This is a genomic window from Mycobacterium sp. (assembly GCF_050701515.1).
Classification (GTDB): Bacteria; Actinomycetota; Actinomycetes; order Mycobacteriales; family Mycobacteriaceae; genus Mycobacterium.
This window is the reverse complement of record NZ_JBOGDB010000001.1, coordinates 1-57,671: the sequence shown is the minus strand read 5'-3', so window position 1 is coordinate 57,671 and position 57,671 is coordinate 1. Positions and strand designations below refer to the sequence as shown.

At 67.0% G+C, this 57,671-nt stretch carries 51 protein-coding genes and 1 riboswitch (1 of these 52 running past the window's edge); of the genes, 29 read left to right on the top strand and 22 right to left on the bottom strand.

Features of this window, described 5'->3' with window-relative positions; all coding sequences use genetic code 11:
• A protein-coding gene (locus ACRDU5_RS00255) for an aminobutyraldehyde dehydrogenase (RefSeq protein WP_526612211.1) crosses the window boundary here: on the bottom strand, nt 1-1,102 show its 5' portion. The gene continues 392 nt to the left of window position 1, outside the view; only the first 1,102 of its 1,494 coding nucleotides appear in the window; the start codon lies at nt 1,100-1,102; the stop codon falls past the left edge of the window.
• Between the two features lie 122 nt (nt 1,103-1,224).
• Between ACRDU5_RS00255 and ACRDU5_RS00250 the strand changes: the two genes are divergently transcribed.
• The 5 genes from ACRDU5_RS00250 (at nt 1,225) to ACRDU5_RS00230 (ending at nt 5,772) form a co-directional block, all read left to right on the top strand.
• Nucleotides 1,225-1,740 (top strand): Lrp/AsnC family transcriptional regulator, encoded by a 516-nt coding sequence (locus ACRDU5_RS00250; protein ID WP_526612210.1) that lies wholly within the window; start codon nt 1,225-1,227, stop codon nt 1,738-1,740.
• A complete protein-coding gene (locus tag ACRDU5_RS00245) occupies nt 1,737-3,122 on the top strand; it encodes an aspartate aminotransferase family protein (RefSeq protein ID WP_526612209.1) in 1,386 nt (461 codons plus the stop codon). Before ACRDU5_RS00250 ends, ACRDU5_RS00245 begins: the two co-directional genes overlap by 4 nt.
• A gap of 22 nt (nt 3,123-3,144) precedes the next feature.
• Complete coding sequence (locus ACRDU5_RS00240; RefSeq protein WP_526612208.1) at nt 3,145-4,146, top strand: SMP-30/gluconolactonase/LRE family protein; 1,002 nt, start codon at nt 3,145-3,147, stop codon at nt 4,144-4,146.
• Between the two features lie 83 nt (nt 4,147-4,229).
• Nucleotides 4,230-5,450 (top strand): D-alanyl-D-alanine carboxypeptidase family protein, encoded by a 1,221-nt coding sequence (locus ACRDU5_RS00235; protein WP_526612246.1) that lies wholly within the window; start codon nt 4,230-4,232, stop codon nt 5,448-5,450.
• Nucleotides 5,451-5,457: 7 nt separating this feature from the next.
• A complete protein-coding gene (locus ACRDU5_RS00230; RefSeq protein ID WP_526612207.1) occupies nt 5,458-5,772 on the top strand; it encodes a DMT family transporter in 315 nt (104 codons plus the stop codon).
• Between the two features lie 3 nt (nt 5,773-5,775).
• On the opposite strand, the gene yhjD is transcribed toward ACRDU5_RS00230, so the two are convergent.
• Together yhjD and trpS are read right to left on the bottom strand one after the other, a co-directional pair.
• Entirely contained in the window at nt 5,776-6,798 is a 1,023-nt protein-coding gene (gene yhjD / locus ACRDU5_RS00225; protein WP_526612206.1) for an inner membrane protein YhjD, read from the bottom strand.
• 15 nt (nt 6,799-6,813) lie between these two features.
• Nucleotides 6,814-7,830, bottom strand: coding sequence for a tryptophan--tRNA ligase (gene trpS / locus ACRDU5_RS00220; RefSeq protein ID WP_526612205.1), 1,017 nt, complete (start codon nt 7,828-7,830; stop codon nt 6,814-6,816).
• Between the two features lie 118 nt (nt 7,831-7,948).
• Here trpS and ephH point away from each other — a divergent pair, with 118 nt between their 5' ends.
• Complete coding sequence (gene ephH / locus ACRDU5_RS00215) at nt 7,949-8,776, top strand: epoxide hydrolase EphH (RefSeq protein ID WP_526612204.1); 828 nt, start codon at nt 7,949-7,951, stop codon at nt 8,774-8,776.
• Here the strand turns inward: ephH and ACRDU5_RS00210 are convergent.
• Entirely contained in the window at nt 8,773-9,990 is a 1,218-nt protein-coding gene (locus ACRDU5_RS00210) for an NADP-dependent isocitrate dehydrogenase (protein WP_526612203.1), read from the bottom strand. The two genes, ephH and ACRDU5_RS00210, sit on opposite strands and share 4 nt — an antisense overlap.
• Before the next feature lie 48 nt (nt 9,991-10,038).
• On the bottom strand, nt 10,039-12,279 hold the full coding sequence (locus ACRDU5_RS00205) for an NADP-dependent isocitrate dehydrogenase (RefSeq protein ID WP_526612202.1): 2,241 nt from the start codon (nt 12,277-12,279) through the stop codon (nt 10,039-10,041).
• Nucleotides 12,280-12,422: 143 nt separating this feature from the next.
• Nucleotides 12,423-12,541: riboswitch (SAM riboswitch) on the top strand.
• A 105-nt stretch (nt 12,542-12,646) separates the two neighbouring features.
• Here ACRDU5_RS00205 and ACRDU5_RS00200 point away from each other — a divergent pair.
• The 3 genes from ACRDU5_RS00200 to ACRDU5_RS00190 are packed head-to-tail and all read left to right on the top strand — an operon-like array spanning nt 12,647 to nt 15,909.
• Complete coding sequence (locus ACRDU5_RS00200; protein ID WP_526612201.1) at nt 12,647-14,002, top strand: bifunctional o-acetylhomoserine/o-acetylserine sulfhydrylase; 1,356 nt, start codon at nt 12,647-12,649, stop codon at nt 14,000-14,002.
• A gap of 24 nt (nt 14,003-14,026) precedes the next feature.
• A complete protein-coding gene (gene metX / locus ACRDU5_RS00195) occupies nt 14,027-15,148 on the top strand; it encodes a homoserine O-acetyltransferase MetX (protein WP_526612200.1) in 1,122 nt (373 codons plus the stop codon).
• Between the two features lie 5 nt (nt 15,149-15,153).
• Nucleotides 15,154-15,909, top strand: a complete 756-nt coding sequence (locus ACRDU5_RS00190) for a class I SAM-dependent methyltransferase (RefSeq protein ID WP_526612199.1) — start codon at nt 15,154-15,156, stop codon at nt 15,907-15,909.
• An 8-nt stretch (nt 15,910-15,917) separates the two neighbouring features.
• Here the strand turns inward: ACRDU5_RS00190 and ACRDU5_RS00185 are convergent, their stop codons facing one another.
• Nucleotides 15,918-16,211: a DUF3017 domain-containing protein gene (locus tag ACRDU5_RS00185; RefSeq protein WP_526612198.1), complete on the bottom strand. Its 294-nt coding sequence runs from the start codon at nt 16,209-16,211 to the stop codon at nt 15,918-15,920.
• On the bottom strand, nt 16,208-17,062 hold the full coding sequence (locus tag ACRDU5_RS00180) for a bifunctional methylenetetrahydrofolate dehydrogenase/methenyltetrahydrofolate cyclohydrolase (protein ID WP_526612245.1): 855 nt from the start codon (nt 17,060-17,062) through the stop codon (nt 16,208-16,210). The genes ACRDU5_RS00185 and ACRDU5_RS00180 overlap by 4 nt, the downstream gene beginning before the upstream one ends.
• A 27-nt stretch (nt 17,063-17,089) precedes the next feature.
• Here ACRDU5_RS00180 and ACRDU5_RS00175 point away from each other — a divergent pair, with 27 nt between their 5' ends.
• Together ACRDU5_RS00175 and ACRDU5_RS00170 are read left to right on the top strand one after the other, a co-directional pair.
• The gene (locus tag ACRDU5_RS00175; RefSeq protein ID WP_526612197.1) at nt 17,090-18,295 is read left to right on the top strand and encodes an NADH:flavin oxidoreductase; all 1,206 of its coding nucleotides are present in this window, start codon (nt 17,090-17,092) and stop codon (nt 18,293-18,295) included.
• 76 nt (nt 18,296-18,371) lie between these two features.
• The gene (locus tag ACRDU5_RS00170) at nt 18,372-20,978 is read left to right on the top strand and encodes an FHA domain-containing protein (RefSeq protein ID WP_526612196.1); all 2,607 of its coding nucleotides are present in this window, start codon (nt 18,372-18,374) and stop codon (nt 20,976-20,978) included.
• Between the two features lie 9 nt (nt 20,979-20,987).
• On the opposite strand, the gene ACRDU5_RS00165 is transcribed toward ACRDU5_RS00170, so the two are convergent.
• Genes ACRDU5_RS00165 through ACRDU5_RS00145 form a run of 5 tightly spaced genes read right to left on the bottom strand, consistent with a single transcriptional unit; the run spans nt 20,988 to nt 25,585 of the window.
• On the bottom strand, nt 20,988-21,416 hold the full coding sequence (locus ACRDU5_RS00165) for a pentapeptide repeat-containing protein (protein ID WP_526612195.1): 429 nt from the start codon (nt 21,414-21,416) through the stop codon (nt 20,988-20,990).
• 4 nt (nt 21,417-21,420) lie between these two features.
• A complete protein-coding gene (locus ACRDU5_RS00160; protein WP_526612194.1) occupies nt 21,421-22,002 on the bottom strand; it encodes a GTP-binding protein in 582 nt (193 codons plus the stop codon).
• Complete coding sequence (locus ACRDU5_RS00155) at nt 21,983-22,357, bottom strand: DUF742 domain-containing protein (RefSeq protein WP_526612193.1); 375 nt, start codon at nt 22,355-22,357, stop codon at nt 21,983-21,985. Before ACRDU5_RS00155 ends, ACRDU5_RS00160 begins: the two co-directional genes overlap by 20 nt.
• A 7-nt stretch (nt 22,358-22,364) precedes the next feature.
• Complete coding sequence (locus ACRDU5_RS00150; protein ID WP_526612192.1) at nt 22,365-22,781, bottom strand: roadblock/LC7 domain-containing protein; 417 nt, start codon at nt 22,779-22,781, stop codon at nt 22,365-22,367.
• On the bottom strand, nt 22,778-25,585 hold the full coding sequence (locus ACRDU5_RS00145; RefSeq protein WP_526612191.1) for an ATP-binding protein: 2,808 nt from the start codon (nt 25,583-25,585) through the stop codon (nt 22,778-22,780). Before ACRDU5_RS00145 ends, ACRDU5_RS00150 begins: the two co-directional genes overlap by 4 nt.
• A 246-nt stretch (nt 25,586-25,831) precedes the next feature.
• Between ACRDU5_RS00145 and ACRDU5_RS00140 the strand changes: the two genes are divergently transcribed.
• Nucleotides 25,832-26,296, top strand: a complete 465-nt coding sequence (locus ACRDU5_RS00140; protein WP_526612190.1) for a tRNA (cytidine(34)-2'-O)-methyltransferase — start codon at nt 25,832-25,834, stop codon at nt 26,294-26,296.
• A 7-nt stretch (nt 26,297-26,303) separates the two neighbouring features.
• Here the strand turns inward: ACRDU5_RS00140 and ACRDU5_RS00135 are convergent, their stop codons facing one another.
• Nucleotides 26,304-26,774, bottom strand: coding sequence for a nitroreductase family protein (locus tag ACRDU5_RS00135; protein ID WP_526612189.1), 471 nt, complete (start codon nt 26,772-26,774; stop codon nt 26,304-26,306).
• Nucleotides 26,775-26,796: 22 nt separating this feature from the next.
• On the opposite strand from ACRDU5_RS00135, the gene ACRDU5_RS00130 reads away from it, so the two are divergent.
• On the top strand, nt 26,797-27,210 hold the full coding sequence (locus ACRDU5_RS00130; protein ID WP_526612188.1) for a TIGR03667 family PPOX class F420-dependent oxidoreductase: 414 nt from the start codon (nt 26,797-26,799) through the stop codon (nt 27,208-27,210).
• Here ACRDU5_RS00130 and ACRDU5_RS00125 read toward each other — a convergent pair.
• Complete coding sequence (locus tag ACRDU5_RS00125; protein ID WP_526612187.1) at nt 27,207-28,346, bottom strand: MFS transporter; 1,140 nt, start codon at nt 28,344-28,346, stop codon at nt 27,207-27,209. The two genes, ACRDU5_RS00130 and ACRDU5_RS00125, sit on opposite strands and share 4 nt — an antisense overlap.
• Nucleotides 28,347-28,500: 154 nt before the next feature.
• Between ACRDU5_RS00125 and ACRDU5_RS00120 the strand changes: the two genes are divergently transcribed.
• On the top strand, nt 28,501-30,036 hold the full coding sequence (locus ACRDU5_RS00120) for an amino acid permease (RefSeq protein WP_526612186.1): 1,536 nt from the start codon (nt 28,501-28,503) through the stop codon (nt 30,034-30,036).
• 6 nt (nt 30,037-30,042) lie between these two features.
• Here the strand turns inward: ACRDU5_RS00120 and ACRDU5_RS00115 are convergent, their stop codons facing one another.
• The gene (locus ACRDU5_RS00115; RefSeq protein WP_526612185.1) at nt 30,043-33,387 is read right to left on the bottom strand and encodes a DNA polymerase III subunit alpha; all 3,345 of its coding nucleotides are present in this window, start codon (nt 33,385-33,387) and stop codon (nt 30,043-30,045) included.
• A 107-nt stretch (nt 33,388-33,494) separates the two neighbouring features.
• On the opposite strand from ACRDU5_RS00115, the gene ACRDU5_RS00110 reads away from it, so the two are divergent.
• Nucleotides 33,495-34,193, top strand: a complete 699-nt coding sequence (locus tag ACRDU5_RS00110; protein WP_526612184.1) for a DUF899 domain-containing protein — start codon at nt 33,495-33,497, stop codon at nt 34,191-34,193.
• Between the two features lie 23 nt (nt 34,194-34,216).
• Here ACRDU5_RS00110 and ACRDU5_RS00105 read toward each other — a convergent pair whose 3' ends face one another.
• The 3 genes from ACRDU5_RS00105 to ACRDU5_RS00095 all read right to left on the bottom strand — a co-directional run bounded on the left by ACRDU5_RS00105 (nt 34,217) and on the right by ACRDU5_RS00095 (nt 37,631).
• Nucleotides 34,217-35,104 carry a universal stress protein gene (locus ACRDU5_RS00105; RefSeq protein WP_526612183.1) on the bottom strand — a complete coding sequence of 296 codons (888 nt, stop codon included), beginning with the start codon at nt 35,102-35,104 and terminating at the stop codon, nt 34,217-34,219.
• 75 nt (nt 35,105-35,179) lie between these two features.
• A complete protein-coding gene (locus ACRDU5_RS00100) occupies nt 35,180-36,049 on the bottom strand; it encodes a MaoC/PaaZ C-terminal domain-containing protein (protein WP_526612182.1) in 870 nt (289 codons plus the stop codon).
• A 4-nt stretch (nt 36,050-36,053) separates the two neighbouring features.
• Nucleotides 36,054-37,631 carry an FAD-binding oxidoreductase gene (locus ACRDU5_RS00095; protein WP_526612244.1) on the bottom strand — a complete coding sequence of 526 codons (1,578 nt, stop codon included), beginning with the start codon at nt 37,629-37,631 and terminating at the stop codon, nt 36,054-36,056.
• A gap of 59 nt (nt 37,632-37,690) precedes the next feature.
• Here ACRDU5_RS00095 and ACRDU5_RS00090 point away from each other — a divergent pair, with 59 nt between their 5' ends.
• The 4 genes from ACRDU5_RS00090 to ACRDU5_RS00075 all read left to right on the top strand — a co-directional run bounded on the left by ACRDU5_RS00090 (nt 37,691) and on the right by ACRDU5_RS00075 (nt 43,576).
• Complete coding sequence (locus ACRDU5_RS00090; RefSeq protein WP_526612181.1) at nt 37,691-38,944, top strand: cytochrome P450; 1,254 nt, start codon at nt 37,691-37,693, stop codon at nt 38,942-38,944.
• Between the two features lie 58 nt (nt 38,945-39,002).
• The gene (locus tag ACRDU5_RS00085) at nt 39,003-41,030 is read left to right on the top strand and encodes an SDR family oxidoreductase (RefSeq protein ID WP_526612179.1); all 2,028 of its coding nucleotides are present in this window, start codon (nt 39,003-39,005) and stop codon (nt 41,028-41,030) included.
• A gap of 20 nt (nt 41,031-41,050) precedes the next feature.
• Nucleotides 41,051-42,088 (top strand): nucleoside hydrolase, encoded by a 1,038-nt coding sequence (locus tag ACRDU5_RS00080; RefSeq protein ID WP_526612178.1) that lies wholly within the window; start codon nt 41,051-41,053, stop codon nt 42,086-42,088.
• An 87-nt stretch (nt 42,089-42,175) separates the two neighbouring features.
• The gene (locus tag ACRDU5_RS00075) at nt 42,176-43,576 is read left to right on the top strand and encodes a DUF1214 domain-containing protein (protein ID WP_526612176.1); all 1,401 of its coding nucleotides are present in this window, start codon (nt 42,176-42,178) and stop codon (nt 43,574-43,576) included.
• A gap of 6 nt (nt 43,577-43,582) precedes the next feature.
• Here ACRDU5_RS00075 and ACRDU5_RS00070 read toward each other — a convergent pair whose 3' ends face one another.
• Nucleotides 43,583-45,145, bottom strand: a complete 1,563-nt coding sequence (locus ACRDU5_RS00070; protein ID WP_526612174.1) for a DNA polymerase Y family protein — start codon at nt 45,143-45,145, stop codon at nt 43,583-43,585.
• A gap of 3 nt (nt 45,146-45,148) precedes the next feature.
• On the bottom strand, nt 45,149-45,844 hold the full coding sequence (gene imuA', locus ACRDU5_RS00065) for a DnaE2-dependent mutagenesis accessory factor ImuA' (protein ID WP_526612172.1): 696 nt from the start codon (nt 45,842-45,844) through the stop codon (nt 45,149-45,151).
• Nucleotides 45,845-46,041: 197 nt separating this feature from the next.
• Here imuA' and ACRDU5_RS00060 point away from each other — a divergent pair, with 197 nt between their 5' ends.
• The 7 genes from ACRDU5_RS00060 to ACRDU5_RS00030 all read left to right on the top strand — a co-directional run bounded on the left by ACRDU5_RS00060 (nt 46,042) and on the right by ACRDU5_RS00030 (nt 54,101).
• Nucleotides 46,042-46,317 carry a hypothetical protein gene (locus ACRDU5_RS00060; protein WP_526612171.1) on the top strand — a complete coding sequence of 92 codons (276 nt, stop codon included), beginning with the start codon at nt 46,042-46,044 and terminating at the stop codon, nt 46,315-46,317.
• A gap of 120 nt (nt 46,318-46,437) precedes the next feature.
• Nucleotides 46,438-47,928, top strand: a complete 1,491-nt coding sequence (locus ACRDU5_RS00055) for a S53 family peptidase (RefSeq protein WP_526612243.1) — start codon at nt 46,438-46,440, stop codon at nt 47,926-47,928.
• Nucleotides 47,925-49,853, top strand: coding sequence for a zinc ribbon domain-containing protein (locus ACRDU5_RS00050; RefSeq protein WP_526612170.1), 1,929 nt, complete (start codon nt 47,925-47,927; stop codon nt 49,851-49,853). Before ACRDU5_RS00055 ends, ACRDU5_RS00050 begins: the two co-directional genes overlap by 4 nt.
• Before the next feature lie 53 nt (nt 49,854-49,906).
• Complete coding sequence (locus ACRDU5_RS00045) at nt 49,907-50,740, top strand: SDR family NAD(P)-dependent oxidoreductase (RefSeq protein WP_526612242.1); 834 nt, start codon at nt 49,907-49,909, stop codon at nt 50,738-50,740.
• 9 nt (nt 50,741-50,749) lie between these two features.
• The gene (locus tag ACRDU5_RS00040; protein WP_526612168.1) at nt 50,750-51,670 is read left to right on the top strand and encodes a ferritin-like domain-containing protein; all 921 of its coding nucleotides are present in this window, start codon (nt 50,750-50,752) and stop codon (nt 51,668-51,670) included.
• Complete coding sequence (locus tag ACRDU5_RS00035) at nt 51,667-53,175, top strand: flavin-containing monooxygenase (RefSeq protein WP_526612241.1); 1,509 nt, start codon at nt 51,667-51,669, stop codon at nt 53,173-53,175. Before ACRDU5_RS00040 ends, ACRDU5_RS00035 begins: the two co-directional genes overlap by 4 nt.
• A gap of 14 nt (nt 53,176-53,189) precedes the next feature.
• A complete protein-coding gene (locus tag ACRDU5_RS00030) occupies nt 53,190-54,101 on the top strand; it encodes a MerR family transcriptional regulator (protein WP_526612166.1) in 912 nt (303 codons plus the stop codon).
• Here the strand turns inward: ACRDU5_RS00030 and ACRDU5_RS00025 are convergent, their stop codons facing one another.
• Nucleotides 54,102-54,515 (bottom strand): hypothetical protein, encoded by a 414-nt coding sequence (locus tag ACRDU5_RS00025; protein WP_526612164.1) that lies wholly within the window; start codon nt 54,513-54,515, stop codon nt 54,102-54,104.
• Nucleotides 54,516-54,610: 95 nt separating this feature from the next.
• Between ACRDU5_RS00025 and ACRDU5_RS00020 the strand changes: the two genes are divergently transcribed.
• Nucleotides 54,611-55,312 (top strand): helix-turn-helix transcriptional regulator, encoded by a 702-nt coding sequence (locus ACRDU5_RS00020; RefSeq protein WP_526612162.1) that lies wholly within the window; start codon nt 54,611-54,613, stop codon nt 55,310-55,312.
• Nucleotides 55,313-55,319: 7 nt separating this feature from the next.
• On the opposite strand, the gene guaA is transcribed toward ACRDU5_RS00020, so the two are convergent.
• Entirely contained in the window at nt 55,320-56,888 is a 1,569-nt protein-coding gene (gene guaA / locus ACRDU5_RS00015) for a glutamine-hydrolyzing GMP synthase (protein ID WP_526612161.1), read from the bottom strand.
• 111 nt (nt 56,889-56,999) lie between these two features.
• Between guaA and ACRDU5_RS00010 the strand changes: the two genes are divergently transcribed.
• Both ACRDU5_RS00010 and ACRDU5_RS00005 read left to right on the top strand, forming a co-directional pair.
• Complete coding sequence (locus ACRDU5_RS00010) at nt 57,000-57,197, top strand: hypothetical protein (protein ID WP_526612160.1); 198 nt, start codon at nt 57,000-57,002, stop codon at nt 57,195-57,197.
• Nucleotides 57,198-57,339: 142 nt separating this feature from the next.
• Complete coding sequence (locus ACRDU5_RS00005; RefSeq protein ID WP_526612158.1) at nt 57,340-57,624, top strand: PIN domain-containing protein; 285 nt, start codon at nt 57,340-57,342, stop codon at nt 57,622-57,624.
• Nucleotides 57,625-57,671: the final 47 nt, after the last annotated feature.

Sequence of the window (57,671 nt, the reverse complement as noted above, 5' to 3'; positions counted from 1 at the left end):
GGTAGAACGACCCGGGCCCGTCCGGTGCGCTGCCGCCGGTGACGATGCGGCCACCCTGGCCGGGGGCCCGCTCGACCATGCCGGCAACCTTCGCCCGGCGCGCCATTGAGATCAGCGGGCCCAGGTCGGTGTCCGGGTCCTCGGGATCTCCGACGACGACCTTGCTCATCACCTCGGCAACCCCGGCGACGAAATCGTCGTAGAGCTCCCGCGCCACGATGGCCCGGGTGGCCGCGGTGCAGTCCTGTCCGGTGTTGATCAGCGCCCCGGCGACCGCGCCCTGAATCGCGGCGTCGAGGTCGGCGTCGTCGAACACCACGAACGGCGCCTTGCCGCCCAGCTCGAGCTGGGTGCGGTGACCGTGCGCGGCCGCGGCCGCCATCACCTTGCGACCCACCGGTGTCGACCCGGTGAAGGTCACCACGTCGACGTCGGGGTGTCCGGCCAGCGCGGTTCCGACGTCGCCACCCGCTCCGGTGACGACGTTGAAGACGCCGTCGGGCAGGCCGGCCTCGGTGGCCAGCCGGGCCAGCGTCAAGGTGGTCAACGGTGTCAGCTCTGCGGGCTTGATGACCACGCTGCACCCGGCGGCCAGTGCGGGCAGCACCTTCCAGACCGCCATCTGCAGCGGGTAGTTCCACGGTGTGATGGTCGCGACGACGCCGACGGCCTCGCGCCGGATGCTGGAGGTGTGGTCGCCGGAATACTCCGCGGTGGCCTTGCCTTCGAGATGGCGCGCCGCGCCGGCGAAGAAGTCGATATTGTCGATGCTGCCCGGCACGTCGAACTCTCGCGCCAGCCGCACCGGCTTGCCGGTCTGGCCGACCTCCTCGGCGATCAGGTCGTCGGCGTGCTCGGCGGTCAGCGCCGCCAGCTTGGCCAGCACCGTGGAGCGGTCCGCCGGGGTCGCCCCCGCCCAACCCGGCAATGCCGCCCGGGCCGCTGCCACCGCGGCGTCGACGTCGGTGGGCGCCGCCAACGCGCATTCCGCGACGACGTCGCCGTTCGCCGGGTTGATGATCTGGTGACGGGCGCCGCCGGTTGCCACCGCCGCCCCGTCGATCCAGCTGCTGGCCACACTGGCCGATACGGTCGCAGTCATGGCTCAACGCTAGCCCACGGCGGACAGGGCGGCTACGCATTCCCGCAGTCCCGGCACCTGTTCGCGAGCGATTTCATAGGCCTGGTTGCTTGTCACGACGGATTCCGTGCACAATCTCTTGCATGGCCAACCCGGGTGCCGACGGCATCCAGTCCGTCCCGCTCCGCGTGCACACACGTCCCGGCGCGGCGGTCCAGCTCGACGAGCTGTCCAAGGCGATCATCGAGAAGCTCCAGCAGGACGGCCGTCGCTCGTATGCGGGCATCGGCAAAGCGGTGGGTCTCTCCGAGGCGGCCGTGCGGCAGCGGGTCCAGCGCATGGTCGATACCGGCGTCATGCAGATCGTCGCGGTAACCGACCCGATGCAACTCGGCTTCGCCCGCCAGGCGATGATCGGCATCCGCTGCACCGGGGACACCACCAGGGTTGCCGAGAAGTTGGCCGCGATCGACGCCGTCGAGTACGTGGTGCTGACCGCCGGCTCGTTCGACGCCATCATCGAAGTGGTGTGCGAGGACGACGACGACCTGCTCGACCTGCTCAACACCCAGATTCGTGCTTTGCCAGGAGTGATATCCACCGAAACGCTGGTTTATCTGAAACTCGTTAAGCAGCAATATAATTGGGGCACGCGATGACGACTACGGATATCACTGAAGAGGTTACGACCGACCTGGGCGCAAAAGCCAACCGCCATCTATGGGGCCACTTCGCCCGTCACGGGGCCGGCATCACGCCGCCGGTCATCACCCGTGGTGAGGGCGTGAGGATTTGGGACGACAAGGGCAAGAGCTATATCGACGGGCTATCCGGCCTCTTCGTGGTGCAGGTCGGCCATGGCCGTAAGGAACTTGCCGAGGTCGCCGCCAAGCAGGCCGAGAAGCTGGCCTTCTTTCCGCTGTGGTCGTATGCCACCCCGCCCGCGATCGAGTTGGCCGAGCGGATCGCCGGCTACGCGCCCGGCGATCTCAACCGGGTGTTCTTCACCACCGGTGGCGGCGAGGCCGTCGAAACCGCGTGGAAGCTGGCCAAGCAGTACTTCAAGCTGACCGGCAAACCCGGTAAGCACAAGGTGATTTCGCGCGCGATCGCTTACCACGGCACACCGCAGGGCGCACTGGCCATCACCGGCCTGCCGGCGTTCAAAGAGCCGTTCGAGCCGCTGACACCGGGCGGCTTTCGGGTGCCGAACACCAACTTCTACCGCGCCCCCGCGCCATACGACACCGACATCAAGGCATTCGGCCAGTACACCGCGGACCGGATCGCCGAGGCCATCGAGTTCGAGGGTCCCGACACCGTCGCCGCGGTCTTCCTGGAACCGGTTCAGAACGCCGGTGGCTGCTTCCCGCCGCCGCCCGGCTACTTCGAACGCGTCCGGGAGATCTGCGACGAGTACAACGTGCTGCTGGTGTCCGACGAGGTGATCTGCGCCTACGGGCGGATCGGTTCGATGTTCGCCTGCGACGACTTCGGCTATGTGCCGGACATGATCACCTGCGCGAAGGGCCTGACCTCCGGGTACTCGCCCATCGGCGCGATGATCGCCACCGACCGGCTGTTCGAGCCGTTCAACAACGGCACGACGACGTTCGGTCATGGCTACACGTTCGGCGGTCACGCGGTGTCCTCGGCGGTGGCGCTGGCCAACCTGGACATCTTCGAGCGCGAGGGGATCAACGATCACGTCAAGGAAATGGCGCCGGCGTTCCGGGCCACCCTGGAGAAGCTCTACGACCTGCCGATCGTCGGTGACGTCCGCGGCGAGGGCTTCTTCTACGGCATCGAGCTGGTCAAGGACAAGGCCACCAAGGAGACGTTCGACGATGACGAGAGCGAGCGCCTGCTGCGTGGCTTCCTGACGCCCGCGATATTCGAAGCCGGCCTGTACTGCCGGGCCGACGACCGCGGCGACCCCGTGGTGCAGCTCGCCCCACCACTGATCAGCGGCCAGGCCGAGTTCGACGCGATCTACGACATTCTGCGCGGCGTGCTGAGCGAAGCCGGCCGGCTGCTGTAGACCTCGCGCTAACGTCAGCGGCGTGCCCTTCAAGAGACACAAGAAGCCGCGAATCGATCCCGTCCGCTGGCAGCCACCTCCCGTCGACGAGCTGCCCGACTTCCCATCCGCCGACGTCACCGTCGTGCCGGTGCCAGGCGACGGGCCCGAAGACGTCGTCGCCGACGCCGACGGCATGCTGTGGACGGGGTTGGTCGACGGTCGCATCGTCCGCATCTCGCCCGACGGCGCCGAACCAACGGTCGTGGCCGACACCGGTGGGCGACCGCTGGGCATGCATGTCGCCCGCGACGGCCGCCTGCTGGTCTGCGACAGTCCGCGTGGCCTGCTTGCAATGGACCGCTCCACCGGCGAGTTCGAGACGCTGGTCGACACCGTAGATGGTCGCAAGCTGCAGTTCTGCTCGAATGTCACCGAATTATCCGACGGGACAATCTTTTTCACGGAATCGACGAGTGACTTTACCTATGCCGACTACATGGCGGCGCTCCTGGAGGCTCGTGGGCGCGGCGGCCTGTTCAGGCGCGACACCGACGGCACAGTCACCAGGCTGGTCGACGGCCTCTACTTCGCCAACGGAGTCACCGACACCGTGGACGAGTCCGCGCTGGTGTTCGCCGAGACACCGGGGCGCCGGCTTTCGAAGTACTGGCTGACGGGACCGAACGCCGGAACCGTTCAACCGTTGGCGGTCAACCTGCCCGGCATGCCCGATAACCTGTCGACCGGTGCCGACGGCCGGATCTGGTGCGCGTTTGTCACACCCGCCAATCCCGTGGCGGACCGGCTGGCGAAAGGACCGCCGATCGTCCGGAAGCTGTTGTGGCGGCTGCCGGACCGGTTTCTGCCGAAGCCCGAGTCGGTCGTGTGGGTCGTCGCATTCGATCCCGACACCGGCAAGCCCGTCGCCGGCGTCCGCACCACACACCCCGACTTCGGCATTGTCACCGGTGTCGTCGAATCCGGCGGAAAGCTGTGGATGTCCTCCATCGAATTCCCGGCCGTGGCCTACATCTCGCTTTAACATCAGTCACAACTGTCACAGCGCGGCATCGCGGAAATCGGGGTTTCATCCCCTACCCTGCACTTTCGATGGCGACCTCATGGATGATCTCGACGCGCGCTTTGTCGCTGGTTGCGGCGACGGCGATGCTGGCCGCACCGGCGATCGTCGGCTTACCCGTTGCAGCGGCCGAACCCAACGCCGCCCCCGATTCCCCCGCCTGTCCGTACCAGGTCAGCACCCCACCCGCGGTCGATGCGTCCGAGGTGCCCAAGCCGGGCGAGGATCCACCGCTTCGGCTGCCGGTACCCGCCGAGCCGGTCGGCGGTGACGCGCTGGCCGGCTGCGGCGTGATAGCGGCGCCGGGCACACCGCCGCTGCCGGGCGACGTCTCCGCGGAGGCGTGGCTGGTCGCCGACCTGGACAGCGGCGACGTCATCGCCGCCAAGGACCCGCACGGCCGCCACCGCCCGGCCAGCCTGATCAAGGTGCTGGTGGCCATGCAGGCGATCAAGGATCTGCCGATCCACAAGGTCGTGGCCGGCACCGCCGACGACGCGGCCGTCGAAGGCACCAAGGTGGGCGTCGGCGAAGGCGGGCACTACTCGATCAACGACCTGCTGCACGGCCTGCTCATGTACTCCGGCAACGACGCCGCGCACGCGCTGGCGGCCCAACTCGGCGGGATGGACGCCACCCTGGGCAAGCTCAACGACCTGGCGGGCAAGCTCGGCGGCCGCGATACCCGGGTGGCCACGCCGTCGGGTCTGGACGGCCCGGGCATGAGCACCTCGGCCTACGACATCGGCCTGTTCTACCGATACGCCTGGCAGAACCCCAGGTTCACCGAAATCGTCGCGACCCGCGGCTTCGACTTCCCCGGCCGCGGCGACGCCGGCTACCCGGTGGAGAACGACAATCAGCTGCTCTACAACTACCCCGGCGCACTCGGCGGCAAGACCGGCTACACCGACGATGCCGGCCAGACCTTCGTCGGGGCGGCCAACCGCGACGGCCGCCGGCTGGTCGCGGTGCTGCTGCGCGGCACCCGGCAGCCGATTGCACCGTGGCAACAGGCCGCCCACCTGCTGGACTACGGATTCGCCACCGCCCCGGGCACCCGGGTCGGCACGCTGATCGAACCGGATCCCTCCCTGTCGGCCACGCCGAAGGCGGCCGCCGACGAGACCACCGCCAAGGCTGCCGACATCATGCCTGCCGCGGATGCCCTGCCGGTCCGGGTCGGCGTGGCCGTCATCGGCACCGTGATCGTGTTCGGCCTGATGATGGCGGCCAGATCAGTCAACCGCAGACCGCAACACTGAGGCCCCCATGGCGTGGCTCATCCTGGTGGCGTCGGGAGTTCTGGAAGCCGTATGGGCGACCGCGCTGAGCAAGTCCGACGGGCTCACCCGACTGGTGCCGAACCTGGTTTTCGGTGTGGCGCTTGTCTTCTCGATGGTCGGGCTGGCGATCGCGATGCGCAGCCTGCCGCCCGGCACCAGTTACGCGGTGTGGGTCGGCATCGGCGCGGTGCTCACCATCGCCTACGCGATGCTGACCGGCGCCGAAACCGCATCGGTGGTCAAGGTGGCTCTCATGCTGGGCGTGGTCGGCTGCATCATCGGCCTCAAGGTGGTCACCTGACGACTACGGGCGTCGAAGCAAGCGCGAAAAGCCCAGCGCGCCAAGGGCGCCCACGGCCGCCGCGATCAGAGCGCCACGCACACCCACGCCTTCGTGGACCTGCACCCGCGGAGTGATCTGGGCACCGGTGGGTGGTTCCACCGGCACAGCGGCGAAGTTTTCTTCAGAGGTGGCCGCCCATGCGGTGGCGAACAGGATCAGCCGGGCGGTGATGTAGGCGAACACCATCAGGCCCAACACCGGTCCGAACGTCGCCCCGGCCGGGCCCTGCATAACCGTTTGCAGAAACAGCGAAGCCAACTGCTTGAAAACCTCGAACCCGACCGCGGCCATCAGGCCGGCCTTCACCGAACTGCGGAAGCTGATCGACTCTCGGGGCAGGCGCGCGATGATCCAGGTGAACAACAGCCAGGAGATCAGCAGCGACACCAACACCGACACCATTCGCAGCACGCCGGCAAGGCCCGGAACATCTTGAAACCCAAACCATTCCAGCACGTTTGTCATCAGTCCCGGATCACTCAGCACGGTCAGCGCGATTGTGACAGCGATTGCGACGAATGCCGAAACGAGCGCCAGCAGGTCGGACAGCTTGGTCTTGACGAAGTTGGGCGGCTCCCGGCGCTGCTCCCACATCTCGCTCAGCGCCTCGCGCAGGTTGGCCATCCAGCCCAGCCCCGCCCACGCGGCGGTGGCCAGGCCGATGATGCCGACCGAGGTCCGCGACTCGACGGCCGAGTTCATCAAGCTGATCAGCTGCTCGCTGAATTCTCCGGACACCGTCGTCTTGATCCGGGCCTCGATCTCGGCGAGCAGGTCGGGGCGGCGCGACAGCACGAAGCCGCCCGCGGCGAAACCGATCATGGTCAACGGGAAAAGCGCGAAGACCGTGAAATACGTGATGCCCGCAGCGAAGAAGTCGCCCTTGCGGTTCTGATAGCGCTGCCAGGCGCGCATCACGTGGTCGAACCATTCGTAACGCGACCGGAGGCGGTCAAGGATTCCCGGTTTGGCCGGCTCGGACATACCAGCCTCCCAGGGTCAATTCGGTTGCTGCAAGAACCCTAACCGGTCGTATACCCGCTTCAGCGTCTTAGCAGACACGTCCTTGGCCCGGCCCGCACCGGCCGCCAGAACGGCCTCCAGTTCCGCCGAGTCGGCCAGCAGTTCGTCGACCCGCGCCTTGATCGGTGTCACGAATTCGACGACGGCATCGGCGGTGTCGGCTTTCAGATCGCCATAGCCCCGTCCGGAATAGCCCTCGACGAGCTTGTCGACATCGGTGCCGGTGACGGCGGACTGGATGGTCAGCAGGTTCGACACTCCCGGTTTGGCTTCCGGGTCGTAGCGGATCTCTCGCTCGCTGTCGGTGACCGCCGAGCGGATCTTCTTGGCTGACACCTTCGGGTCGTCGAGCAGACCAATCAGCCCGGCCTCGGTGCCCGCGGACTTGCTCATCTTCGCCGTGGGGTCCTGCAAGTCGTAGATCTTGGCGGTTGACTTCTGGATCATCACCTCGGGGACGACGAAGGTGTCCGGGAATCGCGAGTTGAAGCGCTGCGCGACGTCGCGGGCCAGTTCCAGGTGCTGGCGCTGGTCCTCGCCGACCGGCACCAAATTGGTGTCGTAGAGCAGCACGTCGGCAGCCATCAGCACCGGATAGGTGAACAGACCGACCGTGGTGGCGTCGCTGCCCTCCTTCTGCGACTTGTCCTTGAACTGCGTCATCCGCGACGCCTGTCCGAATCCGGTGAAACATCCCAGCACCCAAGCGAGTTCGGCGTGCGTTGGCACCTGGCTCTGCACGAAAATGGTGCTGCGGTTCGGGTCGATGCCCAGCGCCAGATACTGTGCGGCGGTCGCGAGCGTGCGGCGTCGAAGGGTGCCCGGATCCCATGGGATTGTGATGGCGTGCAGGTCGACGACGCAGAAGTAGGCGTCGTAATCATCCTGCAGGTTCACCCACTGGTTGATCGCACCCAGCGCGTTGCCGAGATGCAGGGAGTCAGAGGTGGGTTGCACGCCGGAGAAAACGACGCGCTCGGAGGGGGTACTCATGGTGGGTCAATCTTTTCACGCTCACCAGCCGCGCCCGCTGCCACCGGTCGAATAGCGCACTGCGCTGACAACCGACCGCGCCTTGCGGTACCGGTGGTATCGCCATAGTGTCGGCAGCATGCCTGAGCGCGTGCCGATCCACCTCGGGTCCGGGGAGCCGATGCTGTTGCTGCACCCGTTCATGCTGTCGCAGAACGTGTGGAAATACGTCGCGCCGCAGATAGCTGAGACGGGTCGCTACGAGGTGTTCGCACCCACCATGGCCGGACACAACGGCGGATCCAAAGGCCCGTTCTTCCTGGGCTCCGCGTCGCTAGCCGACGATGTCGAACGCCACCTCGACGCGCTGGGCTGGGGCACTGCGCACATCGTGGGCAACTCGCTTGGCGGCTGGGTTGCGTTCGAGCTGGAGCGCCGCGGCCGGGCCCGCACGCTTACCGGGATCGCGCCGGCCGGCGGCTGGCGCCACTTCACGCCGGCAAAATTCGAGATCGTCGGCAAGTTCCTGGCCGGCCTCCCGGTGTGGCTGTTGGCCCTCGCGCTGCGTCGACGGGTGCTGAGCCTTCCGCTGTCCCACCGGATCGCCTATCTGCCGATCAGCGCATCCGCCGACGGCCTGAGCGAAGCCGACCTCCGCGCATGCGTCGACGACGCCGCACATTGCCCGGCGTACTACCAACTGCTGGTGAAGGCCCTGCTGCTGCCAGGGCTACTGGAACTGGCCAACGGCACCGCCCCGACCCACCTGGTCATCTGCGAGAAGGACCGGGTGTTGCCGCATCCGCGCTACACCCGCCAATTCACCACCCAGCTGCCCAAGGACACGAAGGTCACGCATCTCGACGGCGTCGGGCACATCCCGATGTTCGAGGCGCCGGAGCGGATCACCAAGGTGATCCTCGACTTCGTCGACGCTTACGCCTACCCGAAGCGGGCCACTGGCTAGTTGAGGGCCCTCTTCAGGTGGTCGGCGATCGAGCCGAGGAACTCCTCGCTGGTCTGCCAAGGCTGCTCGTCCCCGATCAGGGTCGCCAGGTCCTTGGTCATCTGGCCGCCCTCGACGGTGTTGATGACGACGTCTTCGAGCGTGTCAGCGAACTTGATCACGTCGGGAGTGTTGTCGAGCTTGCCGCGATGCTCGAGGCCGCGCGTCCACGCGAAGATCGACGCGATCGGATTGGTCGACGTGGGCTTGCCCTGCTGGTGCTGCCGGAAGTGCCGGGTGACGGTGCCGTGCGCGGCCTCCGCCTCGACGATCTTGCCGTCCGGTGTCATCAGCACCGAGGTCATCAGGCCCAGTGAGCCGTAACCCTGTGCGACCGTGTCGGACTGCACGTCGCCGTCGTAGTTCTTGCACGCCCACACGTAGCCACCCTCCCACTTCAGGCAGGCCGCCACCATGTCGTCGATCAACCGGTGCTCGTAGGTCAGGCCCTTGGCTTCGAACTCCTCCTTGTACTCCTCGTTGAAGATGCGCTGAAACTCGTCCTTGAACATCCCGTCGTAGCCCTTGAGGATGGTGTTCTTCGTCGAAAGGTAGACCGGGTAATTCTGTTGCAGCCCATAGTTGAACGACGACCGGGCGAAGTCCTGGATGGACTTCTTGAAGTTGTACATGCCCATGATGACGCCGCCGCCCTCGGGGATCTCGACGACCTCGTGCACCATCGGCTCGCTGCCGTCGTCCGGGGTGAACGTCACCGTGAAGGTGCCGGGCTTTTCCACCTTGGTGTTGAAGGCGCGGTACTGGTCACCGAACGCGTGGCGGCCGATGATGATCGGCTTGGTCCAGCCCGGAACCAGCCGCGGCACATTGGAGATGACGATAGGCGCCCGGAAGATGGTGCCGCCCAGGATGTTTCGGATCGTGCCATTGGGCGAAAGCCACATCTGCTTGAGGTTGAACTCTTTGACGCGGGCCTCGTCGGGAGTGATGCTGGCGCACTTGACCCCAACACCGTGCTCCTTGATCGCCTCGGCGGCGTCGACGGTCACCTGGTCGTCGGTCTCGTCGCGGTGCTCGATGCCCAGGTCGTAATAGTCCAAGTTGAGGTCGAGGTGCGGAAGGATCAACTGCTCCTTGATCATCTTCCAGATGATGCGGGTCATCTCGTCACCGTCGAGCTCTACGACCGTGCCTTCGACCTTGATCTTGGACATGTGGGCCACACTACAAGGGCCAAGTGGCCCGGGAAGGGCCATGTTTCGTTACTGACCAGTAGCGCTTTGTAACAGCTCATTCAACGTCTTGCTGGGCCGCATCACGGCTGTGGTCTTTTCGCGGTCCGGGTTGTAGTAGCCGCCGATGTCCACCGAATTGCCTTGCGCCTCGACGAGTTCGGCCACGATAGCCTCTTCCTTCTCGGCTAGCGCCTTGGCCAGTTCGCCGAAGTGGTCGGCCAGCCCTTGATCCTCGTTCTGCGCGGCGAGTTCCTGCGCCCAGTACAGCGCCAGATAGAACTGGCTGCCGCGGTTGTCGAGCTCACCCGTCTTGCGCGACGGACCCTTGTCGTTCTCCAGCAGGTTGCCGATCGCGGCGTCCAGCGTCGTGCCCAGCAGTGCGGCCCGCTTATTGCCGGTCTTGTCACCCAGGTCTTCGAAACAGGCGCCCAACGCGAGGAACTCACCGAGCGAATCCCACCGTAGGTGGTTCTCCTCGACCAGCTGGTGGACGTGCTTGGGCGCCGAGCCGCCCGCGCCCGTTTCGTACATCCCACCGCCGGCCATCAACGGCACGATGGACAGCATCTTGGCGCTGGTGCCCAGTTCCAGAATCGGGAACAGGTCGGTCAGGTAGTCGCGCAGGATGTTTCCGGTCGCGGCGATGGTGTCCTGTCCGCGGATCACGCGCTCCAGCGTGTACCGCATGGCCCACACCTGCGGCATGATCTGGATGTGGAGGTCCTCGGTGTCGTGGTCCTTCAGGTAGGCCTTGACCTTCTTTCTCAGCTCGGCCTCGTGCGGACGTTCGGTGTCCAGCCAGAACAGCACCGTCATGCCCGAGAGACGCCCGCGGGTGACTGCCAATTTGACCCAGTCGCGGATCGCTGCGTCCTTGGTCACGGGCATGCGCCAGATGTCGCCCTCCTCGACGTCCTGCGTTAACAACACCTCACCGTTGTCGATGTCGACGATGTCGGCGACGCCGTCCTCGGGAATCTCGAAGGTCTTGTCGTGTGAGCCGTACTCCTCGGCCGCCTGTGCCATCAGGCCGACATTCGGAACGGTGCCCATGGTGGTCGGGTCGAACTGGCCGTGCGTCTTACAGAAGTTGATGATTTCCTGGTAGATCCGGGAGAACGTGGACTCGGGGTTCACCGCCTTGGTGTCCTTGGTCCGTCCGTCGGCGCCGTACATCTTGCCGCCCAGCCGGATCATCGCGGGCATCGAGGCGTCCACGATCACGTCGCTGGGCGAGTGGAAGTTGGTGATGCCCCGTGCCGAATCCACCATGGCCAGCTCGGGCCGGTGCTCGTGCACGGCGTGGATGTCGTGGATGATCTCCTCACGCCGCGTTGCGGGCAGCGACTCGATCTTGTTGTACAGGTCGACCATGCCGTTGTTGACGTTGACACCCAGTTCGTCGAGCACCTTCTGATGCTTGGCGAAGGCGTCCTTGTAGAAGACCTTCACGCAGTGGCCGAAGACGATGGGATGGCTGACCTTCATCATCGTCGCCTTGACGTGCAGCGAGAACATCACGCCGGTCTTGTAGGCATCCTCGATCTGCTGTTCGTAGAACTCGCACAGAGCCTTCTTGCTCATGAACATGCTCTCGATCACGTCGCCCTCGTCCAACGACGTCTCGGGCTTGAACACGATCGTCTCGCCGCTCTTGGTCTTCAGTTCCATCCGGACGTTGCGGGCGCGGTCCAGGGTCATCGACTTCTCGCCGTGATAGAAGTCGCCGCCCTTCATGGTCGCCACATGAGTGCGGGAGGCCTGGGAAAACTCGCCCATGCTGTGCGGGTGCTTGCGCACGTACTCCTTGACCGCCTTCGGGGCGCGGCGGTCCGAGTTGCCTTCGCGCAGAACCGGGTTCACCGCACTGCCCAGGATCTTGCCGTAGCGCTCCTTGAGGGCCTTGTCTTCGTCGGTCTTCGGATATGCCGGATAGTCCGGGACTGCGTAGCCCTTCTCTTGCAGTTCCTCGATGACAGCCGTGAGCTGCGGCACCGAAGCGCTGATGTTCGGCAGCTTGATGATGTTGGTCTCGGGCAGCTGGGTCAGCCGGCCCAGCTCGGCCAGGTTGTCCGGCACGCGCTGCTCTTCGGTCAGGTGATCGGAAAACTCGGCCAGGATGCGTGCCGCAACAGAGATGTCACTGGTCTCAACGTTGATCCCCGCCGGCTCGGTAAAGGTTCGAATGATCGGCAGGAAGGCGTAGGTCGCAAGAAGCGGCGCCTCGTCCGTCAGCGTGTAGATGATGGTTGGCTGCTCGGCGCTCATGTGGTGTTCTCCCGGCGTCGGTCTCGGTCAGGTTCGTCGGTTACGAACCTACGCGTGCGGCAGGGTCTGGGCACCGGCCGCTCCGGGCGCTTCATGATCACCCCGCTGGCGCCCAGTCAGCAACATGCGATACCCTTCTCATCGGTCATGAGCGCCAGCGTCAAGCCCCGGCTTGCTGGCCGGCAACCCTCCAACCGCGGTGGGGTGCCCCGGGTGATGACCAGGTTGAGTAGCCGTTAGCGGTTACCGGCAAGCGCGGGTCCGTTGTGACGGGCCCCCAAGAGACAGGTGAGGTCCGTCGTGCGCAGTTCCTGCTGAGTACGTCGAACCGAGCCGAGCCGGCCCCATCACAACAGGAGAAACACCCATGAGCACCGAAAACACGCTCGACGACCCGACGGCAAGCTGGTCGTTCGAGACGAAACAGGTCCACGCGGGGCAAACCCCCGATGTCGCCACCAACGCGCGGGCGCTGCCGATCTACCAGACCACGTCGTACACCTTCAACAGCACCGATCACGCCGCCGCGCTGTTCGGCCTCGCCGAGCCCGGCAACATCTACACCCGGATCATGAACCCGACGCAGGATGTCGTGGAGCAGCGCATCGCAGCGCTGGAAGGCGGCGTCGCGGCGCTGTTCCTGGCATCGGGCCAGGCCGCCGAGCACTTCGCGATCCTCAACCTCGCGAACGCCGGTGACCACATAGTGTCCAGCCCGCGGCTCTACGGCGGCACGTACAACCTGTTCCACTACACGCTGCCCAAGATCGGCATCGAGGTCAGCTTCGTGGCGGACCCCGACGACCTGGAGTCCTGGCGCGCGGCCGTGCGGCCGAACACCAAGGCGTTCTTCGGCGAGACCATCTCGAACCCGCAGAACGACATCCTGGACATCCCCAACCTCGCGGCGATCGCCCACGACGCCGGGGTGCCGTTGATCGTCGACAACACCGTCGCCACCCCGTACCTGATCCAGCCGATCAGCCACGGCGCCGACATCGTCGTGCACTCGGCCACCAAGTACCTGGGCGGACACGGCGCCGCGATCGCCGGCGTGATCGTCGACAGCGGCACCTTCGACTGGACCAACGGGAAGTTCCCCGGCTTCACCACGCCCGACCCGAGTTACCACGGGGTGGTGTTCGCCGAGCTGGGGCCGCCCGCCTTCGCCCTGAAGGCGCGGGTGCAACTGCTGCGCGACCTGGGTTCGGCGGCATCGCCGTTCAACGCTTTCTTGGTCGCACAAGGACTAGAGACGCTGAGTCTGCGCGTTGAGCGACATGTAGAGAATGCGCAACGCGTCGCTCAGTACCTGGCCGGGCACGAGGACGTGATCTCGGTGAATTACGCGGGGCTGCCCAGCTCGCCGTGGTATGAGCTGGGAAAGCAGCTGGCGCCCAAGGGAACCGGTGCGGTGCTGGCTTTCGAACTGGCCGGCGGCGTTGATGCCGGCAAGGCGTTCGTCAACGCGCTGACGCTGCACAGCCACGTCGCCAACATCGGCGACGTGCGCTCGCTGGTCATTCACCCGGCGTCGACCACCCACGCCCAACTGACCCCCGAGGAGCAACTGGCCACCGGTGTCACGCCGGGCCTGGTGCGGCTGGCGGTCGGTATCGAAGGGATCGATGACATCCTCGCCGACCTCGAGCAGGGTTTCGCCGCGGCGCGCCCACTGCGCGCGTCGGGGACCGCCGATCCGCAGACGGTCTCTGCGTTTTAGATGACGGTCGTGAGGACATCTGACGTGACAATCTTTGACGTGCCCACTACCGCGCTGCCCGCCGAGGGTGAGGTCGCGGTCGTCGACATCGGCTCGCTGACGCTGGAGAACGGCGCCGTCATCGACGATGTCTCCATCGCCGTGCAGCGGTGGGGCGAACTGTCGCCCAACCGCGACAACGTGGTGGTGGTACTGCATGCGCTGACCGGTGACTCGCACATCACCGGTCCGGCCGGCCCGGAGCACCCGACACCGGGATGGTGGGATGGCGTGGCCGGTCCAGGCGCCCCGATCGACACCGGTCGGTGGTGTGCGATCGCCACCAATGTGTTGGGCGGCTGCCGCGGCTCCACCGGACCGAGTTCGCTCGCTCCGGACGGAAAGCCTTGGGGCTCAAGGTTTCCGCTGGTGTCGGTGCGCGACCAGGTGGAGGCCGACGTTGCCGCGCTGGCGGCTCTCGGTATCACCGAGGTGGCGGCGGTGGTCGGCGGCTCGATGGGCGGCGCGCGGGCGCTGGAATGGATGGTCAGCCACTCCGACAAGGTGCGGTCGGCGTTGTTGCTCGCGGTCGGGGCCCGGGCCACCGCTGACCAGATCGGCACCCAGAGTTCGCAGATCGCCGCGATCCAGTCCGACCCGAACTGGCAGGGCGGCGACTACTACGGAACCGGCCGATCGCCGGACCTCGGCATGGAGATCGCGCGTCGGTTCGCGCACCTGACCTACCGCGGCGAACTGGAGTTGGACACCCGGTTCGCCAACGACGCCCAGGGTGACGAGGACCCAGCGACGGGCGGGCGCTTCGCGGTGCAGAGCTACCTGGAGCATCAGGGCCACAAGCTGCTCGCACGATTCGACGCGGGCACATACGTCGCGCTCACCGAGTCGTTGTCCAGTCACGACGTGGGACGGGGTCGCGGCGGCGTCCGCGCGGCGCTGACCAACTGTCCGGTGCCGGTGGTCGTCGGGGGCATCACCTCCGACCGGCTCTACCCGCTGCGACTGCAGGAGGAGCTGGTCGAGTTGCTGCCCGGCTGCACCGAGTTGCACATCGTCGACTCGATCTATGGCCACGACGGCTTCCTGGTCGAGACCGAAGCCGTCGGCAACCTGATCCGCCAGACCCTGGATCTGGCGGAGAGGTGACAGCGATGAGCCGCTCGGGCGAAGAGCCGACAGCACAGCCCAGTCAGCAGCGTTCCCTGTCGTACGCCGCAGAAGCCGCGGCATATGAGCGCGGCAGGCCGTCGTATCCGCCGGAAGCCATCGACTGGCTGCTGCCAGCGGATGCCCGCGATGTCCTCGACCTCGGTGCCGGCACCGGCAAGCTGACCACCCGCCTGGTGGAGCGGGGGCTCGGGGTCGTTGCCGTCGACCCGATCCCGGAAATGCTGGAGCTGCTGAGCAATTCGCTGCCCGACACGTCGGCGCTGCTGGGCACCGCGGAAGACATTCCGCTGCCCGACGACAGCGTCGACGCGGTGCTGGTCGCGCAGGCGTGGCACTGGTTTGATCCCGAGCGCGCGGTCAAGGAAGTGGCGCGGGTGCTGCGGCCGGGCGGTCGGCTGGGTCTGGTGTGGAACGCCCGCGACGAGCGGCTGGGCTGGGTCAAGGATCTGGGCCGCATCATCGGTCACGAGGACGACCCGTTCAACAGCAAGGTCACGCTCTCGGAGCCGTTCGACGATACCGAACGCCACCAGCTCGAGTGGACGAACTATCTGACGCCGCAGGCGCTTATCGACCTGGTCGCATCGCGCAGTTACTGCATCACCTCACCGACGGATGTGCGCACCCAAACCCTGGAGCGGGTGCGGGAACTGCTGGCCACCCACCCGGCGCTGGCCAACACCACCGGCCTGGCGCTGCCGTACGTCACCGTCTGCATCCGCGCCACCCTCGCCTAGCAGCGTGCTCAACCTGTGCCGAGCGGGTCGATGGTCCAGGCGATGTAGATCACGCCCGCGCTGACGATGGCCGTGGTGACGAAGTCAATGCCCTTGCTGCGCACCGCCAGCAGGCCGGCCCGATCATCGGTGAGCGCCAGCCGCAGCGCCGCCGCGACGGCGACACCGATGCCGAGCACCAGCGCACCTCGTCGCCAATACCCCGTGATCACCAAGCCGAACGCGGCCACGAAGAACACACCCACCAGCAGAATCGGCCACTGCCCGCGGACCACCTTGCGCGCGAATTCCCGAGCGGTCACAACAACTGTGCTTCGGCGAGCTCGACGACGTTGGTCAGCAGGAACGCCCGGGTCAGCGGGCCGACCCCGCCGGGATTCGGCGACACGTGGCCGGCCACCTCCCACACTTCGGGGTGCACGTCACCGACGAGTTTCCCGTCCTCGTCCCGGCTGACGCCCACATCGACCACCGCCGCACCCGGCCGCACCATCTCCGCGGTCACCATGTGCGGCACGCCCGCCGCGGCGATGATGATATCGGCCTCGCGAGTGTGCTGTGGAAGGTGCCGAGTTGCGGTGTGGCACAACGTCACCGTGGCGTTCTCCGACCGCCGGGTGAGCAGCAGCCCGAGCGGCCGGCCCACGGTGACGCCACGGCCGATCACTACTACCTCAGCGCCGGCGATCTCCACCTCGTAGCGCCGCAGCAGGTGCACGATGCCGCGCGGCGTGCACGGCAGCGGCGCCGACTCGTTGAGCACCAGACGGCCCAGATTGGTCGGGTGCAGGCCGTCGGCGTCCTTGCCGGGGTCGACGCGTTCCAATGCGGCGTTCTCGTTGAGATGTTTGGGCAGCGGCAGCTGCACGATGTAGCCGGTGCAGTCGGGGTTGGCGTTGAGCTCGTCGATCGTCTCGTCAAGCTTGGCCTGGCTGATGTCGGCGGGCAGCTCGCGGCGGATCGAGTTGATGCCCACCTTGGCGCAGTCGCCATGCTTGCCCCGCACGTAGGCCTGCGAGCCGGGGTCGTCGCCGACGAGGACGGTGCCCAGCCCCGGGGTGCGGCCGGCGGCCGTCAACCCCGCCACCCGTTCCTTGAGGTCGACGAAGATCTCGTCGCGGGTGGCCTTACCGTCCAGCGTGATCGCGCCCACGGCAGCCATTGTGGCAGGCTCGCGAGTATGAACACGCAGCCCAATGTGTTCACCCCGGCCAAGCTCGGCCCGGTGACGCTGCGCAACCGCATCATCAAGGCGGCGACGTTCGAGGCGGCCACGCCGCAAGCGCTGGTCACCGACGACCTGATCACCTACCACCGGCTGCCGGCCGCGGGTGGGGTCGGCATGACCACGGTGGCCTATCTAGCGGTGTCACCGGATGGGCGCACCGATTTCGACCAGATCTGGTGGCGCCCGGAGGCGATTCCCGGTCTGCGCAAGCTGACCGACACCATTCACGACGAAGGCGCCGCGATCAGCGCGCAGATCGGCCACGCCGGACCCGTCGCCCACTTCCGCACATACCGGGGCAAGGCGCTGGCACCGGTCCGGCTGTTCAACCCCGCCGGTTTGAAGTTCGCCAAGCGGGCTACGCGTGACGACATCGACAAGGTCATCGCCGACCACGCCACCGCGGCGCGGTTCGCGATCGAGGCCGGGTTCGACGCGGTCGAGGTTCACCTGGGCCACAACTACCTCGCCAGCTCATTCCTCAGCGCGCTGATCAACCGGCGCGACGACGAGTTCGGGGGGTCGCTGGCGAACCGCGCCAAGGTGGCACGCGGCATCGTGATGGCGGTACGGCGCGCGGTGGAGAAGGAGGGCACCCCGATCGCGGTGACCGCCAAGCTCAACATGGCCGACGGGGTGCGCGGCGGCATCTCCACGGATGAATCGCTGCAGACAGCCAAATGGCTCGAGGAGGACGGTGGCCTCGACGCCATCGAACTCACCGCGGGCAGTTCACTGGTCAACCCGATGTATCTATTCCGCGGTAACGCCCCCATCAAGGGGTTCGCCAAGGGCATACACCGGCCGATGCGCTGGGGCGTCCGAATTCTCGGCAAGAAGTTCCTGCGGGAGTACCCGTACCGGGAGGCCTATCTATTGAGGGACGCCAAGCTGTTCCGCGCCGAGCTGAAGCTGCCGCTCATCCTGTTGGGCGGCATCACCAACCGCGAAACGATGGACCTGGCGATGGCGGAGGGCTTCGACTTCGTCGCCATGGGACGCGCGCTGCTCGCCGAACCCGACCTGATCAACCGGATCAAGGCCGACGGCGACGCGCATTCGGTGCGATCGGCGTGCACGCACTGCAACGAGTGCATGGTCACCATCTACACCCGCACCCACTGCGTGGTCACCGGGTCGCCGGCGGCCACCCACTAGCCCGGCGTCGGCGCCGGTTTCCTGACCTCGCGGTCACGCGTCGTAGCAGCCGGTGATACCTATAGAGTTGGTCGCGATGAGCCGCCCCGCCTCCCCCGCGCTGACCGTTCGGTATGAAGGATCCGCGCGCTCCTTCGCAGCCGGCAACGACGTGGTGATAGGCCGCGACCTGCGCGCCGACGTGCGCATCGCCCACCCGCTGATCTCCCGGGCACACCTGGTGCTGCGGTTCGACCAGGGTCGATGGGTGGCCGTCGACAACGGCAGCCTCAACGGCATGTTCGTCAACGGGCGCCGGGTCCCCACCATTGACATCCAGGACGGTCAGAACGTCAACATCGGTAACCCCGACGGCCCCCAGCTGAGTTTCGAGGTCGGCCGTCACGACGGGTCAGCCGGTCGGCCACCGACGACGTCCATACGCGTCGCCGAGCGCCCCGGCGGTGCCCGGGCCACCGAGCCGCCGCAGGCGACCGGACCCCGCCCGCAGCAACCGAGCATTTCGCGCCCCCAGCCGATGTACCCATCGGGCCCGCCACCGACCTACCCGCCGGGCCAGCAGCCGCGGTACCCGAGCGGGCCGCAGCCCGCCCGGACGCCCGTCGCGGTATCGCAACCGATGTCCCAGCCGAGTCTCGAATCGGTCACGTCGATCGGTCCGACCGCGGCCCCGCGCTCGAGCGAGGGGAACCTCGCGACCAGCATGCTGAAGATCCTGCGGCCCGGCCGCCCCGCCGAGGCGCCGCCGGGCTCGACCAAGATCGGGCGCGCCAACGACAACGACATCGTCATCCCCGACGTGCTGGCGTCCCGGCACCACGCCACCTTGGTTCCCGCCGCCGGCGGCACCGAGATCCGCGACGAACGCAGCATCAACGGGACGTTCGTCAACGGCTCGCGGGTCGAGTCGAAAGTGCTGCACGACGGCGACGTGGTCACCATCGGCAACGTCGACCTGGTGTTCCGCGGCGGCACGCTGGCCCGCCGCACCGAGACCGCGGCCGACACCCGCACCGGCGGCCTGGACGTGCACGGCGTGACGTGGACCATCGAGGGCAACAAGACACTGCTGGAAAACATCTCGCTGTCGGCACGCCCCGGCACGTTGACGGCCGTTATCGGACCGTCGGGCGCGGGTAAGTCGACATTCGCCCGGTTGGTGGCGGGCTACACGCACCCGACGACCGGCACGGTGGCCTTCGAGGGACACGACATTCACGCCGAATACGCCTCGCTGCGCTCCCGGATCGGCATGGTGCCCCAGGACGACGTGGTACACGGCCAGCTGACCGTCATGCAGGCGCTGATGTTTGCGGCCGAGCTGCGGCTGCCACCGGACACCACCAAGGAAGACCGCAAACAGGTCGTTGCGCAGGTGCTCGAGGAACTCGAGATGACCCGGCACGCCGACACCCGCGTCGACAAGCTGTCCGGCGGTCAGCGCAAACGCGCGTCGGTGGCGATGGAGCTGCTGACCGGACCGTCGCTGCTGATTCTCGACGAGCCGACCTCCGGCCTGGATCCCGCACTGGACCGGCAGGTGATGACGATGCTGCGCCAGCTCGCCGACGCCGGTCGCGTGGTGCTGGTGGTCACCCACTCGTTGTCCTATCTCGACGTGTGCGACCAGGTGCTCCTGCTGGCACCGGGCGGCAAGACCGCGTTCTCCGGACCGCCCAGCCAGATCGGGCCGTCGATGGGGACGACGAACTGGGCCGACATCTTCAGCGGGGTCGCACGCGACCCCGACACCGCCAACAAACGGTTCCTCGCCCAGCACGGTCCACCCCCGCCTCAACCGGCGGCACAGGAACCGGCGGACCTGGGTAAGCCGACGCGGACCAGCCTGCGCCGGCAGTTCTCGACCATCTCCCGGCGCCAGATGAGGCTGATCGTCTCCGACCGCGGGTACTTCATCTTTCTGGCGCTGCTGCCGTTCATCATGGGTGTGCTATCACTGTCGGTGCCGGGAGACGTCGGCTTCGGCGTGCCCGTTCCTGCGATACAGGGTGGTGAAGCGCCGAACGAGCCGGGGCAGATCCTCGTGCTGCTCAATGTCGGCGCCATCTTCATGGGCACCGCCCTGACGATCCGCGCCCTGATCGGCGAGCGGGCGATCTTCCTCCGCGAGCAAGCCGTCGGATTGTCCACGACCGCATACCTGTTCGCCAAGGTCTTCGTCTTCGCCGGCTTCGCGTTGCTGCAGTCGGCCATCGTCGTCGCCATCAACATATGGGGCAAGAAGTGGGGGCCGGGAGCCGTGACCAGCGGCGCGGTGATCCCCAACCGGACCCTCGAGCTGTACGTCGACATGGCGGCCTGTTGCGTGGCCGCAGCGATGGTCGGCTTGGCTCTCTCGGCGCTGGCCAAATCGAACGAGCAGATCATGCCGCTGCTGGTGATCGCGATCATGTCGCAGCTGGTGTTCCAGGGCGGCATGATCCCGGTGACGGGCCGGGTGGTGCTCGACCAGTTGTCATGGATCACGCCGGCGCGGTGGGGATTCGCCAGCACCGCGTCGACGATCGACCTCATCAGACTCGTACCGGGCCCGCTGACTCCGCAAGACTCGCATTGGAGGCACACCCCCGGCGCGTGGTGGTTCAACATGGGCATGCTCGGGTTGATCTGCATCGGCTACTTGAGCTTGGTGCGGTGGAAGATCCGGCTCAAGGCCGGCTGATTTTCAGCGTCACTCGCCGTGCACGTCGAGCCCGTGCGCCGCGGCGAAAGCCAGCGCCTGCTCGATATCGATGCGGGCGCCGCGCACTGCGGCGGTCGTCCACAGCGTCGGGTCGGAACGGGCGCCGCGCAGATCGCAGCCGCCCAGAATGGCGAGCGTGAAATCCACCTCGACCAGGGTAAGCGGACGAAGCCGGCACTCGGTGAACACCGAGCCGAGCATGCTGCAGTGACGAAATGTGCTGTGCCATAACGATGTCCGGTGAAAGGTGCAATTCCGGAATGCCGAGCCGACATGTTCGGACTCGCCAAGGTCGACGCCGCTGAAATCGCAGTCGGTGAACACGACGCGTTCGGTGCGCAGCCCCCTCAGGTCGTCGTCGCGGAAATCGTGGTCGTCGAATTCGCGGTCCACCCAGACCGTTTCGGTGTCATCCACGAGGTCAGCCGGGCAGCGACGGGAGCACGTCCAGCGCGTATTCGGTGACCGCGATCAGCGCGGCCGTCGAGGAGTGCCGATCACGGGCGTCGACGGTGATCACCGGGATATCGTCGGATAGCGCCAGCGCCTTGCGGACTTCGGCCGGGGGATGTTTTGGCGCGTCGTCGAATTCGTTGACCGCGATCAGGAATGGCAGGTTGCGAGCCTCGAAGAAGTCCACCGCCGCAAAGCTGTCCTGCAGCCGTCGGCAGTCGACGAGGATGATCGCGCCAATGGCCCCGCGGACCAGGTCGTCCCACATGAACCAGAACCGGCGCTGGCCGGGCGTGCCGAACAGGTAGAGCACCAGTTCCTCGTCCAGGGTGATCCGGCCGAAGTCCATCGCCACCGTCGTGGTGTTCTTGTGCGGCGTCGCGTCCAGGCCGTCGAGACCCGCCGAGGCATTGGTGACCAGGGCCTCGGTGCGCAACGGCATGATCTCCGAGACGGCGCCGACGAACGTGGTCTTGCCGACCCCGAAACCGCCCGAGATGACGATCTTGGTCGACGCCGCTTCACGCCCCTCAGAGTGCTTGTAAGCCACGGAGGGTCCTTCCTATCAGTTCGCGGCGCTCATCGACGGTCGACTCATCGTCCAGGGTGTGGTGCACGCGCAGGTGACCCGACGACACCAGATCACCGATGAGCACGCGGGCCACGCCGACGGGTAAGGATAGATGAGCCGCCACCTCGGCGACCGACGGGCTGTCCTCGCAGAGCGTGCAAATCCGCGCCCGCACATCGTTTCCCGGCCACCGCCGCGGCTTCTTGGTTTTGATCGCCTGCACCGGCGCCTCCAGCGGCAGCTTGACGCGGGAATCCGTGCGACCGGCCGTCAGCGTATACGGCCTTACCAGGCTGTGTTCCTCCGCAGGTGCGCGCGGCTCGCGTTCGTCCATCCGGCGCTCACGAGGGTTGGGGTGTTCGTCGGGACGGTTGGACGACGCTGCCGACGCGCTCCACCAGAATCGCCATCTCGTAACCGATCTGGCCGATGTCACAGTTGGTGGTGGCCAGCGTCGCAAGGTTGGAGCCGTCGCCGACCCGCATCAGCAGCAGATAGCCGTTCTCCATCTCGACGACAGACTGCAGCACGTATCCGCCGTTGAAGAGTTGCGCGGCACCGGTCGACAAGCTGGCCAGCCCCGAGGCCACCGCGGCGAGTTGGTCGGCGCGTTCGATGGGCATGTGCTCACTCGAGGCGATCAGCAGGCCGTCCGCGGATACCAGAACCGCATGGGTCACGCCGGATACTTCGCGGGCGAACTTCGAAACCAGCCAGTCGAGCGAATCGCGCTGCGTCGAACTTGGCGGATAGGTCATTCGTTATCTGTTCCTCTGGGTTCTTGGCCGTGCGACCGTGCGGCGTGCACCCCGCCGAAGTGGTTGCTGATGCTCGCGCGGACTGCGTCCGGATCACGTACCGGAACCGCATGCGCGCCGGTATCGGGCTCGGCCGCCGATGCTACCTCGTCGTCGCCGTCGTGGCTTCGGTGCGCCCCGCCGTTGCGGTGACCGCCGTTCCCGGCACCTTGGTGCGCGGGGGCGTCGGCCGCTCCCGGCACCAGCCGGGCACCCGGGTCGCGCACCGGCAGCCCGTGCTCGGTGTGTGACAACACCGGCGCATCCTCCGCGGCGGCGGCCGCCGACCAGCCGTGATCCCACACGGATTCCCAATTCAGATCGCTGCTATTGGCCAGGTCGGTAGGATCGATCAGCCATTCGGACAGCATCTTCTGGTAGATGGCGTCGTCGGCGGGCGTGCCCTTGGCCGGTTCTTCGGGCTCCTGCTGCGGTGGGGCAGGCGGTGGGGCGGGCAGGCCATTGCCCGCCGCCTCGACGCGTGACGCGAAGAAGGCGGAGGTGTCTGTCGGCGCGTAGCTCTCCCGCTCATCCGGCGGCGCGGCCTCTTCCCAAGCCTGGGGCTCGCTGGACTGCGCCGGCATCGAATCGGCCGGCCAATCGACGACGTCCTCATCCTCGACGTCCTCGGCAGCTGGCGGCCCGACCGCGGCGGGAACGCGAGAAATGCCGCTGGCGCCGGGATCGCGCTGGGGCAACAGCGCGGCGGGGATCTCCGCGCGCCCGTTGAGCTCCTCGCCGACCAGATCGTCGCCACCCTCGGCGAACTCGTGAACCTCGTCCAGGGCGAGTGCGGTCGCGATCCCGGAGCGCGCATCGGCAGGGGTGCCATATGGCGGGGAGTCGAACTGATCGTGTCGACCGGCGTGCACGATCAGCTCGGCAGGCACGTAGACCCCGGCCGTGGTACCCGAATTCGGTTCGCCCGCAATGGTGCTGCGCAGCCGAACCACCAGGCCATGCTGCTGGGCGAGCCGCCCGACCACGAACAGGCCCATGTGCCGCGCGGTGTACGGATTCACCTCACCGCCGGACTGCAGCCGCGTGTTGGCGACCCGCAGATCGGATTCGGTCATCCCGAGCCCGATGTCGCTGACCTCGACAACGAGCCCGCCGTTTCCGGTGTGCACGGCCGACACTCGCACCTGCGAGATCGGCGGCGAGTAGCGCAGCGCATTGTCCAGCAGCTCGGCGAGCAGATGCACCAGGTCGCCAGCGACCAACCCGACGATCTCGCTGTCGGGCACCGTTGCGGTGACGACGCGGGTGTAGTCCTCGACCTCGGAGGCCGCGGCGTTGATGATCGCCGAGACGGGCACCGCCTCGGCTTGCTCCCGGGGCACCCTCGCACCCGAGAGCACCAGCAGGTTGGCGCCGTTTCGACGCATCCGCGCCGCCAGATGATCGAGCTTGAACAGGCTCTCCAGCCGCTGCGGGTCCTCCTCATTGCGTTCCAGCCGGTCAATCAGCGACAGCTGCTGGTCGACCAGCGAGCGACTGCGCCGCGACAGCGTTTCGAACATGTCCCCGACCTGCATTTGCAGCCGGGCCTGATCTCCGGCCAGGTAGACGGCCTGTTCGTGCAGCTCGTCGACGGCGTGCGCGACCTGGCCAACCTCCTCGGTGGTGTGCACCGGGATCGGGCGGACCGGACCGGGTTCCTTGCCCGCCCGGACCTGCTCGATTTCTCGTGCCAGGTCGTCGTGGGCAACCCGCAGGGCGCTGTTTCGCAGCACGCGCAGCGGCCGGACCAGCGAGCGTGCCACCAGCGTCACGACCAGCAGGGCCAGCAGCAGCGCACCGAGCGCGATCGCCGAATCGCGGATGGCTTCGGTGCGCGCCACCGACGCTTGGTCCTTGACCGCCGCGGTAACCGCCGGCGCGGTGCGGTCGATCATCTGCGCGGCGATCTGGTCGGTGGCCTGCAGCGACTGGGTCAGATCCGGGTTGTTGACCAGCACGATGGCCGGGTCCGACATGATGGCCGTCCGGCGGACGTACTCGGCCTGCAGTTGCTGGGCCTCCGGCGAGCCGATGCCGAGTACCTGGCTCATCCCGAACAGCGTGGACGGCTCGGTACCGGCGAGGGTGATCATCGACGTACGCAGCTCCGGTTCGGGCAGCTCCGCGCCCAGGTTGACCAGCAGCTGCTCCATCATCATCTGGCCGCGGGCGCCGACGGCGCGGGTCAGGCCCTGCGTCGCGGTGCGGATGCCCTCGTCCTCCACCCGGACCGATCCGGTGATGGCGTCCTCGGATGTGAGCAGGATCGGCGCATAGGCGGTGATCCGGTCGCGCAGGCCGATGGTGTTCGAGGTGACCTTCTCCAACAGCGCCTGGCCGCCGTCGAGCATGCTGGTGACGCCCTTGCGGACGTCCGGCGCGACGTCGGTGTCGGCGAGCCGACGCTGCAGCTCTCTGCGGCTGGCGTCGAATGCGCTGACCGCCGCCTGAGTGTCCCCACCGGTCGACGGGGCCAACATTGCGCCATTGAGGGCGGTCACGTAGCTAACGATCGCGGGCACCATTTCGGCGCGGTCGGCGGCGCGTTGCAGATCGCGGGCTTCGGTAGTGTTCGAGTAGATCCGCAGACCGCCGAAGGCGCCGGCCAGAATCAGCGGCACCAACACGATCGCTATGACCTTCCGGCGAACCGGCCAGTTCTTCAGCGCCCATCTGGATGAACGTTTGGTCGGGGCGGGCGGGGGCGCCTCCGTTTCGGTAACTACCCCGTCGACCAGCTCTTGCTGCGTAAACGTGGTCATCGCCGCCCGGCCGCGCTACCGGCCGCGAGTCCGTATTTGGGTAATGGAGCGTCGTTCATAAGGCTTCCTGCTGATTTCGCCCGAGTTTGGGCGGGCGTTGTACGCCTGGCAATTGGTCGAGTATGCCAGCCACACGCTGCCGTTTCCACAATTCTTACTGAACAGACAGAGTTCACAGCCATCGTCGGGGCCCACTTACCCGGCATTCGAGCAAATATCCAGAAGACGAACTGCGATCATCGTCAAATGTTTCGGCTGATGTTCTTCTCCCCGCGCATCGCACCCAACACCGGTAACGCGATCCGGATGGTCGCCGCGACCGGTTGCGAGTTGCATCTGGTCGAGCCGCTGGGATTCGAGCTGTCCGAACCCCGGCTGCGACGGGCCGGCCTGGACTACCACGACCTCGCGTCGGTCACCGTGCACCAGAGCTTGGCCCACGCGTGGGACGCCATGTCACCGACCAGGGTGCACGCCTTCACCGCGCACGCGACCACATCGTTCGCCGAGGTCTCCTACCAGCCGGGCGATGTGTTGATGTTCGGCCCCGAACCCACCGGCCTGGACGCCGACACGTTGGCCGACCCGCACGTCACCTCGCGGGTGCGCATCCCGATGCTGGCCGGCCGGCGATCCCTGAACCTGTCCAACGCCGCGGCGGTGGCGGTCTACGAGGCCTGGCGGCAACACGGCTTCACCGGGGCGGTGTGAGGCCCGCTCACCAGCTGTCCCAGTGCACGATCTGCTCGACCGGCAGCCGCTTGGCCGGGCGGAAGTCGGTGCCCTTGGTGTAGGCGATCGGGAACAGTCCGGCGGGCGCGCCATCCGGACGGCCCTTCAGACATGGGATCAACATCACCGGCACCTCGTGCAGGTGTTCGTTGAGGTACTTCGCGGAGCTGGTGACGAGCGGCCGCTGATCGTCGCGCATGTCGCCGAACTCGGGCTTGGGCGCATTGAGGTAGGGCGTGGCGTTTTTCCGATAGATGTCGCCCAGCGCCTTCTTCTTGTCGGCGTCCTCGACGAACACCCACTGCCAGCCCTGTGCGTTGGAACCCGTCGGTGCCTGGATCGCCAACTCCAGACATTCGGTGAGCACCTCGCGCGGCACCGGCTTCTCCATATCGAGCCGTTTACGCACCGACCGTGTCGTGGTCAGTACTACATCGACGGACAGATTTAACGTCACCACGCGAGACTACAGTTGAGAAATGACAGCCGAACTGACGCAAGACGTTTCCAGCAGACTCGAATCCGACCACTATGGGTGGCTCACCACCGTCGCCAAATCCGGCCAGCCGGTGCCGCGATTGGTGTGGTTCTACCTCGACGGCACCGACCTGATCGTGTACTCGATGCCGACAGCCGCCAAGATCAGGCACATCGACAACCATCCGCGGGTCAGCCTGAACCTGGACTCCGACGGCAATGGCGCCGGCATCATCGTGGTCGGCGGTAGCGCAGTCGTTGACGACGTCGGCGTCGATCCGCGTGAGGATGGACCGTACTGGAAGAAATACCAGGCCGACGCGGAGCAGTTCGGGCTCACCGAGGCAATCGCCGCCTACAGCACCCGGCTGAGGATCGGCATCGACAAGGTCTGGACCACGCCGACCGAGGCTTAACGGATCGCCTCCTTTGCCGGGGCCGGCCGAAGGGCAACCGCCGACAATCCGATCAGTGCGAACACCACGAACGCCGTCGTCGCGCCCACCGCGTCGATCAGTGCGCCGACCCCGGGTGCTCCCAGCGCCTGACCGGCGGCGATCGTGAAGAACGACAGGCCGACTCCGACAGCCGTGCTGTCCGGGTAGACGCGGACGCTCCACAGCAGGAGAAGCCCCGTCAACCCGATGTACGCCCCGCCGAAGAGGGCCGCCGCCACGATGACCGCGACCGACGCCGACGGAGCCGCCGCCAGCAAGAGCGTTGCCGAAGCCATCGTCACCGTCGCCGTGACCCAGGCGCCGCGCAATCCGATACGCGCGACCGCGTCCCCCGCTAACGCTCCGACGATGCCGGCCGCGCCGATGACGATCCAGGTGAGCGACGAAAGCGTGGCGTCTGCACCGCCGACGGTGGTGATCAGCTCGCGGCCGAACGTCCAGACCGCGACGCTGCCGATACCCATCAAGAACGATGCGGCTAGGAGTCCCAACACGCCTGGGCGCCAAGGCCGTTCAAGGCGTACCCGGCCCCGCTGACTCGACGTAGCCGGCACCGCACGGGCCACCCAGATCGTTACCGCTGCGGACACCATCGCGTACACGCCCCACGCCAGCCGCCAGTGGCCCAACAGGAGGAGCGCGATGGGCGCCGACAGCACCACTCCGATGCCGGTACCGGCGTTGACCACTGTCTGCGCCCGATCCTCCGCGGCCGAGGTGACGAACTGTGCGACGGCTGCGGCCAACGGCGGCGACGCGATCCCGGTACTGCACCCGGCAATCAACACGCCCACGGCGAGAACAAGGTTCGACGGCGTCAATGCAACAATCGACATCCCCACTGTCGCAACGACTCCGGCGGCCACGGCCACCCGCCGTGCACCGATGCGGTCCGTCAGCATCAGGCTGGCGGTTATCGCGGCGCAGTATCCGATGTAGCTCCCGGCACCGATCACCCCGGCGAGGGTGGAAGTCAGGCCGAATGTTTCGGTGAAGACCGGCGCGAACAGCCCGTAGGTGAACCGCGCGAAGCCATAGCAGCACGCGATCAACGCGGCGCCCGCGCAGACGAGAAAGTAGCAGGGGCGTTGCACTTCTTTCAGGTTGACATGCCGAGCGTATTACCTGAAATCCCGACTCTTCGAGCCAACCGTCATGTAACTGCCTGTCCCGCAGGGAAACGCCACCGTCGTGACGAGAGCATCGCTACCATCAGTCCCTACCGGTACCGACCCCTGCGAGGTCATCATGCAGATCGAGGCTCACGACCCGCGCCATCGTCCCGAGGCGGACCTCCAGGACAAGGGGCTCTCGCACAACGCCGTCGGCCTGCTCGGGGGCACGGTCCTCGGCATCTCCTCGGTGGCTCCGGCGTACGCGCTGACCGCCACCATCGGCATCCTCGTCGCGGAGGCAGACACCAAGATGCCGGTGGTGATCATCGCCGGATTCCTTCCGATGTTCTTCGCCGCATACGCCTACCGCGAACTCAACAAGGTCGCACCCGACTGCGGGACGTCATTTACCTGGACCACCAAGGCTTTCGGGCCCTACATCGGTTGGCTCGGAGGATGGGCGGCCGTGCTGGCGACCGTCATCGTGCTGTCCAATCTCGCCGGCGTCGCGGTGCAGTTCTTTTATCAGTTCATTGGTGATCTGACCGGCAGCGACTACATCGAAACGCTCTGGGAGAACCCGGTGATCAATGTGATCACCTGCGTGTGCTTCCTGGCGATCGCCACCGCTGTGGCGTACCGCGGCATCACCACGACCGAGCGCGTGCAGTTCATCCTGGTCGGGTTCCAGATGGTGGTCTTGGTGCTATTCGCCGTCATCGCGCTGGCGAAATCGGGCTCGTCGGACACCGGCATGCCGTTCAGTGTCGACTGGTTCAGCCCCGCCGGCCTGACGATGTCGGCGTTCATCGCGGGGCTGTCCGGTTCGATCTTTGCGTTCTGGGGCTGGGACACCGCCCTCACGGTCAACGAGGAAACCCGGCACGCCGACAAGACGCCGGGCCGGGCCGCGCTGCTATGCGTGCTGTCGATCCTGCTGACCTACCTATTGGTCGCCATCGCGACGCAGATGTACGCCGGAGTAGGCACCGAGGGGCTCGGTCTAGGAAACGAGGAGATCTCCGACAACGTCTTCGGCGCGCTCGCCGAACCTGTGATGGGCGGCATTCTGGACCAGTTCCTGTTTCTCGCCGTGCTGGCCTCGAGCGCGGCCAGCCTGATCACCACGTTCCTGCCGACCTCACGGACGATGCTGGCGATGGGCACCTACCGGGCCTTCCCAGACCGCTTCGCCACCATCCATCCCCGGTACCTGACACCGTCCTACGCGACGATCGCGGCGGGCGTCGGCGCAGCGCTGTTCTACTCGATCCTGACTTTCCTCAGCGAGAGCGTGCTCACCGACACGATCTACTCGCTCGGCATCATGATCTGCTTCTACTACGGCCTGACCGCGTTCGCCTGCATCTGGTACTTCCGCCACGAGCTGTTCGCCAACGTCCGGAGTTTCGTGTTCAAGCTGCTGTTCCCCTTGTTGGGAGGGCTTGGATTGCTCGGGGTCTTCCTGGTCACGCTTCGCGACAGCGCCTCGCCTGACTATGGCAGCGGCGCAAGCATCGCCGGCGTCGGCCTGGTGCTGATCCTGGGTCTCGGACTGATCGTGCTCGGCGTGGTGTTCATGCTGCTGATGCGGGCGCGCCAGCCGGCGTTCTTCCGCGGCGAGACCCTGCGCAAGGACACGCCGGTCCTCGCCGTCGACGAGCCATAACCTGCTTTAGCGGAAGTCCCGACTCCGGGACGCCACCCGCATGTCAAGCTTGCCGATCCGGTCGGCGACGACGGTGACCGCGCCACTGGCGTTCTGCACCTGTCCCCGGATCAGCAGCGCCAACCCCGTCTGCGCCAGCCTGCGGTGCCGAGCCCAAACCCCCGGAGAACACAGGATGTTCACCATTCCGGTCTCGTCCTCGAGGTTGATGAACGTCACCCCCTGCGCGGTCGCCGGCCGCTGCCGGTGCGTCACCGCGCCGGCCACCAACACCCGGGTTCCGTCGGGCACCGACAGCAGTTGGTCGGCAGGGACGACGCCCAACGAGTCCAGGTCGTCGCGCAGGAATTGGGTGGGATAGCTGTCCGGCGAAATGCCGGTCGCCCAGACGTCGGCGGCGGCCAGCTCCAGTTCGGTCATGCCGGGCAGCGCCGGGATGTGCGACGACGACCCCACTCCCGGCAATCGGTCCGGCCGCTGGGTGGCTGCCGCACCGGCGGCCCACAGCCCCTCCCGGCGGGAAATCCCGAAGCAGCCCAGCGCCCCGGCGGTCGCCAGCGCTTCGGTCTGCGGTACGGACAGCTGCAGCCGCCCGGTCAGATCCAGCAGAGAGCCAAACGGCCCGTTGGCTTTTCGGTCTTCGACGATCTGCTCGGCCAGCTCGTCACCGATGTGGCGGACGCTGCCGATGCCCAGCCGCACTTCGGTTCCCGCGTTCTCCAGCGTGGCGTGCGCCAGGCTGGCATCGACGTCCGGCCCGTGCACGGTGACTCCATGCCGACGGGCGTCGGCCACCAGCGACTGAGGAGAATAGAAGCCCATCGGCTGGGCCCGCAACAGCGCGGCGCAGAACGCCGCCGGATGGTGCAGCTTGAACCACGACGAGTAGAACACCAACGACGCGAAGGACAGCGAATGGCTCTCCGGGAAGCCGAAATTGGCGAATGCCTCCAACTTTTCGTAGATCCGGTCGGCCACCTCACCGGTGATGCCGTGCCGCTCGCGCATGCCGTCGTAGAACCGGCCCCGCAGCCGCCGCATCCGCTCCGTCGACCGCTTGGACCCCATCGCGCGACGCAACTGGTCGGCCTCGGCGGCGGTAAAGCCGGCGCAGTCGACCGCGAGCTGCATGAGCTGCTCCTGAAACAGCGGCACGCCCAACGTTTTCCGCAACGCGGGCTCCATCGACGGGTGGTCGTAGACCACCGGGTCCAGGCCATTGCGGCGGCGGATATACGGATGCACCGATCCACCCTGGATCGGGCCGGGCCGGATCAACGCCACCTCGACCACCAGGTCGTAGAACACCCGCGGTTTGAGCCGGGGCAGCGTGGCCATCTGCGCACGGGATTCCACCTGGAACACCCCGACCGAGTCGGCGCGCTGCAGCATCTCGTACACCGCCGGCTCGCTGAGGTCCAATCGGGCCAGATCGACCTCGATCCCCTGGTGTTCGGCGACCAGGTCGATGACGTAGTGCAGCGCCGAGAGCATGCCCAGCCCGAGTAGGTCGAATTTCACCAAACCTATTGCCGCGCAATCGTCTTTGTCCCACTGCAGGACGCTGCGGTTCTCCATCCGCGCCCACTCCACCGGGCACACGTCGGCGATCGGCCGGTCGCAGATCACCATGCCGCCGGAGTGGATACCCATGTGCCGCGGCAGGTTGTGGATCTGCATGGCCAGGTCGATCACCTGCTCCGGGATGTCCTCGACATCGGGTGAGTTGGCCAGCCCGTTCCACCGGCTGATCTGCTTGCTCCAGGCGTCCTGCTGACCCTGGGAGAAGCCCAGTGCCCGGGCCATGTCGCGCACCGCGCTGCGGCCGCGGTAGGTGATCACATTGGCGACCTGGGCGGCGTAGTCGCGGCCATAGCGGTCGTAGACATACTGGATTGCCTTCTCCCGCAGATCGGATTCGATATCGATGTCGATGTCCGGCGGGCCGTCCCGCGCCGGCGACAGGAAGCGCTCGAACAGCAGCTCGTTGGCGATCGGGTCGACGTTGGTGACGCCGAGGGCGTAGCAGACGGCCGAATTTGCCGCCGATCCCCTGCCCTGGGCCAGGATGTTGTTCTTTCGGCAGAATCGGGTGATGTCGTGCACGACCAGGAAGTAGCCCGGAAACGTCAGCTGCTCAATGATGTTCAGCTCATGCTCGATCTGTTGGTAAGCCCGCGGCGCCCGCTCTGGTGGCCCGTACCGGTTGCGCGCGCCCGCCATGACCAGGTGTCTCAGCCAGCTGTCCTCGGTGTGCCCGTCCGGGACATCGAACGGTGGCAGTTGTGGGGCGATCAGTGCCAGCCCGAACGCGCACTGCTCGCCGAGGTCGGCCGCGGCCGTCACCGCCTCCGGACTACGGTGTGCGAACAGCCGCGCCATCTCCTCGCCCGACCGCAGATGCGAACCGCCAAGCGGCGCAAGAAAACCGGCCGCCTCGTCCATCGAATGCCGGGCCCGGATCGCGCCCATGGCCATGGCCAGCCGTCCCCGGGACGGTTCGGCGAAGTGTGCCGCGGTGGAGGCGACGACGCCGACACCGGAATCGCCCCGGCGGCGACAATCGAGACCGAACCGGGGCGCCAGCTCGGCCAGCGCGGCGTTGCGCTCGTCGTCGACGGGATGCCCATGGTGGGTCAGCTCGATGCTGACCCGGTCGCGGCCGAACCGGTCCACCAGATCGGCCAGCGCCTTACCGGCGGCATCCGGTCCGCCGGTGGAAAGCGCCTGGCGCACATGGCCTTTGCGGCAGCCGGTCAGAATGTGCCAGTGCCCGCCTGCCGCCTCGGTCAGTGCGTCGAAGTCGTAGCGCGGCTTGCCTTTCTCGCCGCCGGCCAGATGCGCCGTCGCCAGCTGGCGCGACAGCCGCCGGTATCCCTCCGGCCCGCGGGCCAGCACCAGCAGGTGCGGTCCCGGCGGGTCGGGCTCCTCGGTGCGGACTGCATTGCCCAACGACAGCTCCGCGCCGAACACCGTGGACATGTCCAGTTCCTTGGCGGCCTCGGCGAAGCGCACCACCCCGTAGAGCCCGTCGTGATCGGTCAGCGCGATGGCCCGCAGGTCCAGCCGGGCTGCCTCCTCGACGAGTTCCTCCGGCGTGCTGGCGCCGTCCAGGAAGCTGTACGCCGAATGCGCGTGCAACTCGGCATACCTGAAGGAGTCGATGGCTGAGCCCCTATGTCGCCGACTGGGCGGCTCCGGCGGCTGATAGCTTCCGCGCTTGCGTGACCAGGCCGGGCTGTCGCCGCCGTCCCCAATTTGCTCGTCAATGGGCCACCCGGCACGGCGTGGCTTGCCGGTGAGCACCCGCTCCATTTCCGTCCAGCTCGGCGGTCCGGTATGCCAGCCCATTCAAATCAGGTTAGTCGAACATGCGTTCGACCGCCATCGCGATGATTTCCGCACCTGAATCCGGTCAATACAACTGAACAGATCCACCCGACGCCTCTGGAGGAACCGTGACCGAGCAGACCGCCACCGCCTTACCCCCGGTGGTCGACCACGACACCTGGCGGGCCGCCCTTGACGACCTGCGCCAACGGGAGAAGGCCGCCACCCGCGAACTGGACGCGATTGCCGCCCAGCGCCGCCGCCTGCCCATGGCCGAGATGCCGGACTACACACTGATCGGCAAGGACGGACCCATCCGGCTGGCCGACGTCTTCGACGGCCGCTCACAGCTCATCGTCTACAACCACATGTGGGAGGACGGCGCCGAATGGCAGTGCGGCGGCTGCACGAGTCTCACGTCGCAGTGGACCCGGCTCGGGATTCTCGACAACTACGACGCCCGATTCGTCATCGTCACCAACGGGACCATCGACGAAGCGCTGGCCTACAAGGCCAAGGTCGGCAACAAGATGGACTGGTACTCGTCGTCGGAGAGTTCGTTCGGCGCCGACGTGGGTGCCCCTCCCGGCGCGGGCTTTGCGGTCAACGTGTTCCTGCGCGACGGAGACAAGGTCTACCGCACCTGGCACACCGACGGCCGCGGCACCGAACAGCTCAGCTACACCTTCGCGTTGGTCGACATCCTGCCGTGGGGCCGCCAGGAGGAATGGCAGGACTCCCCCGACGGTTGGCCGTCGAGGCCGACCTACTCCGGTTGGTTGGATTCCCCTGACATCGCCCGGCTGTATGGACCGGCGGCCCAATGACCTCGCAGCAGACCTAGCAGACGCTACGGCAGGTCCTCCGCGCCGAGCCGATCCCTGGGCACCACCATCATCGGAACCTCCAGCACGCGAAGCATCTTGGCCGCCGTCGAACCGAGGAAGAGCCGCTTGGGCGCACTCAGCCGGCTCGACCCGACCATGATCAGGTCGCCGTCGTGCCACTCGAGCTTGCCGACCGCCTCTTCGATGCCTGCGCCCTCGACGACGGCCGATGTCACCGGAAAGCCCTCGGGCAGCGCCTCTTTAGCTGTCTCCACGGTTTGCCGGGCGTGGCCGAGCGCACGCTCCCGAACGGCTTCGTCGTCACCGCGAAGCGAACCGAAGGTCGGATCCAGAGCCACCAGTGACACCAGCCGCAGCGGGGTACCCGCCGCTTTACTGAACCGAACCGCGGTGGCCAGCAACAGATCCGCGCCTTGGCGCCGCCCGATCGCACAAGTCACCTCGCGAACCCGCTCGACCGTCGAATTGCGGGTGCCCCGCGGCGCCACCGCCACGGGAACGGTTGACGAGTGCAGCAGCTCGTTGACCACTGATCCCAGTGAGTAGCTGCCCGCCAGCCCACCTCCCGATCCGCCCACCACGATGGCGTCGGCCTCGAGCCGCGCGGCCTCTCGGATCAGCCCGTCGGCGAACGAGTCGTTGGAACTCACGTGAGAGCGCGCGACCACGTCGTCCGGTACCGCCGCGCGCGCCTCGGTCAGCCATTTCTCCGCCTGCTCGGCGAGAACATCCTCATAACCTTCGGTCGGCACCCGCGCGGGCTGGACTCGGTCGGGCGGCAGGACGATGCAAATCTCCAGCTCGGCGCCGAGCGTTCGGGCCAGCCGGACACCGAGAGCCACTGCATCCGCGCCACCGGTGGTGGCCAGATAGCCGATCATCAACCTCATGACAGGGATCCTGTCAATGCGCGGCGGCTCTTACCGGCGCTTCGCACAAATTGTCACCTGGCCGAATAGACCTGGCTAGTCGGTGTATTCGGCAACGCCGTCCTCGAGCACCAGCCGCGCCTCCGACCCGTCGGGGTTCGCCGCCTCGGTGCGAAACACTGCACGCCCAGGTTCGGTTCGCCAGATCGTCGTGGTGAGTGTCTCGCCCGGAAAAACCGGCGAGGTGAAGCGGGCAGCGATCGCCTGGACCTTCGTCGCGTCACCGCCGCCGAGATCACTCACCAGCGCGCGGCCGGCGACCCCGTAGGTGCACAGCCCGTGCAGGATCGGCTTAGGAAAACCCGCGAGCTCGCGGGCGAACCACGGATCGCTGTGCAGCGGGTTGCGGTCCCCGGACAGTCGGTAGATCAGTGCCTGGTCCTCTCGGGTGGGCAGCGCTACCCGCGCATCGGGCTCACGCTCGGGAATCTCGGGCGCCGCCGGCCGCTGCCCGGGCTGCCCGCCGAAGCCGCCCTCGCCCCGGATGACCGCGGTGGTAAGCGTCTCGGCGACAACCTTTCCGGTGTCCGGGTCGGTACCCGTCGCCTTGAGCATGACGACCGCGTTCTTACCCTCACCCTTGTCCTGGATGTCTGCGACTTCGGCGACCACGCTGAGCTTGCCGGCCGCCGGCAGCGGCGCGAGCAGCCGGATTGCCTGAGATCCGTGCAGCAGCATGGCGAAGTTGAACGTGCCGATCTTGGCGGCCGCGGCGAACGGCAGGCAGGCGATGACCGCGTACGTGGGCAGCACCTGCTGCGGAATGTCGTGACTGTTTTCGGTGGTGAAGGCTAGATCGTCGAGGCCGGCACCGACGCCCAGCGCATAGAGCAGCGTGTCTCGATCGGTCCATTTGAAGAGTTGCGGTTCGGTTTTCGCGCCTACGGCGGTCGGGTCAATCGGCATAGCGTCAGCCTCTCATGTCGACGAGCACACCCGGGTTCATGATCCCTGCCGGGTCGAGAACGGTCTTCGCCGCCCTCAGCACGCCGGCGAACGGCTCCGGCCGTTGCCTGTCGTAGGCGGCCCGGTGATCGCGCCCGACCGCATGGTGGTGGGTGATGGTGCCACCATGGGTCAGGATCGCGTCGGAGACCGCCGCCTTGATTTCGTCCCACTGCTCGACGAGTGCGTCCCAGCGCCCGCCTCCGTAGATGCCGTAGTACGGGGCCGGGCCGTCCGGGTAGACGTGAGTGAACCGGCAGGTGACGATTCCCGTCCCGCAAACCCGCTCGACAGCGTCGCGGGCAGCCTCGCTCACACCGGCGTGCAGGCCTTCGAATTGGCCCCAGGTACAAGCGGTTTCGAACGTCTCAGCGATGACGCTGCGACGGGCCAGCGCGTCGCGCTGGTAGGGCATCCGCAGAAACGACGACCGCCAGTTGGTCGACGCATCGCTTGCGTCGGCGGCGCGTTCGCGTTGAGCGACGACTGTGCCGCGATGTTCGGCGACGATTGCCAGCGCCCGTTCCATCCACGCGTTCACCGGATGATCGGCTGATTCGAAGCCGAGCACCAGCAGTCCGCCAGAAACTGCAGTACCCGCGTTGAGGAACGCTTCGGCCGGATCCAGCAGCCGGCAGTTGGCGGGATACAGACCGGCCTGCGCGATCGCCCGGGTCGCGCCGACCGCGGCCGACCAGTCGTCGAACGTGATCGATGCCGTCGTGTGCCATCGCGGGCGTTCTTGCAGGCGCATCCACGCCTCGGTGATGACGCCCAGCGTGCCCTCGGATCCGAGGAACATCCGGTCCGGCGACGGACCTGCGCCGGACCCCGGCAGCCGTCGCGATTCACTGATACCGGCCGGGGTGACGACCCGCAGGGACTCCGTCAGATCGTCGATGTGCGTATAGAGCGTGGCGAAGTGGCCTCCCGAGCGAGTGGCCAACCATCCACCGAGGGTGGAGAACCCGAACGATTGCGGGAAATGACGCAGCGTGACACCGTGCGGGCGCAACTGGTCCTCCAGCTGCGGGCCGAGCGCGCCGGCCTGGATTCTGGCCGCGCGGCTGGTGGCGTCGACCTCAAGGACAGCGCCCATGCCGGTGAGGTCCATCGTGGCGGCGGGGCCGTCGAATCTCGGTTCGACGCCGCCGACTACCGAACTGCCGCCGCCGTAGGGAATCACCGGAATCGACTCGTTCGTGCACCAGTCCAGGATGTCGATCACGTCCTGCTCGCGGCGGGGTCTGACGATCAGATCCGGTGCGTTGCCGAGGCGTCCGCGCAGGTTGAGAACGACGTCTCGGAATGCCTTGCCGCGAGCGTGGCCGGCGCGGTCGTCCGCATCGGCCGAACACAGCTCGGCCAGCGCGGCAGGCGGCGTGATACGCGACGCCACCAGCCCGAGGTCGCCGGGATGGGGTGGTGTGTGGTCGGTGAAGTCGTGATCGGGGAGCAGCGCGGCGCATCTCGCCGTCAGCTCACGGATCTCGTTCTCCGATAGCGCGTCTTCGACGTTGCCCCATCCCCACCACGATCGCATCATCCACACCTCATTTCGAACAGTTGCGTACTCGAAGTCGCATACTGAACACCTCCACCATGACCGAAGCCAGATTCGACCTCAATGACCCGACGGTCATCGATGATCCGTACCCGTATTACGCGTGGCTTCGCGAGAAGGCGCCGGTCTATCACGCGACCAGTCCGGATCTGTGGATCCTCAGCCGTCACGAGGACGTCGCGATAGCGGTACGGGACGCAAAACACTTCTCCTCGGAACTGATGGCGTATCCGCTCCGCGAAAATCCGTTCAACCCGACACAGCAGATTCCGCACCGGCTGGCGACACTGCTCAATCGCATGCCCATCGTACGGACGTTCTTCCGCACCCTGCTCACCAGCGACCCGCCGCATCACACCCAGCTGCGCCGCAAAGTATCGCGGGCGTTCACTCCCCGACGGATCAGCTCATGGGAACCACGAATCCGCGATATCACGGAACGTCTGATCGACGACATCGCCGCCAAACCTACCGATGAACAGGTCGATCTCGTCTCCGAGTTGGCATCCCCCCTGCCCACGGTCGTCATTGCCGAAATGATGGGCATCCCCGCACATCGGCACGGCGACTTCAAACGGTGGTCGGACAACCTCGTTGACGGACTCCTCACCGGCGGCAATATCACCAAGATGCTGTCCAGCACCGTCCAAATCACGTGGTTCTTCGCCCGAGTCGTACGCCGGCGGCGGCGCCACCCCGGCGACGACCTGATCAGTGTCCTCGTTGGCGGGGAAGCCGATGTCGACAACCTCACGCTTCCCGAATTGATCAATTTCTGCGTCCTGCTGCTGGTCGCCGGAAACGAGACGACCACCAATTTGGTCTCCAGCACGATGCTGGCGATGCTCAACCAACCCGACATCTGGCAGCAGATTGTCGCCGACCCCGGGCTCGCCGCAGCGGCCGTGGAGGAAACACTGCGCTACGACGGGCCCGGCCAGGGTCTGCTGCGGATCGCCATCACCGACGTCACGATCGGCGACGTCACCATCCCGGCCGGAGCGAGGGTGCTACCCCTGATCGCCTCGGCCAACCGCGATCAGCGGCACTGGGACAATCCAGACGAGTTCCGCCTGGACCGAAAGGGCGGCGACCACCTGGCATTCGGCACCGGCATCCACTTCTGCATCGGCAGCGCGCTCGCGCGGATGGAAAGCACCGTCGCAATCGAGACCCTTGCCCGCCGGCTGCCCGATCTGGCAATCGCCGGCGAACCGGTCCGAATCAACAGCCCAGTCCTGCGCGGGCTACGAGCACTGCCCGTCTTACCGAGAAACGACCGGCAGCCGTGACTGTGGACTGGATCACCCGCCATTGACCTTTGTCGGGCAAACGACGACCATGACTCGCATGCGCTATGTCGTTACCGGCGGTACCGGGTTTATTGGCCGCCGAGTCGTGTCGCGAATTCTGGACCGCGCCCCCGACGCCGAGGTCTGGGTGCTGGTCCGTCGTGAGTCGCTGGCGAGGTTCGAACGGCTGGCCAGCCAGGGCGAGCACGCCTGGGGCGACCGGGCAAAGGCACTCGTAGGCGACCTCACCGCCGAGGGCCTCGGTCTCACCGAAGAGGCCATCGCCGAGCTCGGCACCGTCGACCACGTGGTGCACTGCGCCGCCATCTACGACATGACCGTCGCCGAGGATGCGCAGCGCGCCGCCAACGTCGAGGGCACCCGGGCGGTGATCGCCCTGGCCCGTCGACTCGGCGCGACGCTGCACCACGTGTCGTCGATCGCGGTGGCCGGCACCTACCGCGGCGAGTACACCGAGGACGACTTCGACGTCGCGCAGGACCTGCCGACGCCCTATCACCAGACCAAGTTCGAGGCCGAGCTGCTGGTGCGCTCGGAGGCCGGGCTGCGTTACCGGATCTACCGGCCCGCGGTGGTCGTCGGCGATTCCCGCACCGGCGAGATGGACAAGGTGGACGGGCCGTACTACTTCTTCGGCATATTGGCCAAGTTGCGGAAGCTTCCGGCCTTCACCCCGGTCATGCTGCCCGACACCGGCCGAACCAACATCGTCCCGGTCGACTACGTCGTCGATGCGTTGGCCGAACTCATCCACGCCGAGGACCGCATACCCAATTTGGATGGCCAGACGTTCCATCTCACCGCGCCAACCAGCATCGGCCTGCGCGGAATCTACCGCGCCATCGCCCCGGTGGCCGGGTTGCCGCGGCTGCGCGGATCGTTGCCACGTGGCACCGTGGTGCCGTTCCTGCGAGCGACCGGGCGCGCCAAGGCGCTGCGCAACATGGCGGCGACCCAGTTGGGAATTCCCGCCGAAATCCTCGACGTCGTCGACCTGATGCCGACGTTCACCTCCGACAACACGCAGGAAGCGTTGCGCGGCACCGGGATAACGGTTCCGGAGTTCGCGTCGTACGCGCCGAAGCTGTGGCGGTACTGGGCCGAACACCTGGATCCGGACCGGGCCCGGCGCGACGACCAGGCCGGGCCGCTGGTCGGCCGGCACGTGATCATCACCGGCGCCTCCAGCGGCATCGGGCGTGCCTCGGCGATCGCGGTGGCCGAACGGGGCGCGACGGTGTTCGCGCTAGCCCGCAACGCCGAAGCGCTCGATGAACTGGTCGCCGAAATCCGCGCCGCCGGCGGGCAGGCGCACGCGTTCACCTGCGACGTCACCGACGAAACCTCGGTGGAACACACGGTAAAGGACATCCTCGGCCGGTTCGGTCACGTCGACTATCTGGTCAACAACGCCGGCCGGTCGATCCGACGATCGGTGATCGCGTCGACCGACCGGCTTCATGACTACGAACGCGTGATGGCGGTCAACTACTTCGGCGCCGTCCGGATGGTGCTGGCCCTGCTGCCGCACTGGCGTGAACGCCGGTTCGGCCACGTGGTCAACGTGTCGAGCGCCGGTGTGCAGGCGCGCAACCCGAAGTACAGCTCCTATCTACCGACCAAGGCGGCGCTGGACGCATTCGCCGACGTGGTATCCACGGAGACGCTGTCGGATCACATCACGTTCACCAACATTCACATGCCGCTGGTTCGCACGCCGATGATCATGCCGTCGCGCCGGCTCAATCCGGTGCCCCCGATCACCGCCGAACATGCGGCGGCGATGGTGGTGCGCGGGCTGATCGAGAAGCCGGCACGGATCGACACCCCGCTGGGCACCCTGGCCGACGTCGGCAACTACTTCACGCCGAAACTGTCGCGCCGCGTGCTGCACCAGCTCTACCTGGGCTATCCCGACTCGGCGGCGGCTCGCGGCATCGAACCGGCGCCACCCTCGCGCGCGCCATCGCGGCGGCCCAAGCGCCCGGCCCGCGCAGTGGCCAACCTGCGGGTACCGGGACCGATCAAGCGCGCGATCCGCCTGGTGCCCGGCGTGCACTGGTAGCCGGCGGTATCGTTGCGCCCGTGCCGCTGCCGGTCTTCGCCGACGTCGACACGGGCGTGGACGACGCGATGGCGCTGGCCTACCTGTTCGCCACCCCGGACGCCGAACTGATCGGCATTGGATCAACCGCAGGAAACGTTCCGGTGCAACAGGTTTGCGAAAACAACCTGGGCTTGCTGGAGTTGTGTCAGGTCGCGCGCATCCCGGTGTCCAGAGGTTCCGAGCAGCCGGTGAGCTCCCCGCTTCGCACCGCGGAAGACACTCATGGGCCGCAGGGCATGGGCTACGCCACACTGCCGTCGACGGATCGGCGGCTCACCGCGCACGACGCCGCGGAGGCGTGGATCAGGGCCGCACACGCCTACCCGGGCGAACTCATCGGCGTGGCCACCGGCCCATTGACCAACCTGGCCCTGGCGCTGCGGGCCGAACCCACGTTGCCGACCCTGCTTCGGCGGCTGGTGATCATGGGCGGTGCCTTCGAGTATCGCGGCAACACCACGTCGGTGGCGGAGTGGAACATCAGCGTGGACCCCGAGGCCGCCAACGAGGTCTTCGCGGTGTGGGGCGCGGCATGGGGACTGGACCCACCGCAACACCTTCCGATCGTGTTGGGGCTGAACCTGACCGAGAACATCGCGATGACGCCTGCGCTGCTGGGCCGGCTGGCGACGGCCGCGGGAACTCCGACAGCGCCGATGAGCGTGCTCGATGATCGCGGCACCAGATCGGTGGCCGCCAACCCGTTGATCCGGGTTCTCGAGGATGCCATGCGGTTCTACTTCGAGTTTCACTTCGACCAGCGGGAGGGGTACCTGGCGCACCTGCATGACCCGCTGGCCGCCGCGGTGGCGCTCGATCCGGACCTGGTCGCGGTTCGGCCGGCCACGGTGGATGTCGAGCTGACCGGCACGCTGACGCGCGGCATGACGATCGCCGACTGGTCCAAGCGGTGGGGCCGAGAACCCAACGCGCTCATCGGAATTGACGTGGATCCGAACGCGTTCTTCGACAGGTTCATCGCCCGCGTTGGGCAGTTCGCGCGCAGACTGCATTGACCGGCCGACCACCCGGATTCCCAAATCGCGACGCAGCGGTACCAAAACGGGGTTGAATGGCGTCAATCGCGACGTGGGAGGCGCGTCATGCGAACGCTGTGGCAGCGACAACCGGAACCATCTGCGGGAAGCGGCCCGCCGTCGAATCCGGCTCAACTGGCCGACCGCACACTGCATCGTCGCGCGGTCGAAGCGGTGATCTGGGGCATGCCGGCGGTCAACTACGACCTGATGCTTCGGCAGCTGCTCAAGCTCGGCGGCGCGCCCAATCAGGTGGTCTTCTGGTCGCGGCCCATCAACTGGAAGAACCAGACCCTGACGCCCAATCCCGACACCATCTACTTCATGCCGTTCTTCAACACCACCGACGTCGGGCCGGTTGTGCTGGAAATACCGCCGGCCGATATGGGCACGATCGTCGGCTCGATCGACGACTGCTGGCAGACCGCGATCGAGGATGTCGGGCCCGCGGGCGCCGACAAGGGCGACGGCGGCAAGTACCTCATCCTGCCGCCCGGGCATGCCGACAGCGTGCCCGACGGCTATATCGCCTTATCCTCGCCGACCTACCAGTCCTACGCGCTGCTGCGGTCGAACTACCGCAGCACCGCTGACACCGACGTCGCAGATGCGGTCGCGTACGGGAAACGCGCTCGGGTCTATCCGCTTTCGGCGGCCGCCGATCCGCCGCAGACAACATTCATCGATGCGTTCGACGTACTGTTTGACGCCACCATCCCCTACGACGCGCGGTTCTTCGAATCACTCAACGCGGTCGTGCAGACCGAGCCCTGGCTGAACCGCGACAAAGCGATGATCGACACACTCGCGGCGGTCGGCGTTCAAAAGGGCAGACCGTTCACCCCGGACGACAAGACCCGGCGGGTATTCAATCTGGCCGCACACGAGGTGCATTCGTGGTTGGCGAATCGGTTGGAGACGTCGTACTTCCCGCCACCGTATTTCGACGGTGGCCACTGGCATGTGCCCGCCTCCGACGAGGTCCTACACGGAATGTCAACGAACTTCGCGGACCCGGACAGTTACCCCGTCGACAACCGCGCCGTCGCATATTCGGTTGCGTTCTTCAGCCCCAAGCGGTTCGGCGCCGGGCAGTTCTACTTGATGGCGATCAAGGATGCCAAGGGAAACCGGCTCGACGGCGGCTCGACGTATCGTCTCCGCGTGCCCGCGTCCGCGCCGGTGCACCAGTACTGGTCGGCGACGGCGTATGACGGTGAAACGCACGCGTTGATCCGCAACGCGCCGTGGTCCAGCCGCGCATCCACATTGCCAGGACTAGCAATCAACGCCGACGACTCAGTGGACATCGGCTTCGGTCCTGCGGAGCCAGAGGGTGTTTCCTCGAATTGGGTTCCGACCAAGGCGGGCAAGACCTTTGAAGTGATCTTCCGTTTCTACGGGCCGGATCAGGCGCTGTTCGACAAGACGTGGAAGCTGCCGGACATCGAGAGGATAGCCCGCTGAGCGGGATCACTCGTAGATCCCTTCGACGTACCACCGGCGCTGGCGGTAGCACAGCAGCAGCGCTTGCCCGGGATCCCCGTCAAGGAGTACCTGCGCCCGCGCGGTGCGGCCGGCCTTGCTGCCCGGATCCCACCACCGCTCGTCGATCGGCCATGGCCCAGCCCACCAGGACAATCGGCAGTCCCTTCCTGGGGAGGCCAGACGCACCGGATCGGCGGAGAACAATCCCCGGCCGGTCACCCGTACCGGCCGTCCGGCTGCGTCGAGCACCTCGACCGGGTCGTCGAGCAGCACGGTCGGCGACGGCTCGGGCAGCTGACCCGGCCATGGCTGACTCGGGTCGGCCCGCGGCACCGGCTCGTCCCCCAGCGGCGTGAAGGTGATGCGCTCGGCGGGCCCGCGGCCACCGCTGAGCACCGGCACCTGCACCGCCTCCGGCCCGAGCAGACCCTGAACCCGCACCAGCGCACGACGGGCCCGCAGCCGGTCCTCTTCGCCTATCCCGCCCCACAACGGCAACTGCAACGCCTCGGCCGACACCACCTCCACCGGATGCAGTCGCAGCACGGTGACGGGTGCGGTCGGCCGGTCGTTCGCATTGCGGCGGTTCAGCCAGCCGTCCAGCTGCCAACGCACCCGGTCGGCGGTGGCGTCCTCGGTCAGCGGCTCGGCGCAACGCCAAACCCGGTTCAGCTCCTCACCATTCGCGGTGATGGCATGAATAGCCAGCCGGGTGCAGCCCACGCCCGCCGACTCCAGGCTCTGGTGCAGTGTGCTGGCCAGCGATCGGCCGGCAAAAGCCGCGGCGTCCACTCGGTCGATCGGCGGGTCGCAACTCATGACGGCGTCGAGCTCCGGTGGGGCGTCTCGTCCCGACGGTCCGCGGCTCGGCTCGCCACGGGCGAACCGATGCGCGGCAACCGCGTCGGCTCCGAACCGGGAGGCCACATCGGTACGAGACAGGGCGGCGAACTGGCCGATGTTTCGGATTCCCATGCGCCACAACAGATCCGCCAAGTCCTCACGGCCGGGTGCCGCCAGGCTCGGCTCAGTGGCCAGCTGCCGGATCGACAGCACCGACAGGAACACCGCGTCCTTCCCGGGGTCGACGATCCGCCCCGCGCGCGCGGCGAAGACCGCGGTGGGCAATTGGTCGGCAATTCCGACCTGGCACTCGGCCCCGGCCGCGGCGACCGCGTCGACCAGCCGCTCGGCCGCGGCCTGCTCGGATCCGAAGTAGCGCGCCGCGCCGCGAACCGGCAACACCAGCAAGCCCGGCCGTAACACCTCGGCGCGAGGCACCAGGTCGTCCACCGCGGCCGTCACCTCTTCGAAGTGGCGGGCATCGCGCGCCGGGTCGGCGGTGACGACGTGCAACTGTGGGCATCTGGCCTGTGATTCCCGACGGCGCAGGCCTCGCCGCACTCCGGCCGCCCGAGCGGACTCCGAACAGGCGATGACCCTATTGGCCAGCGTGACCGCCACCGGGGCCGTCGGGGGCAGGCCCGCCGCGGCCGCCGCGGCCACCGCGGGCCAATCCATGCACCAGATGGCCAGCACCCGCGACATGGCTCATCCGCCTACCACACGCACCGACCCGAGGGATCGTCCGGTGGCCCGCATCGCCAATCGCACCCGGCTGATCCGGCCACACCCGGGCGTAGGCCGACCGCCGCTGCCGCCGGTCATTTCGTAGCCGCTGACCCTGGCCTCCAGCCGGGCGGCTGTGCCCTGCCAGTCACCGCCGGTGACCAGCAGCGTGCAGCCCTTCTGGCGCGCGCGGGCAATCACCGCCCGCGCCCGGGTCGCCGGCACCAAACGCCCACCCAGGCCGAGCACGACCAGATCCATGCCGTCCATCAGCACCGCGGCCACCTCGACCGGATCCGACCCGGGTTCGGGGATGACCGCGAGCCTGCTCAGATCCGCCCCCATCTCCACGGCCGCCAGCAGGCCGACATCGGGCTGGCCGACGATGGCCGCATGCCCGCCGGCCGCCGTCACCGCCGCCACCATGCTCAACGGCAGCGACCGGGCCCCCGACAGCACCGCCACCGTTCCCCGTGGCAACGCGGTGGGTAGCGGTTCGGCCAGCGATTCGGGGGACGGCAGCAAAGATTCCGACGCGGGCAGCAGGTCGTTCGACGGCGTAGGCCCGCGCCGCCCGGAACCCACCTTCCCGGATACCGCCGCCATCTTGCGACGCAGGTGTTCGACCTGCTCAGCACGGTCAAGCCGGGGCCGATCCAGGCTCATCGCCGCCGTCACAGCAGCACCTCTCGCATCATCTGATTCATCACGTATTCGAATGTATGTTCGATATGACGAGTAAACACCCGCCCGCCGACACCGTCAAGCGGCGGCCGCGTAATCACCTGGGCGTTTGTTCGTCTATTCGGATAGGGTTTCGTACGCGGACCGCATCACGATTCAACTCGCATGTCGGGGGACAGATAGGACAGATCATGAGGTCACGTCGTTTGGCTCGTCGTCTTTCGGTAGCCGCGGGCGGTGCCGCCATCATCGCGATGGTCGGATTGACCGCATCCTGCGCCGAGGAGGAAAAGGAAGCCCCCGAGACCACGACCACCACAACCACCACGACGACCACGCCGCCACCACCGCCGCCGCCGGTGAACCCGACTGAAAAGGCTCCGCGCATCGATCCCGGCGGACCGAACCCGTTCTCGCCCAGCGTGATTGCGCCGCCGGCACCGACGGCCATTCCCGGCGACAACTAGCACCCCGCGGTGCCCGGTTGGCGCGCAGGCACCGGCAACCGGCTGCTGGCGTTGATCGCGGCGGGGGTGCTGGTGCTCGCATCGGATCTGCGGGTCACGCCGGTGCCCAACGCGCCGGGGATGATCGGTGGGCCGTTTGCGCTGTTGGTTGCCGCCTCAACCGATCTCGGGCCGTCGCACCGCGATGACACGCAGCTGACCGTCGCCCTGCGCGATTCGACCCGGCCGGATGGCTTGGTCGGCTGGTCACGCGGCCAGGGCCTGTCGGTGCGCTGGCGGCCGGGCGACAACTGGGCGATCGTCGAGGGCGCCGCCGAAAGGGTGGGCGCCGCGTTCGGCGTGCAGGTGCACGACTACCGAGGGCGGCGGGGTCAGCTGTTCTACGCCTCCCCGCAACAGCCTTCGGTGCCGGCGGAGCTGCGCGGCGAGGTCACCGAACTCGGACGGATCCTGAGCTACACCCCGCATCACACGGCGACGCCGTGGATGCTGCCGCTGGACGTGACGGACCAGGGGTTGAAGCCAGGCGCGCTGCTGAACACGTACAACATGAGCACGCTCGCCTCGGCCGGCTTCACCGGCAAGGGCCAGACCATCGTGATCTTCGCGTTCGACGGCTACGACCAGGCCGACCTCGACAGCTTCGCGACCGCCTACGGGTTGCCGAGGTTCACCCCCACCCTGGTCGGTGGCCAGCCCGGCGAGCCGCGCGGTGAGACGACGATGGATCTCGAGGTCGCCCACGCCGTTGCGCCCGACGCCCAGAAGGTGGTCGTCAATGCCCGTCCGACGGTGGAGGGCGACGGCGCGTACGAGAAGATCGGGCAGATGCTGGAGTCCGCGGACCGCCAGTTCCCCGGCGCGGTGTGGAGCTTCTCGATCGGCTGGGGTTGCGACAAGCTGCTCACCGCAGCCGATTTGGCGCCGGTTCGGTCCGCACTCTCAACCGCACATTCTCATGGCACAGCGGCTTTCAACGCCAGCGGTGACCTGGCCGGTCTGGAGTGCAAGGGCGGCGACGACTGGTCGTCCCCACCCGGCGCCGCCGACGTCGGGCTCGATTCGGTCGCCTCCCTTCCGGAAATGACCGACGTGGGCGGCACCACCCTGTCCACCGACGCCAACGGCGTGTGGCAGTCCGAGCAGGCCTGGTTCGACGTGCCGTTGTCGCTCGGCAGCGGCGGCGGCGTGTCCGCGTTGTTCGACCGGCCGGAATGGCAGCGAAGCGTGTCCTCGGATCGGGACTCCGATCGTCGGCTCACCCCCGATGTCGCCGCGGTCGCCGACCCGTTCACCGGGGTCAAGATCGTGTTCAACCAGAAACAGTTGGTGGGCGGCGGTACCTCCCAGTCGGCACCGATCTGGGCCGGGCTGGCCGCGGTGATGAACCAGTATCTGATCGCCAACGGCGGACGCCGGCTTGGAGACCTCAATCCCCTGCTGTACCGGGTTGCCGAGGGCGCGCGGCTGCCGGGCTTCCGCGACGTGACGCTCGGCGGAAACGCGGTTGACGACGCCGGGCCGGGCTACGACCTGGTCACCGGGCTCGGAACACCGGACGTCGACAATCTCGTCCAGAACATCCTCGTGCTGCAGAAGTTGACCCGATGAGCACCGGCTCCGATTCGGACCAGAGCGGCCCGGCCACCATGGAGTGTGCGGTCTGCGAAACCGATGTTCCCGCGGGTAAATTCTGCGGGCTCTGCGGTTCGCATCTGACTCCGCGGCGCGGAAATGGGCCGTCCTGGTTACGAATTCGGGCCTATGGGGCCGCTCCCGGAGAGCACCTGCTGCTGCCGTCGTTGGCCAGTTCGCTGTTCCCGCATCTGCCGCACCGGTCCCGCATGCCGTTCCGAGTGGTGCTGGTACTGGTGTTGGTTGCGCTGGTGGCGTTCGCAATGTTGCGGATGCCCCCGGCGTTGATCACGGTGGCCGCGCTTGGGCTGCCGCTGTTGTTCCTGCTGTACATGCGCGAGACCGATGCCCACCGCGATCTGCCCACCCGCACACTGCTTCTCACCGCAGCATTGGGCATCGCGCTCGGTGTCGGGTGGGTGCTGCTGACCGGCGCGATGGTCGCCCGCTCGTACGGCGTGCCGCTGGGCGCCGGAATCGCGGGAACGCGGCTGCTCCGGGAGGGGCTAGGCGTCCCGGTCGGCGGCCTGATTGTGATGCTGGTCCCCGCAGTGGTTGTGCGCCTGCTGCGGCCGTCGACTCGGGAGTCGTTGGACGGCTTCATGATTGGCGCGCTGGGCGCTTTGACCTTCACTGCCGCCGCCACGTTGACGCGGTTGGCGCCGCAATTCGGGACGGGGATGATCTCACGCAACCGCCCCGTCTCCTCGCTCATCGTCGAGGCCGGCATTCGCGGGTTGGCGGTGCCGTTGACCGCCGTTGCGGTTGGCGGCCTGATCGGTGCGGCGCTGTGGTTCTCCCGCCCGCCGAGCAAGGCTCACCAGCACCCGGGGTATGTACGCGCCGTACTGGCCGGGTTCGCCGCGGCAGTCGTGGCCGTCTACACCGCACTGGGACTCGTCGACGTCGCCCGGGTTCCACAAGCACTGCAACTGACCATCCACCTCGCGGTGGCCGTGGTGGCACTTCTGCTGCTGCGCATCGGTCTGCATCTCGCGCTGCTGCACGAAGCACACGACGAGATCCACTCCGATGAGCCGTTGTTGTGTCCGCACTGTCAGCACGTGGTACCCGACATGGCGTTCTGCCCAGCGTGCGGGGTTGCCACCCGCGCAGCGTCCCGGTCTTCGCGAACGGAACGTCGCCGAACGCGCCCAACAAGCGCCGACCCCGACGAACCGGCCGATGCCACGCACCCGGGCTACTCCGTCACCGCGGGCACCTATACCGCGCCGCCGGTGCGGCGGACCTCCCGTGCCCGGCTGTTACGGACCTGGGGTGTCGCCATCGTCGTGGTCACGGCGGCCTGTGTCGGGTTGTCGGTTGTCATCCACAAGCCTCCCGCGCGATACGCATGCCCACCGGACTGCGGGCGGCCACCGACCGGCGAGCCGGTCGCCATCAATCCCCGCTTCACCGCGCCCGGCGGCGAATTTTCCGTCTCGTATCCGGCACCCGGGACGGCATACAGGATCACCACCAACGCCAATGGGGTACGCGCGGATTTCCTCGGCGGTGACGGCGGCACCATGCAGTTGATGAGTGAGCCCGCCCGCGGACGGACCCCCGAGGAGATCGCCAAAGGCCTTGTCGATGAGACCTTCCCGGACACCCGCACCGCCTACCAGATTCCCAACGCGATGGTGGGCTACCAACCCGGGTACGGCCTGGTCGCCGACTGCTGGCCGCAGGGCGCCAACAGCAACTACATGCGGATGCGGGTGATGGTCATGGTGGCGGTGAAGGACGACCTCGCGCTGATCGCCGCGGCGGTCGGCCCGTTCCGGCAGTTCGGACCGGACTTCGGCTTGGGCAAGCCGTCCGGCGCAAACCTCCAACTCGCCCTCGACTTGGGCAAATACGTCAACAGCTTCAGCTGGCGGGGCGACCCACCGCGTTGACAACGCGGAATGGTGACATTGACAAATGTCAGCATTCACTGTTGTACTCAGGCGTGGGCATCTTCGGATCGTCGGGCAAACGCAGCCGCCGGGCCGCCGCGGTCATCACCGGAGCCGGCAGCGGCATCGGCGCGGCATTCGCGGTCGAACTGGCCCTCCGCGGCGGGCGGGTGGTGTGCAGCGACATCGACGAAATCGCCGCCCGCACAACCACCGACACGATCCTTGGGCAGGGCGGCAGCGCCATTGCCACGCGCTGTGACGTCTCCCGTATCGAGGATGTCCGCGACCTGGCCGCCGCCGCACAGAACTGGTTCGACGGCCCACCCACCGTGGTGGTCAACAACGCCGGTGTCGGGGCCGGCGGCACACCGATCGGCGACGCGAGCCTCGACGACTGGTCCTGGGTACTCGGCGTCAACCTGTGGGGCCCGATCCACGGCTGTCACGTCTTCACCCCGATATTGAAGGAAGCCGGCCGCGGGGGCATCATCAACGTCGCATCCGCCGCGGCGTTCGGCGCGGCACCGGGAATGGCCGCCTACAACGTCAGCAAGGCCGGCGTGCTGTCGCTGTCCGAGACGCTGGCCGCCGAGCTGAGCGGCACCGGGGTGCACGTCACCGTGCTGTGCCCGACCTTCGTCAAGACGAACATCGTCGAATCCGGCCGGATCAGCGAGCAGTCCGCCCAGCTCGCCGACCGGCTGATGCGCTGGACCGGGTTCTCCGCGGACCGGGTCGCCCGGATGTGCCTGGACACCCACGACCGCGGCGGCCTGTACTGCATGCCGCAGCTTGACGCCCGAATCAGCTGGGGCATCAAGCGTTTCACCCCGACGACATACACCCGAGCCGTCGGACTCGCCACGCGTGTGACGACACCTTAGGAGGACCCGATGGCAATCGACATGGACGTCATGCTAGCGAAGATCAAGGACCGCCAGTGGGCGCTCGCCGACATCGACTGGGACGCACCGGGAGCCGAACTGATCACCGATGATCAGCGGCCCAAGCTAAAAGCCTTCATGGCGGACCTGTGCTGGATCGAGAACATCGGAGCACGCGGTTTCGCTGCACTGGCCAAGAAGGCTCCGACGTCGACGATTGCCGAGATCTACCGTTACTTCCACGCTGAAGAGCAGCGCCACGCCAATGCCGAACTGGCTCTGATGAAACGCTGGGGCATGCTCGACGACCGCGAAATGCCGGAGCCCAACGTGAACATCCGGCTCGCCACGCAGTGGCTGGACTCCTACTCCGACGACATGCCGTTATCTCTGCTCGGGACGGTCATCCCGATGTTGGAGGTCGCACTGGACGGCGCGCTGCTCAAGTTCCTGCTCGACGAGGTCGAGGATCCGGTCTGCCACCAGGTGTTCGAGAAGATCAACAACGACGAATCCCGTCATCTCGTCGTGGATTTCGAGGTGCTCGACATGATCGGCCACGGCACGGCGCGCAAACTGGCCATCGACTTCGTCGGCAACGTCGCGTCACCCGGCGTGATTATCGGCGCCCTGATGGCCGTCCCGCTGTTCAATCGCGTCCGCAACGAGATCATCGGCATGGGCATGGAACCAGAACGGCTCTATAGCGCGATGAAGCGGTTCAAGGAACTTGGCGACCGCGGTGATCAGACCTGGCGGGTACCGACCTACCAGATCGTCAAGCTTTTCGCCCGCATGGTGACCAACCCGCGCCATCCTTACCACTGGGTGGCCAACCCCTCGGTCTGGTTGTCGGACCAGCTGCCGCAAGGCCTCCTCAAGCCGATTCCCAGCTGGTTCAAGGAACTCACCCACGAGCCGGCGGCCTGACCATGGCACGCAATCACACACACGACACGCTGATCGTCGGTGCCGGCTTCACCGGCATCGGCACTGCCATCAAACTCACCCAGGCGGGTGTCGACGACATCGTGATCCTGGAGCGCGGTGACCGCGTCGGCGGAACCTGGCGGGACAACACCTATCCCGGTGCGGCGTGTGACGTTCCGTCGCTGCTCTACTCGTTCTCGTTCGTGAAGAACCCCACGTGGTCGCGGGCCTACTCGCCGGCCGCCGAGATCTGCACGCATATCGACGACATGGTCGAGCGGTTCGGAGTGCGGCAACACATCCGATTCGGCGTCGAGGTCGACGGGGTGACCTTCGACGAGAGCGAGGGCGTGTGGACCGTCACCACCGCGCAGCGCAAGAAGTTCCGTGCCCGCACCGTGGTGCTGGCGTCGGGTCCGCTGGCCGATCACAGCTTTCCCGACATCCGCGGCATCGACACGTACCAAGGTCACAAGGTCCACAGTGCGCGCTGGGATCACGACTACGACTTCACCGGCAAGCGGGTGGCGGTCATCGGCACCGGCGCCAGCGCTATCCAGATCGTGCCCGAGCTGGTGAAGCGGGCCGCGTACGTCAAGGTGTTCCAACGCACACCCGGCTGGGTGCTGCCGCGGCTGGACATCCCGATGCCGCCGGCCGCGCAGGAACTGTTCACCAAAGTGCCTGCCACCCAAGAACTTGCCCGCCAGGCGTTGTACTGGGGGCATGAGGTCACCGCCACCGCGCTGGTGTGGAACTCGCCGCTCACCTCGCTGGTCGCCCGGCTCGGCAAGGCGCACATCCGCCGACAGGTGAAGGATCCTTGGCTACGACGACAGCTCACCCCGGACTTCACGCCCGGCTGCAAACGCATGCTGATCTCCAGCGACTACTACCCCGCGCTGCAACGGGACAACTGCAAGCTGATCGACTGGCCGATCGCGACAATCAGCCCGGTCGGGTTGCGCACCAGCGACGGCGTCGAGCACCACGTCGACTGCATCGTGTTCGCCACCGGGTACGACGTGCACCTGACCGGACCGCCCTATCCGGTGACCGGCCTTGGCGGCCGCTCGCTGAACGCGGAATGGGCCACCGGCGCGCAGGCGTACAAGAGTGCCAGCGCGGCCGGCTATCCCAACCTGTTCTTCATGACCGGCCCGAACTCGGGGCCCGGGCATAACTCGCTGCTGGTCTATGTCGAGGGCCAGATCGACTATGCGGTCCGCGGGATCACCACCATCCTGGGTGAGAATCTGCGCTACCTCGATGTACGCGAGGACGTGCAGCGGCGCTACAACAAGCGGATCCAGAAGCGGCTGACCAGGACCACGTGGATGTCCGGCTGCAGCAGTTGGTACCTCACCGAGGACGGGTTCAACGCGTCGATGTTCCCCGGCTTCGCCACCCAGTATCTTCGACAGATGCGGGACTTCCGGTTCGAGGACTACCAGGCCGTCGCTCATGATGCGCACGCCGGAATCGGCGCTCGCTCCAGTGCCTGACGGGCGAGCCTGACATGCCGCCGGCCAGGCAGCCGCGGCAGCAGGTCGGTGCGATCTCCACGGTCCTGGGCAATCTCCGGCGCGCGGAGAAGCAGATCCGGCGGGGGTCGCGGGACGTCATCGAGAACGCGGTGTCCCAATTGTTCGACGCGGCGGTCCAGCCGCACGGGGTCGCCGCGTCCGGCGAATACCGCATCGACGACCTCGCCCGGCTGGCCCGCACCACTACCCGCAACATCCGGGTGTACCGCGACCGCGGCCTGCTGCACCCGCCGCTGCGCGTCGGTCGCATCGCGCTGTTCAACGACACCCATCTGACCCGGCTGCGGCTGATCACCTCGATGCTGGACCGCGGCTACAACATCGCTCACGTGCACGAGATGCTCAGCGCCTGGGAGCAGGGCAAGGACATCGGCGACGTGCTCGGCCTGGAGTCGGTGATCGTGGGCACCTGGGCGGCGGAGAAGCCCCAGCGAATGACCCGCGCCGAGGCCAACCGGCTGATCGCTGACCAGGCGGGATTCCACCGCCTGGTGGGTGCCGGGCTGATCCGCATCGAGGACGACACCGCGGTGCTCGTCCGGCCGAAGCTGATCGAGGCGTTCAACGAGATGCGGGACTTCGGCGTGAGTCTCGACAAGCTGATCGACATCCACGAGCAGGTGCTGCCGCACATCGACGAGATCAGCCGGATCCTGGTGCGGGCGGGCGCCGAGCACGTCACCGATCGGATCAAGCCCGGCGAATCACTGCCTGGCGACACCGAAATCGCCGAGCTGATCACCATGCTGGTGCGATTCCGAACTCAGGCGGTGGCGTCGGTGACGGCGACGCTCGCGGTCTCGATCGAATCGACCATCGAGTCGCTCGCCGGCCAGTTGCTCACCGAGTTCATCGAGAAGGCACCCGAACCCGACGGGCAGTGATCACTCCGACTGGTGACCGCGCTGATGCAGCCCCTGCGCTAGCCGGGCCAAGGCCAGTGCGCCGACCAGCAGGCCGAGGTCGCGCACTGCGACGTCGTAAAAGCCCGGCAGAGTCAGCAAGTTGACAATGATTCCGGCGAGCCAGACGGCCACAACATACGCACCCACCCGCGGCGCGACGGCCACCAGGATGCCCGCCGCAATCTCGATCACGCCGACGATGTGCATCGCCGTGGCGGCGTCGCCGGGGATGATGCCGTCGATCCAGGGGGCCAGATACATCGGCCAGTCGGTCAAGACGTTGGTGAATTTATCCAAGCCGACCAGAATGGGCGCGACGGCGAAAATCGTCCGGAGCAGGAGGAAGGCCTGGTAGATCGGGTCCTTTACGCGGTTGGTGATTTCGGTCGTCATGTCGATTCCTCACTGTCTAACGGATAGTATTCTCTACGTTAGAACTGGTCGCCCTGTAACGTCAATAGAGTTCTCCGATAGAAAGTGGATTTTCCGTGCCCATTGCTGAGGAAGACGCCAGCGGAATCGCCGCCCTGGCCGATCCGGTGCGTCGCCGGCTCTACTTCTTCGTTTGTTCTCAACCGGGTCCGGTGAGCCGCGAACAAGCCGCCGGTGCCGTCAGCGTGCCGCTCCATCGGGCCAAATTCCATCTCGACAAGCTCGAAGCCGAGGGCCTGCTGGATACCGAGTACGCACGGCTGAGTGGACGACGCGGGCCCGGTGCCGGTCGCCCCTCCAAGCTGTACCGTCGTGGCTCGCGCGAAATCAGCGTTTCTCTACCTGACCGCGAGTACGAGCTCGCCGGACGGCTGATGGCGGACGCAATCGGACAAGCAGCCGCCACCGGCGAACAGGTCATCGACACCCTGTATCGCCTCGCCGCCGATGAAGGGCGCACCATCGGTCGAGAGGCGATCGATACGCAGGGGCGGCCGGACAGCACGGATGCGGCGCTGCGCTTGGCGGTCGAAACGCTCACTCGGCACGGCTACGAGCCACGCCGCGACGACGGCAGCGTTGTGCTGATCAACTGTCCGTTTCACGCCTTAGCACAAGCCCACACGCAGTTGGTCTGCGGCATGAATCACGCGCTCATCGGCGGACTGACCGCCACGCTCAAACCCCATTGTCCGACCGCAGATCTCGAGCCCGGCGATGACCGGTGCTGCGTCGTGCTACGCACCGGCGCAGAGTGATCGGCGACTACTCCCACTCGATGGTGCCGGGCGGCTTGCTGGTGACGTCCAGCACCACGCGGTTGACCTCGGGCACCTCGTTGGTGATGCGGGTGGAGATGCGTTCGAGCACCTCGTAGGGTACCCGCGTCCAGTCCGCGGTCATGGCATCCTCGCTGGACACCGGCCGCAGCACGATCGGGTGGCCGTAGGTGCGGCCGTCGCCCTGCACACCGACCGACCGGATGTCGGCCAGCAGCACCACGGGGCACTGCCAGATCTGGTTGTCCAGTCCGGCCGCGGTCAGTTCCTCGCGGGCGATCGCGTCGGCGCGCCGCAGGGTGTCCAGCCGCTTGGCGGTGACCTCGCCGACGATCCGGATGCCGAGTCCGGGACCCGGGAACGGCTGGCGCGCAACGATTTCCTCCGGCAGCCCGAGCTCCCGGCCCACCGCGCGGACCTCATCCTTGAACAGCAGCCGCAGCGGTTCGACGAGCTTGAACTTCAGGTCACCGGGCAGGCCGCCGACATTGTGGTGGCTCTTGATGTTGGCGGTACCCGAGCCGCCGCCGGACTCGACCACGTCGGGATACAGGGTGCCCTGGACGAGGAACTCGATCTCAGAGTCGCTGGCGGCCGCGCCTTGTACGGTGTCCCGCACGGCCCCTTCGAACGCCCGGATGAACTCGCGGCCGATGATCTTGCGCTTGCCCTCCGGGTTGGTCACCCCGGACAGCGCCTCGAGGAACCGGTCCGCGGCGTCGACGGTGACCAGGTTGGCACCGGTGGCGGCGACGAAATCGCGCTGCACCTGGGCCCGCTCGCCGGCGCGCAGCAGCCCGTGGTCGACGAACACGCATGTCAGCCGGTCACCGATGGCGCGCTGTACCAGCGCGGCGGCCACCGCGGAATCCACCCCGCCGGACAGCCCGCAGATCGCGCGACCGTCCCCGATCTGTGCCCGCACCTGTTCGACGAGCGCTTCGGCGATGTTGGCGGGCGTCCAGATGGAATCGATCCCGGCGAACTCGTGCAGGAACCGGCTGAGCACCTGCTGTCCGTGCGGGGTGTGCATCACCTCGGGGTGATACTGCACACCGGCCAGTCGGCGGGCCTGGTTCTCGAACCCCGCCACCGGTGCGCCCGCGCTGCTGGCCACCACCTCGAAGCCGTCGGGGGCGTTCGTCACGGCGTCGCCGTGGCTCATCCACACCGGCTGAGTGCCGAGCAGGCCCGAATGAAGTTGTCCCCCAGTCACGTTCAGCTCGGTGCGGCCGTACTCGCTGGTCCCGGTGCGGGCCACGGTGCCGCCGAGGGCCTGGGCCATCGCCTGGAAGCCGTAGCAGATGCCGAAGACCGGAACCCCGAGGTCGAACAGCGCGGGGTCCAGCTGGGGGGCGCCGTCGGCGTACACACTGGCCGGGCCACCGGACAGCACGATGGCCTGCGGATCCTTGGCCTTGATCTCCTCGACGGTGGCGGTGTGCGGAACGACTTCCGAGTACACCTGTGCCTCGCGCACGCGGCGGGCGATCAGCTGCGCGTACTGCGCGCCGAAGTCGACCACCAGTACCGGGCGCGGGGAGGCGGGCTGCACCTGCTCAGTCTAAGGGCGTGCCCAGGCGTGGCTTTGCCACCGCCACGGCACCGAGACGCCCTCGTCGCTGATCGCCATCGCCCGGATGAGGTAGCGGCCGCGGAGCGAGGGATGTCGCTGCAGGCATACCTGTTCGAGGCGGTGCATGCGCAGGCTGCTCACTTGCGCCGGCGGGAAGCGTTGAACCATGCTGCCGCCCGACTCGCGCAGGAGCGGGCGGCGGTCAACGAGCAGGACCGCCAAGCGGTGCTTGAAGCCATCGATGAGGCGCACGCCGAACGTGGCGCAGAGCTCGGCCGCACAACGTGATCATCGACGCCTCGGTCGTCATCGACGCCGTCACCGACTCCGGCCCAAGGGGACAGGGTGCCCGCGACGCGCTCGCGATCACCCTGCCTGCGAACCTCTGCTCGCCCCAGGGCATCTCGCCGTCGAGATCCTGTCGGGCCTGGTGGCTGCGGCCAACCGGGCCACTCACCCGCTGCAGCCAAATCAGATCGAACAGGCACTTCTCGCCGCGGAAGCCCTCGAGATCACCGTCGAAGCCACACCCTGGGCCGATGTCCGGCGGGCCTGGGTCCTTGCTCAGGCATCACTGCGCTACCCCGACGCCGTCTCCGTCGCCAGCGCGGAAAGGCACGCAACCACGCTGCTCACCAGCGACGCCCGCATCCAGCGATCAGGTGCCCCGATGCGCTGCCCGATCACCACGATCCAGCCCAAAGACAACGAGTAGCCCGTACCGGCCAAACGGGTTGGATACCTGATGACACGTGCTAGTGG

Bases quoted from the DNA above. Each gene is read 5' to 3' on its own strand.
- ACRDU5_RS00250 (WP_526612210.1), top strand. From the start codon at position 1,225: ATGGCCAACCCGGGTGCCGACGGCATCCAGTCCGTCCCGCTCCGCGTG.
- ACRDU5_RS00245 (WP_526612209.1), top strand. From the start codon at position 1,737: ATGACGACTACGGATATCACTGAAGAGGTTACGACCGACCTGGGCGCA.
- ACRDU5_RS00235 (WP_526612246.1), top strand. From the start codon at position 4,230: ATGATCTCGACGCGCGCTTTGTCGCTGGTTGCGGCGACGGCGATGCTG.
- ACRDU5_RS00230 (WP_526612207.1), top strand. From the start codon at position 5,458: ATGGCGTGGCTCATCCTGGTGGCGTCGGGAGTTCTGGAAGCCGTATGG.
- yhjD (WP_526612206.1), bottom strand. From the start codon at position 6,798: ATGTCCGAGCCGGCCAAACCGGGAATCCTTGACCGCCTCCGGTCGCGT.
- trpS (WP_526612205.1), bottom strand. From the start codon at position 7,830: ATGAGTACCCCCTCCGAGCGCGTCGTTTTCTCCGGCGTGCAACCCACC.
- ephH (WP_526612204.1), top strand. From the start codon at position 7,949: ATGCCTGAGCGCGTGCCGATCCACCTCGGGTCCGGGGAGCCGATGCTG.
- ACRDU5_RS00210 (WP_526612203.1), bottom strand. From the start codon at position 9,990: ATGTCCAAGATCAAGGTCGAAGGCACGGTCGTAGAGCTCGACGGTGAC.
- ACRDU5_RS00205 (WP_526612202.1), bottom strand. From the start codon at position 12,279: ATGAGCGCCGAGCAGCCAACCATCATCTACACGCTGACGGACGAGGCG.
- ACRDU5_RS00200 (WP_526612201.1), top strand. From the start codon at position 12,647: ATGAGCACCGAAAACACGCTCGACGACCCGACGGCAAGCTGGTCGTTC.
- ACRDU5_RS00190 (WP_526612199.1), top strand. From the start codon at position 15,154: ATGAGCCGCTCGGGCGAAGAGCCGACAGCACAGCCCAGTCAGCAGCGT.
- ACRDU5_RS00175 (WP_526612197.1), top strand. From the start codon at position 17,090: ATGAACACGCAGCCCAATGTGTTCACCCCGGCCAAGCTCGGCCCGGTG.
- ACRDU5_RS00170 (WP_526612196.1), top strand. From the start codon at position 18,372: ATGAGCCGCCCCGCCTCCCCCGCGCTGACCGTTCGGTATGAAGGATCC.
- ACRDU5_RS00155 (WP_526612193.1), bottom strand. From the start codon at position 22,357: ATGGACGAACGCGAGCCGCGCGCACCTGCGGAGGAACACAGCCTGGTA.
- ACRDU5_RS00150 (WP_526612192.1), bottom strand. From the start codon at position 22,781: ATGACCTATCCGCCAAGTTCGACGCAGCGCGATTCGCTCGACTGGCTG.
- ACRDU5_RS00145 (WP_526612191.1), bottom strand. From the start codon at position 25,585: ATGACCACGTTTACGCAGCAAGAGCTGGTCGACGGGGTAGTTACCGAA.
- ACRDU5_RS00140 (WP_526612190.1), top strand. From the start codon at position 25,832: ATGTTTCGGCTGATGTTCTTCTCCCCGCGCATCGCACCCAACACCGGT.
- ACRDU5_RS00130 (WP_526612188.1), top strand. From the start codon at position 26,797: ATGACAGCCGAACTGACGCAAGACGTTTCCAGCAGACTCGAATCCGAC.
- ACRDU5_RS00120 (WP_526612186.1), top strand. From the start codon at position 28,501: ATGCAGATCGAGGCTCACGACCCGCGCCATCGTCCCGAGGCGGACCTC.
- ACRDU5_RS00115 (WP_526612185.1), bottom strand. From the start codon at position 33,387: ATGGGCTGGCATACCGGACCGCCGAGCTGGACGGAAATGGAGCGGGTG.
- ACRDU5_RS00105 (WP_526612183.1), bottom strand. From the start codon at position 35,104: ATGAGGTTGATGATCGGCTATCTGGCCACCACCGGTGGCGCGGATGCA.
- ACRDU5_RS00100 (WP_526612182.1), bottom strand. From the start codon at position 36,049: ATGCCGATTGACCCGACCGCCGTAGGCGCGAAAACCGAACCGCAACTC.
- ACRDU5_RS00095 (WP_526612244.1), bottom strand. From the start codon at position 37,631: ATGCGATCGTGGTGGGGATGGGGCAACGTCGAAGACGCGCTATCGGAG.
- ACRDU5_RS00090 (WP_526612181.1), top strand. From the start codon at position 37,691: ATGACCGAAGCCAGATTCGACCTCAATGACCCGACGGTCATCGATGAT.
- ACRDU5_RS00085 (WP_526612179.1), top strand. From the start codon at position 39,003: ATGCGCTATGTCGTTACCGGCGGTACCGGGTTTATTGGCCGCCGAGTC.
- ACRDU5_RS00075 (WP_526612176.1), top strand. From the start codon at position 42,176: ATGCGAACGCTGTGGCAGCGACAACCGGAACCATCTGCGGGAAGCGGC.
- ACRDU5_RS00070 (WP_526612174.1), bottom strand. From the start codon at position 45,145: ATGTCGCGGGTGCTGGCCATCTGGTGCATGGATTGGCCCGCGGTGGCC.
- ACRDU5_RS00060 (WP_526612171.1), top strand. From the start codon at position 46,042: ATGAGGTCACGTCGTTTGGCTCGTCGTCTTTCGGTAGCCGCGGGCGGT.
- ACRDU5_RS00055 (WP_526612243.1), top strand. From the start codon at position 46,438: ATGATCGGTGGGCCGTTTGCGCTGTTGGTTGCCGCCTCAACCGATCTC.
- ACRDU5_RS00050 (WP_526612170.1), top strand. From the start codon at position 47,925: ATGAGCACCGGCTCCGATTCGGACCAGAGCGGCCCGGCCACCATGGAG.
- ACRDU5_RS00040 (WP_526612168.1), top strand. From the start codon at position 50,750: ATGGCAATCGACATGGACGTCATGCTAGCGAAGATCAAGGACCGCCAG.
- ACRDU5_RS00030 (WP_526612166.1), top strand. From the start codon at position 53,190: ATGCCGCCGGCCAGGCAGCCGCGGCAGCAGGTCGGTGCGATCTCCACG.
- ACRDU5_RS00025 (WP_526612164.1), bottom strand. From the start codon at position 54,515: ATGACGACCGAAATCACCAACCGCGTAAAGGACCCGATCTACCAGGCC.
- ACRDU5_RS00010 (WP_526612160.1), top strand. From the start codon at position 57,000: ATGTCGCTGCAGGCATACCTGTTCGAGGCGGTGCATGCGCAGGCTGCT.